This window comes from Pseudomonas shirazensis (assembly GCF_014268785.2).
Taxonomy (GTDB): domain Bacteria; phylum Pseudomonadota; class Gammaproteobacteria; order Pseudomonadales; family Pseudomonadaceae; genus Aquipseudomonas; species Aquipseudomonas shirazensis.
Map to the genome: position 1 here is coordinate 385,001 of NZ_JABWRD020000001.1, position 57,671 is coordinate 442,671.

The window sequence follows — 57,671 nt, forward strand, 5'->3', positions numbered from 1 at the left end:
GAATAGGGGAGGCGTAGCGAAAGCGAGTCTTAATAGGGCGTTTAGTCGCTGGGTATAGACCCGAAACCGGGCGATCTATCCATGGGCAGGTTGAAGGTTGGGTAACACTAACTGGAGGACCGAACCGACTACCGTTGAAAAGTTAGCGGATGACCTGTGGATCGGAGTGAAAGGCTAATCAAGCTCGGAGATAGCTGGTTCTCCTCGAAAGCTATTTAGGTAGCGCCTCATGTATCACTGTAGGGGGTAGAGCACTGTTTCGGCTAGGGGGTCATCCCGACTTACCAAACCGATGCAAACTCCGAATACCTACAAGTGCCGAGCATGGGAGACACACGGCGGGTGCTAACGTCCGTCGTGAAAAGGGAAACAACCCAGACCGTCAGCTAAGGTCCCAAAGTCATGGTTAAGTGGGAAACGATGTGGGAAGGCTTAGACAGCTAGGAGGTTGGCTTAGAAGCAGCCACCCTTTAAAGAAAGCGTAATAGCTCACTAGTCGAGTCGGCCTGCGCGGAAGATGTAACGGGGCTCAAACCATGCACCGAAGCTACGGGTATCACCTTTTGGTGATGCGGTAGAGGAGCGTTCTGTAAGCCTGTGAAGGTGAGTTGAGAAGCTTGCTGGAGGTATCAGAAGTGCGAATGCTGACATGAGTAACGACAATGCGAGTGAAAAACTTGCACGCCGAAAGACCAAGGTTTCCTGCGCAACGTTAATCGACGCAGGGTTAGTCGGTCCCTAAGGCGAGGCTGAAAAGCGTAGTCGATGGAAAACAGGTTAATATTCCTGTACTTCCGATTGTTGCGATGGAGGGACGGAGAAGGCTAGGCCAGCTTGGCGTTGGTAGTCCAAGTTTAAGGTGGTAGGCTGAGATCTTAGGCAAATCCGGGATCTCAAGGCCGAGAGCTGATGACGAGTTGCCTTTAGGCGACGAAGTGGTTGATGCCATGCTTCCAAGAAAAGCTCCTAAGCTTCAGACAATCGGGAACCGTACCCCAAACCGACACAGGTGGTTAGGTAGAGAATACCAAGGCGCTTGAGAGAACTCGGGTGAAGGAACTAGGCAAAATGGCACCGTAACTTCGGGAGAAGGTGCGCCGGCGAAGGTGAAGGGTTTACCCCGTAAGCTTTTGCCGGTCGAAGATACCAGGCCGCTGCGACTGTTTATTAAAAACACAGCACTCTGCAAACACGAAAGTGGACGTATAGGGTGTGACGCCTGCCCGGTGCCGGAAGGTTAATTGATGGGGTTAGCGCAAGCGAAGCTCTTGATCGAAGCCCCGGTAAACGGCGGCCGTAACTATAACGGTCCTAAGGTAGCGAAATTCCTTGTCGGGTAAGTTCCGACCTGCACGAATGGCGTAACGATGGCGGCGCTGTCTCCACCCGAGACTCAGTGAAATTGAAATCGCTGTGAAGATGCAGTGTATCCGCGGCTAGACGGAAAGACCCCGTGAACCTTTACTATAGCTTTGCACTGGACTTTGAATTTGCTTGTGTAGGATAGGTGGGAGGCTTTGAAGTGGGGACGCCAGTTCTCATGGAGCCACTCTTGAAATACCACCCTGGCAACTTTGAGGTTCTAACTCAGGTCCGTTATCCGGATCGAGGACAGTGTATGGTGGGTAGTTTGACTGGGGCGGTCTCCTCCCAAAGAGTAACGGAGGAGTACGAAGGTGCGCTCAGACCGGTCGGAAATCGGTCGTAGAGTATAAAGGCAAAAGCGCGCTTGACTGCGAGACCCACACGTCGAGCAGGTACGAAAGTAGGTCTTAGTGATCCGGTGGTTCTGTATGGAAGGGCCATCGCTCAACGGATAAAAGGTACTCCGGGGATAACAGGCTGATACCGCCCAAGAGTTCATATCGACGGCGGTGTTTGGCACCTCGATGTCGGCTCATCACATCCTGGGGCTGAAGCCGGTCCCAAGGGTATGGCTGTTCGCCATTTAAAGTGGTACGCGAGCTGGGTTTAGAACGTCGTGAGACAGTTCGGTCCCTATCTGCCGTGGACGTTTGAGATTTGAGAGGGGCTGCTCCTAGTACGAGAGGACCGGAGTGGACGAACCTCTGGTGTTCCGGTTGTCACGCCAGTGGCATTGCCGGGTAGCTATGTTCGGAAGAGATAACCGCTGAAAGCATCTAAGCGGGAAACTTGCCTCAAGATGAGATCTCACTGGGATCTAGAATCCCCTGAAGGGCCGTCGAAGACTACGACGTTGATAGGTTGGGTGTGTAAGCGCTGTGAGGCGTTGAGCTAACCAATACTAATTGCCCGTGAGGCTTGACCATATAACACCCAAGCAATTTGCTCATGCAGGTTGCGGTGGTGAAGACGAAACGCCGAAGATTCGTACACAAACATCACATATCCGAATTTGCTGGGCCGTTCATCTGGACGTTCTGGCTACAGAATTTCTTGACGACAATAGAGCATTGGAACCACCTGATCCCATCCCGAACTCAGTAGTGAAACGATGCATCGCCGATGGTAGTGTGGGGTCTCCCCATGTGAGAGTAGGTCATCGTCAAGATTCATTTCGCAAAACCCCTATCTGCGCGAGCAGGTAGGGGTTTTGTCTTTTCCGGGAGCCGGAAATCTGCGGCTACATAGCGGCCCCAATCAAGGCAGCTTCAGTCCCGAGCCAACTCCGCAAGGTGCGCAATCACCTGCTCGGTCTTCAGTACCAATACATCACCTTCAAGCTTATCCAGCACCACTTCAGCAGTGTTGCCAATCAATGCGCCGGAGATACCCGTACGGGCAACGGTGCCGATCACCGTCACCACGGCCTTGTATTTATCCTCGGTGTAAGGAATCAGCACATCTGCCGGCCCTTCAGCAATGTGTAGGCGATCATCAGTGATATCGAACTCAGCTTGAAACGCGCTGCACGCCTCGCGATAGCGTTGTTCGATACTGTCCCGGTTTTGGTACACCGGATCCGCTGCGGAGAGCATGGGGGAGGGGTGGGCACTGATCACGTGCAGTTCGCCTTTGGCCAGGCTGGCGATGCCAAAACCGTGATCGATAATGCTCGCATGCAATAGACGGTGTTCCTCATCATGATTGCCCACGTCGACCGCTGCCAGAATCACCCCACCGGTCCAGGGTTGCTCGCTCTTGACCATCAGTACCGCGCAAGGGCACTGACGCAGTAGCTTCCAGTCGCTAGGGGTGAGTAGTGCTTTCTTCAGGGGGTTATCCGGACGATGCTCCTTGATTACCAAGTCGCAACCCTCGGCCTGCTGGGCCTGGATGACGGCCTCATGTACAACATCGTGCCTGCTTTGCTCAAAGCTAATATTGTCGTAGCCGTCTTCCTGCAGTTGGCCCGCCAACACGCTCAGCAGTGCCTGATGGTCGTGCTTTTTGTCGCACATCAGCAAATGCATACGGGCGCCCGTCACCCCGGCAATCAGCTTGGCCCGGGTCAGCGCCCGGCTGTGGGCATGGTCTGGATCGAGTACAACCAGAATGCTTCTGACCTGTTGCATGAGCATGGACTCCTAGAATGGCTCGCCGATGCCTGACTATAGACGGCGCGCTTACCGTTGCCGTTTGACGTATATCAAGCATAGTCGCTGGCGATCGCCGCTGCCCTCGGTATAATCGCCGACCCTGCCGCTGTTCAGTTGCCGTGAAATTATGTCCCTGATTCCCGAAGTCCAAGCCTTTCTCGGTTGTCGCACCCCTGATGCCTGGATCGAAGCAGCACTGGCCGATCAGGAGACGCTGCTGATCGATCACAAGAATTGTGAATTCAAGGCTGCCAGCACAGCGTTGAGCCTGATTGCCAAGTACAACGCACACCTCGACCTGATCAACATGATGTCGCGCCTTGCACGCGAGGAGCTGGTTCACCACGAGCAGGTACTGCGCCTGATGAAACGTCGTGGCGTGCCGCTGCGGCCGGTCTCGGCAGGGCGCTATGCGTCCAGCTTGCGCAAGCTGGTTCGCTCCCACGAGCCGGTCAAGTTGGTCGATACGCTGGTAGTGGGTGCTTTTATCGAAGCGCGCAGCTGCGAGCGCTTTGCCGCACTTGTACCGCACCTGGATGAAGAGTTGGGGACGTTCTACCACGGCTTGCTGAACAGCGAAGCGCGGCATTTTCTCGGCTATCTGAAGCTCGCCAATCAGTATGGCGATGAGGCCGACATCGCGCGCGTGGTGGAGAAGGTACGCGAGGCTGAAGCAAAGTTGATCTGTTCAACAGATCAGGAATTGCGCTTTCACAGTGGTATACCGCTGGCCCTCGCCGCTTGATCAGCGGCTGAGCCAGCGATCTCGCCAGTATTACGAACGACGGCCCAGCAGCAAGCCGACTACCAGACCGAAGCCTGCAGACACAGCAACGGTCTGCCACGGGTGACCACCGATATAATCTTGAGTGGCTTCGACCACCGGCTGCGCACGGTCGCGTACCGAGGTGGCAGCCTGACGAGCCTGGCTCAGCTTCTGGCTGATCTGGGCGCGCAGGGTATCGGCCTCTTCACCAATCAGCGATGCACTTTGCTCGAGCAGACGCTCGGACTCTTCAATCAACGACTGCAGCTCGCTGAAGACTTGGTCCTTGATCTGATCGGTATCGATTTGGGTGGTTTTCCGGGCCATGAACAGCTCCTCGTTCGGTGATGGTTAGAACAATGGATACCTGCGCGGCGGGAAAGTTGCGCAGACGTTCCGGCCGATTGCCGCATCAGTGTAAGATAGCCGGCAAATTTCATGCAGCAGGGTAGATTTTCATGAGTTTCAATCTGGCCAACAGAAGCTTTGAAGAACGGGCGCAGATCGAAGCGGAGAAAGCGCGACTGTTCGAGTATTGGCAGAGCAACCTTGGCAAGGTCAAGGCTGAAGCCGGTCGCTTGATTTCCGAGAAGTCTCGTCGCAAGGGCAAATGGGCCGAGTGGGTCCGCGCCGAGCTAGATGCGATGACGCCGCAGGATTTTGCGATCATGGTCCGTAGCGAGGTCAATAAAATGATGGCCGCCGCCAACGCCAATCGCTGATCAGGTGCTGCTGTCAGTGGCGGCCCTCAGCCGCTAGACACGTCAGGAAGCATCTGCACACGAATTCGCACTTTTAATACGAACCTGCCACGCCCTAGGCTATCCAACGCCTGAGCGTGGATTTTTCGTTTTTGGAGGTGGCACATGAAATCTGTCTGGCCAGTCCTTGGCCTTGGTTTTTTGCTGGCGTTACCTGGCAGCGTCGCATTCGCTGATACCAGTGTGCTGGCTGCCAACAACAACCCCTACAACAGCCCGATTCAGCGCGCCAACCCCAATAGCCGGCAGGGCAGTGCGCCTGATACCCCACCCGTGCGCGGGCCCTCCACCCAGCCCATGCCACGTCCACCGACGCTGGACCATCGCGGTATCGGCAATGGTGACAATTTGCGCCGCCAACAACAGACCCCACGCCTCGAACCCAGTCGCCCGCCGCGTGACAGCCAACGCGCGCCGTGAGCTTTTCTGCAAGGAACTCCGCATGACTCCACGATACTGGTTGACCAGCTTGACCGTCGCAGCGCTGCTGCCCGTATTTGCCCACGCCGCCTCCGAGCAGCAATTTCCCAGCGAAGAGGGTGAGATCACCGTCAGCACAGTCGCCAATGGCCTGCGTAATCCTTGGGGCCTGGCGTTTCTTCCAGGCGGTAAGGACATGCTGGTCACCGAACGCCCTGGCAACCTGCGTCTGGTGACCGCTGAAGGCAAGGTCGGGCCACCCCTGAGCGGCGTCCCCAAGGTCTGGGCGCAAGGGCAGGGCGGCCTGCTCGATGTAGTGCTGTCGCCAGACTTCGACAAGGACCGCACGGTCTACCTGTCGTTCGCCGAAGAAGGCGACGATGACAAGGCCGGTACTGCGGTTGGCCGCGGCCAGCTCTCGGCCGACCGCGCGCGTCTCAACAATTTCACCGTGATATTCCGCCAGATGCCGAAGCTGTCCGAAGGCAACCATTTCGGCTCGCGGCTGGTATTCGACCGGAACGGCTATTTGTTCATCGCCCTTGGCGAGAACAACCAGCGCGCCACCGCGCAGGACTTGGACAAGCTCCAAGGCAAGGTCGTGCGCATCCTCCCCGATGGTGAGGTACCCAAAGACAATCCCTTCGTTGGCAAGTCAGACGTTCGCCCCGAGATCTGGTCGTTTGGCCATCGCAATCAGCAGGGCGCAGCGCTCAATCCGTGGAGCGGCGAGCTCTGGACCAATGAGCACGGGCCGCGCGGTGGTGACGAGATCAACATTCCCCAGGCTGGCAAGAACTACGGTTGGCCGATTGCTACCCATGGCATCAACTACTCGCTGTTGCCGATTCCAGAGGCCAAGGGCAAGCACGTTGACGGCATGGTCGATCCCCATCATGTGTGGGAGAAATCACCAGGCATCAGCGGCATGGCGTTCTACGACCGTCCTACGTTCAAGGCCTGGGACCACAACCTGTTCATCGGTGCACTGGCCACTCAAGAGCTGATCCGCCTGCAGCTCAAGGGCGATAAGGTGGTGCACGAAGAGCGGCTGCTGGGCGAACTGAAGGCGCGAATTCGTGATGTGCGCGTAGGGCCTGACGGCTACCTGTATGTACTGACCGACGCCAAAGACGGCGCGCTGCTGAAAGTTGGCTTGAGCAACGACCAGTAATCGCGATAACAGGTACCATGGCGTTTTCCCAAGCGCTCACTGGCACATGGCTATCGATCCGCAAACGCTCTATCAGCAGGCTTTGCAGCAGGACGGCTTCGTTGCCGATCCTGCGCAGGCCAATGCCCTAGCCGCCCTTCAGCGGTGCTTCGAATCCTTGCAGACTGACCAGGCCGGCCCGGGCGTCTACCTATGGGGACCGGTCGGTCGCGGCAAGACCTGGCTGATGGACCAGTTTCATCGCTGCCTGCAAATACCCGCAAGGCGTCAGCATTTTCATCACTTCATGGCCTGGGTACATCAGCGGCTTTTCCAGCTCAATGGCACCGCTGACCCGCTGCGAGCATTGGCCAGTGAGCTGGCCGGGCAGATTCGCGTGCTGTGCTTCGATGAGCTGTTCGTCAACGACATCGGCGACGCGATCATCCTTGGCCGATTGTTCAGCGAGCTGTTCGAGCACGGCGTGGTGATCGTCGCCACCTCCAATCAACCACCGACCGAGCTGTACCTGGACGGCTTCAATCGTGACCGCTTCCTGCCCGCCATTGAGGCGATGCAGCGGCATATGCAGATTTTGCCGGTCGCCGGCGGACAGGATCACCGTCTGCACCCAGGCCTCGCGCGTCAGCGTTACTGGTGTATAGCAGACAACGCGACCAGTACCTTCGGCACGCTGTTCGAGCAATTGAGTGCCGGGGACGCTGGGTGTGCCCAGCCGCTGCAATTAGGTTCGCGACAAATCCGCGTGGTGCGCCGCAGTGCCCAGGCCATTTGGTGTCACTTCAGCGATCTGTGCGAGCAACCGTTGTCGGCCATCGAGTTCATGGCCTTGTGTGATCAGTTTTCGGCGATCCTTATCGATGCTATCCCTGCGCTAGGCGGCGAACAGCGCGCCGGGCGCATTGCACGGGGCACCGAAGATGCTGCCGAGCGAGTAGCTGCCGGCGATCGCCAGCTGCCGACGTTGTCAGCCAAAGACGATAGCGTGCGCCGCTTCATCGCTTTGGTCGACGAGTGCTATGACCGCCGCGTTGCCCTCTACCTTGAGGCTCAAGTGCCGTTGGATGCGCTCTATACAAAGGGCTACCTGGCATTCCCGTATCAGCGCACCTTGAGCCGGTTACGGGAAATGCAGTTGCAACGCTTCGGCTAACGGTCCGCTCAGAGCAGGTTCATTTCTGCAGCCAGTCGATCAAGGTCTTGTGGAAGCGCTGCGGTTCTTCGATTTGCGGCGCGTGGCCCATCCCCTCAAAGACGATCATTTCGCCCTGCGGGATCAGCTTGGCCGCCTGCGGTCCCAGCGCCTTGTAGTTGCCCAGCTTCGCCTTGACCTCAGCCGGGGCAATGTCGCTGCCAATCGCGGTAGTGTCCTGATCGCCAATCAGTAGCAAGGTCGGCATCTTCAGGTTCTGGAACTCGTAATAAACCGGCTGGGTAAAGATCATGTCGTAGATCAACGCCGAGTTCCATGCCACGCGCTCATGCCCAGGACCCTGATTCAAGCCAACCAGCATCTGCACCCAGCGCTCGTATTCGGGCTTCCAGCGGCCGGCGTAATAGGTCTTGCGCTCGTAGTTGCGCACGCCCTCGGCGTCCAGCTTGAGCTCACGTTGATACCACTGATCGACCGTTCGGTAAGGTACGCCTAGGGCTTTCCAGTCTTCCAGGCCGATTGGATTGACCATCGCCAGGCGCGCGACCTGCTGCGGATACATCAGCGCATAGCGGGTGGCAAGCATGCCGCCAGTGGAGTGGCCGAGAATGATCGCCTGCTCGACCCCCAACTGCTTGAGCAGGGCGTGAGTGTTGCTCGCCAGCTGCTGGAAGCTGTATTGGTAATAGGCAGGCTTGCTCGACGTGCAGAACCCTATCTGGTCCGGCACGATGACCCGGTAGCCGGCTTTGCTGAGCGCATCGATGCTGCTTTCCCAGGTTGCGCCGCAGAAGTTTTTGCCGTGCATCAGCACCACGCTGTGACCGTTGGCCTTGCCTTCGGCGGGGACGTCCATATAGCCCATCTGCAAGGCCTGGTCTTGCGAGGTGAAGTCGTAATGCTGGAGCGGATAGGGGTAGTCGAAGCCTTCGAGTTGCTGCCCATAGGTGGGCGACTCGGCAGCGAACGCCGTGCTGCCGATTAGGCAGGCGAGGGCCAGGGCGGTTGCGCGCAGCATGGGGGCACTCCGTGTAGGACCATGTAGGAAAAAGCGACTGTAGCAGCCCGACACGCGCAACAAGCGGCAAAGGTGTTACTGGCCGTTAACCCAGCCCAGGGTAACCAGCACTACCACCAGGTAACGCCCACACTTGGCGACTGTCACCAGCAGCAGAAAACGCCAGAATGGCTCGCGCATGATGCCAGCAATCAGCGTCAGAGGATCGCCGATCACCGGCATCCAGCTAAGCAACAGCGACCACTGGCCCCAGCGTTGGTACCGTTGCTGGGCACCCTCCAGTTGGGCACCACTGAACGGGAACCAGCGGTGCCCACGCAGCCGTTCCACCGCCCGGCCGAGCAGCCAGTTGACCACCGAGCCCAGGACATTGCCCAGGGTGGCGACCAGCAGCAAGGTCAACCAGGCCTGCGGCTCGCGCAGCAACAACCCGACCAGCACCGCTTCGGACTGCAACGGCAGCAGAGTAGCGGCGCCGAAGGCGCTGAGGAACAACGCCGCAAGGCTCATCATCGGCCGCGGCTCAGTAGCTGGCCACGACCTCGTCGTTACCCTCATGGGTCACGCCGATCACCTGGTAGGAATCTTTGTGATCGCCCATCTCCATCCCCGGCGAACCCATCGGCATGCCGGGTACTGCCACGCCCTTGAGGTCGTTGCGTTTGGCGAGCAGGCGCACTTGTTCGGCCGGCACATGGCCTTCGACGAACTTGCCATCGATGACACCGGTATGACAGGAGGCCAGCCGCGGCGCCACCCCGAGGCGTTGTTTCACGGCGCTCATGTTCGGCTCGACGTGGTCATTGACGGTAAAACCGTTATCGCGCAGGTGGCTGATCCACTGCTTGCAGCAGCCACAGTTGGGGTCACGGTAAACGTCGATGGTCTCGGCAGCCTGAGCAAGGCCAGTGAAGGCCAGCAGGCCCAGAGCAATCAGGCGAGTACGCAGCATGGTCAAATTCCTCGGCAAGGGGCGGTCGCCTGCAGGCGGCAGGCTCGGCTGCAGCTTAACGCAACCGGCATCTGCCTGCTGCAGGCAGGTCAAAAACGGCCAGCATGGCGCAAGTCACCTGACAGCAAGCTGACGCAGTCATTACAGCGCTGTCAGCCGGCAGGCGCAGCACCGTCCAGATCACGCATCAGCAACGCGTACTCAAGTGGCACCTGCTCAGGGATAGGCAGATACACCACATGGCCGTCGCCAGGCGCTACCTCGATCTCGCGCTGCTGCCGATCGTGCAGGCGGCTCAGTTCGAAATGGTAGTTGCCGCGGGGTGTCATCAGCTCCAGCTGATCGCCAAGGGCAAAACGGTTCTTGACCTTGACCTCGGCCAGGCCCTCGACCCGCACACCGGTCAGCTCACCGACGAACTGCTGTCGCTCGGACATCGAATTGCCGCGCTGGTAGTTCTGGTATTCATCGTGCACATGGCGGCGCAGGAAGCCTTCGGTGTAGCCACGCTGGGCCAGCGATTCAAGGTTGTCCATCAGGCTGCGATCAAACGGCCGCCCCTGCAGGGCATCGTCGATGGCCTGGCGGTAGGACTGCACCGCGCGAGCGCAGTAGAAATGCGATTTGGTCCGGCCTTCGATTTTCAGCGAATGCACACCCATGCGCGTCAGCCGCTCGACGTGTTGTACGGCGCGCAGGTCCTTGGCGTTCATGATGTAGGTGCCGTGTTCGTCCTCGAACGCCGGCAGGGCTTCACCGGGCCGATTGGCCTCTTCAAGCAGGAACACCTGCTCGGTCGGGGCGCCCAGGCCAAGAGTCGGTTGCACTTCATGGACGATGTCGCCGCTGACGTTCTCCACCGCCGCAGTGGCCTGATACTTCCAGCGGCAGGCATTGGTACAACTGCCCTGATTGGCGTCGCGCTTGTTCAGGTAGCCCGACAGCAGGCAGCGCCCTGAGTAGGCCATGCACAGGGCGCCGTGGACGAACACCTCCAGCTGCATATCGGGTACCTGCTGGCGGATCTCCTCGATCTCTTCCAGCGACAGCTCGCGCGAGAGGATGATTCGGCTCAGGCCAAGCTGCTGCCAGAAGCGCACGCTCGCCCAGTTGACCGTGTTGGCCTGCACCGACAGGTGCACCGGCATCTGTGGGAAGTGCTCGCGCACCAGCATGATCAGGCCCGGGTCAGACATGATCAGCGCATCGGGCGCCATCGCGATCACCGGAGCAAGGTCCTTGAGGAAGGTCTTCAGCTTGGCGTTGTGCGGGGCGATGTTGACCACCACGTAGAACTGCTTGCCCAAGGCGTGCGCTTCGTTGATGCCCAAGGCCAGGTTGGCATGGTCGAATTCGTTGTTGCGCACCCGCAGGCTGTAGCGCGGCTGGCCGGCATACACCGCGTCGGCGCCGTAGGCAAAGGCGTAGCGCATGCTTTTCAGCGTGCCGGCAGGGGCGAGCAATTCAGGCTTGGCGAGAGAGGTCATGGGCGCACCGGAGCAAAGGGCGCGGATGGTAGTGGCTGGCCAATTCAAGCGCATTGATCTGGATCAACCCTCGCAGGGCACTTTTTCCGATCTCTGCTGCACTAAAGGTCTGAATCCCCGAGGAATGCTCATGAACCAAACCGCACTACAGAACAGGGCACTGGCCGTGCTGCTGGCCGCCGTCACCATTGCCTTCGTCTGGATCATGCTGCCGTATTACGGCGCGATATTCTGGGCGGTGATTCTGGGCATTCTGTTTGCCCCGTTGCAGCGCAACCTGTTGATCCGTTTCAACCGCCGGCGCAACCTCGCCGCCGGTGTGTCGTTGCTGATCTGTCTGCTGATCGCCATCTTGCCGGTGATCTTCACCAGTGCGCTGTTGGTACAGGAGGGCGCCTCGCTGTATCAACGCATCGAGAGCGGCCAATTGGACATCGCCGGTTACGTTGAGCAAGGCAAGAACATGCTGCCAGCGTTCGCGCAGCACAGCCTTGACCAGATGGGCATGGGTAACCTCGATGGCTTGCGCGACAAGATCAGCAAGTGGGCCGGGCAAGGCAGCCAGATCCTGGCCAGTCAGGCGTTCAGCTTTGGCCAGGGCACGTTCGATTTCCTCGTCAGCTTCGGCATCATGCTCTACATCCTGTTCTTCTTCTTGCGTGAAGGCCCGGAGTTGGCGCGCAAAGTGCGCCTGGCGGTACCGCTGCCCGAGGACCAAAAGCGCCGCCTGCAACTGAAGTTCAACCGCGTGGTGCGCGCCACGGTCAAGGGCAACCTGCTGGTAGCGATTACGCAGGGTGCGCTGGGCGGAGTGATCTTCTGGATTCTGGATATCCCCAGTGCGTTGATCTGGGCAGTGCTGATGGCGTTTCTGTCGTTGCTGCCAGCAGTTGGCGCGGGGATCGTCTGGGCACCGGTTGCGGCCTACTTCATTCTGACCGGGGCAACCTGGCAGGGTGTGGTGCTGACGGCCTTTGGTGTGTTGGTGATCGGTATGGTCGACAACGTGTTGCGGCCGATCCTGGTCGGGCGCGACACGCGCATGCCCGACTACCTGATCCTGGTATCGACCCTGGGCGGCCTGGCGGTATTCGGCCTCAACGGTTTCGTGATCGGGCCGTTGATCGCTGCGTTGTTCATTTCCAGCTGGACCATCTTTACCGAAACCAAGCCGCAAGTGCAGTTGCCCTGAATCTGCCTTACTTCAGGCTATAGGACACACCTGCATACACGCCGAATCCTTCCCCGGGCGTCGCCCGGGGTTGGTCGCTGCCTTGATCGTCATAACCCGGGGTGACGCTGGCGCTGTAGCGCTTGTTGGTCAGGTTGCGCAGGTCGAGCCAGGTTTGCCAGTCTTGTTGCGGTGAATCCCAACCCAGTCGCGCACCGAACTGGGCATAGGCATCGGCGTGGTTGCTGTTGGCATAGTCGACCTGCACCTTGGACGCCATCTGTGTATTGACGCCGACATGGAAGCCGCTCGGCCAGTCATAGCGCAGCTCGGCCTGGTAGTAGTGCACGGGCAGGCCAGGCAGGCGGTTGTCGCCAAAGCGCTGGTCATCGCGGTAGTGGAAATCGCTGAAGGTATAGGCTTGGCGCAGGCTTAGCTTGCCGCTGCCGGATTGTTCCCAGAGGGTGCTGTCCAGGCTGGCCTCGACCCCTTCATGCACCGTTGCGCTGGCATTGAACTCCTTGGCAGGCAAGCCTTGTACGAGTTCAACCGCCAGCAGCTCATGGCGAACCTGAGCGTAATACCAAGCCAGATCCCAGCGGCCGACGGCCGAGTCGCCTCGCGCGCCAAGCTCGAGCGTGGTCGCCGTCTGGTTTTGCATCTTGATTGGCTGGGTCGCAACCGTAGAACTCCAGATCAGCGACCACGGGTGCGGCGGCTCGACCGAACGGCTGAGGTTGCCGTACAGCTGCAAGTTCGGCTGCCAGTCGTAGCGCAGGCCGATCCGCGGGGCGTAGTCCCAATCGTGCTGGCTGACCTTACCGCCACTGGCGGGATAGCTAACGTCGCTCTCACGGCGGGTGTAGATCATGGCCAGGCCGGTGGTCAGCCACAGATCCGGGATCAGCTCCAGATCGTTGCCCATATGCAGCACCGTGTCCGAGCCTTGATAGCTGAAATCGCGGCTACGCGGGCCAATGATGTCGCCATTGCGGGCGAACTGCGAAGCACCGCTGTTGGGCAGGTGTTTGGTGGTCCGCCAGCCAATGGTGGTTTTGCTCTCGCGTCCCCACACGGTGTCACGACGGGTGTAGTTGAGCGTGCCGCTGACATCGCTGTACGCCACCTTCAAACGCATCGGACCTTCGCGCAGGTCCATCGGGAAGTCGTGATAGACCAGTCCGGCTTCCAGACGTGAATCATCGTCGAGGAAGAACGTGGTCTTGTTCGCCACCCAGGTGCTGCCCGGTTGCGGCCGGCTGTCGTCGCGGGCCAGGTAGGCGGGGTTGGCGGCGCGCGGGTTGTGCTTGATCTGTGCCTGGGTCAAACGCCCAGGCAACTCGTTTTCGGTCTCGCGGTAACGCAGGTAGAAGCGCGTTTCCAGATTGGGGTTGAAGCGGTAGCCGACGTTGGCAGCGAAACCCTTGGCGCTGCCGCTGCTGTGCCGCTGGTAGCCATCATATTCAGCGTCGGTCAGGGCTACGTAGTAGTCGAGGTTGCCCAGTACCTGGCCTGAGCTGATGTGCCGACGGGCATAGCCGCGGCTACCGATCTCATAGCGCAACTGCAGGCGGTCGGCATCGTAACCGGTGTGGGTGACATAGTTGACCGCACCGCCCAGGGCCAGCGCGCCTCGATCGAAGCCATTGGCGCCACGCAGGACCTCGGCCCGACTCAGCCATAACGGCTCGAACAACTCGTACGGCGTGCCGCCAGGCCCGGTCAATGGCAGGCCGTCGAACATCGTGTACACGCCCGAACCATGCGCTCCGGGTGCGCGGTTGATGCCCGAGCCGCGGATCGACAGCTTGATGCCGTCGTTGCCGGCCGACTGAGCAAACACACCAGGCTGATAAGCCAGTACGTCCTGGTTGCTGGCAACTCGCCCTTGGCCTACCCGCTGCATGTCGATCAGGTTGCTCGCCCCCGGCGTCTCGCGCAGGCGCTCGGCCGCAGCGTCGAGTTCACTCTGTGGTTGATCGGCGATCAGGAGTGGGTCGAGTTCGATCCGGCCATCGGCCAGAGCAGCGCTGCTGATCAATACAGTCAGCAGGGAAAGGGGCAGGGTAGGGCGCATGGCAAAAACGGCTTCCGGTCGATGAGCGCAGTTCTGACGCTACAACTCTCAAACGAAGCACAGCTTTGTTTATTGACCCCCTGAAATAACAAAACCCCGCCGAAGCGGGGTTTTGTCGATGATCAGCGCAATCAGCCGATCAGGTGCAGACCTGCCTGCTGAACCATCTCCAGCAGCGGTTGCGGGTACACGCCAAGCACGAACGCCAGCAGGGCAATTGCCAGCAGCATCACGCCACCGGTCTGCTGCTCCCACTTCAGCGGCGCGTCGTGGCGACGCAGGTTCGGCTCGACCAGGTACAGGGTGACCATGACGCGCAGGTAGTAGTAGACGCCGATGGCGCTACCAATCACCAGTGCACCGACCAACCACCACAGTTGCGACTCGACGCCAGTGGCGATGATGTAGAACTTGCCGATGAAACCTGCAGTCAGCGGGATCCCCGCCAGCGACAGCATCATCACGGTCATCACCGCAGTCAGGTACGGACGGCGCCAGAACAGGCCGCGGTACTCGTACAGGGCGTCGGCGTCACGGCCGGCGTATGGCGAGGACATCAGGGTGATCACACCAAACGCGCCGAGGCTGGTGATCACGTAGGTGACCAGGTACACGCCCATGGCTTCCATGGCCAGACCCTTGCTGGCGATCAAGGCGATCAGCAGGTAGCCGAAGTGGGCGATGGACGAGTAACCGAGCAGACGCTTTAGGTTGCTCTGGGTCAGCGCCAACAGGTTACCGATCAGGATCGAGGCCACGGCGATTACCGCCAGCACGGTGCTCAGCACACCGCTGCTGGCAGCAGGCGAGATCATGTACAGACGCATCAGCACCGCGAACACGGCAACCTTGCTGGCGGTGGCCAGGAACGCTGCGACAGGCGCCGGGGCGCCTTCGTAGACGTCCGGGGTCCACAGGTGGAACGGTACCAGCGACAGCTTGAAGGCCAGACCGACCAGCATCATGCCCAGGCCCATCTGAGCCAGCAGGCTTGGCATGTTGGTGCTGGCCAGCGCCTTGGCGATACCGTCGAAGCTTAGGGTGCCTGCATCGGCATACAGCAGCGCCATACCGAACAGCAGGAACGCAGAACCTGCAGCCGACAGCACCATGTACTTGATACCGGCTTCCAGCGATCGCTTGTTGAAGAACGCGTACGCCACCAGCCCGTAGACCGGCACCGAGAGCAGCTCCAGACCGATGAACAGGCCCGCCAGGTGGTTGGCGCTTACCAGCACCAGGCCGCCCAGTGCCGACATGAGCAGCAGCAGATAGAGCTCTTCGCGGTTACCCGGGTAGCCTTTGGAGCCTTCGCCCAGATAAGCATGGGCCAGGGTTACGCAGGCCAGGGTAGCGACCAGCATGATCGCCATGTACAGGCAGGCGAACTTATCGATGGTGATCAACGGGGTGATCGCCAACGGTGCGACTTTCAGTGCTGGCAGGATCGACAGCAGTGCAGCGTTGAGACCGATGGTCGACAGCAGGAAGGTCTGCGAGTGGTTGCGCTTCCAGGCGATCGCCAGCATCACCACAACCGTGGTGAGGGTGGTGATCAGCATCGGCGCCAATGCAATGAAGTGTTGAGTGGTGAATTCCATAGCGCTCTTACCGTGCCGAAGCGAGTTGAGTGAATGCGGAACCGAGCCACTGCTGCACGCCACTCATGGTGGCGGCAGAGGTGTCGAGGAACGGCTGCGGGTAGACGCCGAGCACGATCAGCAATACGGCCAGGCCCAGCACCATGATCAGCTCGCGGCCGTCCATGCCAGCAAGCACAGTCTCGGACTTGCTTGGGCCGAAGTAGGCGCGGTGGATCATGATCAGCGAGTAGACCGAACCGAACACCAGGCCAGTGGTGGCAATCACGGTGAACCACGGCACGTGGGCGAAGCTGCCGATCAGGATCAGGAACTCGCCGACGAAGTTGCCGGTGCCCGGCAAGCCCAGCGAAGCAGCTGCAAAGAACAGGCTGATGGCTGGCAAGTAGGCAATACGGTGCCACAGACCGCCCATTTCACGCATGTCACGGGTATGCAGGCGCTCGTACAGCTGGCCGCTGAGGATGAACAGCGCGGCAGCCGAAACGCCGTGGGCCAGCATCTGGATCACCGCGCCTTGCAGGGCTTGCTGGCTGCCGGAGTAGATACCGATCAGCACGAAGCCCATGTGCGAGACGCTGGAGAAGGCGATCAAGCGCTTGATGTCGGTCTGCGCGAAGGCCAGGAAGGCCCCGTAGAAGATACCGATCAAGCCCAGGGTCATGGCGATCGGGGCAAACTCGGCCGACGCGTTCGGGAACAGCGGCAGGGCAAAGCGCAGCAGGCCATAGGCAGCGGTTTTCAGCAGGATACCGGCGAGGTCGACGGAACCGGCAGTCGGCGCCTGGGCGTGAGCATCAGGCAACCACGAGTGGAACGGCACTACCGGCAGCTTCACCGCGAAGGCAATGAAGAAGCCCAGCATCAGCAGGTACTCGGTACCGGCCGGCAGGTCGGCCTTGAGCAGGTCGCTGTAGTTGAAGGTGATGACGCCAGTGTTGCCGTAGTTGACCAGTACCAGGGCGAGAATCGCCACCAGCATGATCAGACCGCTGGCCTGGGTGAAGATGAAGAACTTGGTCGCCGCGTAGATCCGGGTCTTCTTGCCATCCGCCGAGCTGTGACCCCAGAGCGCGATGAGGAAGTACATCGGCACCAGCATCATTTCCCAGAAGAAGAAGAACAGGAACAGGTCCAGTGCCAGGAACACACCGACCACGCCACCCAGAATCCACATCAGGTTGAGGTGGAAGAAGCCGACGTGGCGCTGGATTTCTTTCCACGAGCACAGCACCGAAAGCACACCGAGCAGGCCGGTGAGCAGGATCATCAGCAGCGACAGACCATCCAGCGCCAGGTGGATGCTGATGCCGAAGCGCTTGATCCATTCGACTTTGTATTCGAAGGCCCAGGCAGGTTCGGCGCCCGGAGCAGGGGCGAGGGTGTAGTCACCGTTGGCCCACAGCCAGAGGCCGATACCGAGCAACAGGGACATGGTCAGCAGTGCAATCCAGCGCGGCAGGGTAGAGCCGAAGCGCTCACCCAGCCAGCACAGGAAGCCGCCGATGAAGGGAATCAGGATCAGCCAAGGCAAAATCATGACGGGTTCGTTTCCTTTGGCAAAGTCGCAAGGTTCGCAAGTGTGAAAGTCATACCGCAGCCACCAGCACGGCGCCGAGTACGAGTACTGCACCTACGGCGATCGAAGCGGTGTACCAGCGCAGCTGGCCGGTCTCGGTCTTGCTCATGGCGACATGACCGCCACGTGCCAGCCGAGGAATCAGGCCGATGCCGCGATCTACCGGGTCCTTGCGCAGCAAGTGGCAGATCAGCAGGTAAGGTTTGACGAACAGCTTGTCGTAGATCCAGTCAAAGCCCCAGGCGGCGAACCACCAGGCCGTGAGCAGGCGACCGATGCCGCTGTTGGCGATGGCCGTGACCAGGCGACGCTTGCCTAGGAACAGCATGGCCGCCAGCAGGATACCGGCGATGGCGATGGCGCCCGAGGCGATTTCCAGGCTGTGCTTGGCTTCGCCACCGGCATGGCCGACGCTCTGCGGCAGCACACCCGCCAGTGGTGGATGGATCCAGGCACCGACAAAGGTCGACAGCACGATCAGCGTGCCCAGTGGCAGCCAGTGGGAAATCCCGTGGCCAGCATGGGCTTCGGTCTTGGCTTCGCCATGGAAGGCAATGAAGATCAGGCGGAAGGTGTACAGCGAGGTCATGAACGCGCCGAGCAGGCCAGCGTAGAGCAGGCCGCTGTTGCCGCTGGCGAACGCTTCCCAGAGGATCTCGTCCTTGGAGTAGAAGCCTGCGGTCAGGATCGGCAGGGCAGCCAGCGCCGCACCACCGACCACGAAGCTGGCGTAGGCCAGTGGCAGTTTCTTCCACAGACCGCCCATCTTGAAGATGTTCTGCTCGTGGTGGCAGGCAACGATCACCGCACCGGAGGCAAGGAACAGCAGCGCCTTGAAGAAGGCGTGGGTCATCAGGTGGAAGATCGCGCCTTCCCAGGCACCAACGCCCAGGGCCAGGAACATGTAGCCGATCTGGCTCATGGTCGAGTAGGCGAGGATGCGCTTGATGTCGGTCTGCACCAGCGCGGCAAAGCCGGCCAGTACCAGGGTCACACCGCCAACGATACCGACCAGGTGGAGGATATCCGGCGCCAGGGCGAACAAGCCGTGGGTACGCGCGATCAGGTAGACGCCAGCCGTGACCATGGTCGCGGCGTGGATCAGTGCCGAAACTGGCGTCGGGCCAGCCATGGCGTCAGCCAACCAGGTCTGCAACGGCAGCTGCGCCGATTTACCGACCGCACCGCCGAGCAACATCAGCGTTGCCAGTACCATCCAGGTATCACCAGCCTGGAACTTCTGCGGTGCCAGCACCAGCAGTTCCTGCACATTCAAGGTACCCAGCTGGGCGAACAGAATGAACATGCCGATGGCCATGAACACGTCGCCGATACGGGTCACGACAAAGGCCTTGAGTGCGGCGTTACCGTTGTTGCGGTTGCTGTAATAGAAACCGATCAACAGGTACGAGCACAGGCCCACGCCTTCCCAGCCGAAGTAGATGAACAGCAGGTTATCGCCCAGGATCAGGAACAGCATGCTGGCGATGAACAGGTTGGTGTACGAGAAGAAGCGCGAGTAGCCGGCTTCGCCACGCATGTACCAGGAGGCGAACAGGTGGATCAGGAAGCCGACACCGGTGACCACGCCAAGCATGGTCACCGACAGGCCGTCCAGGTAGAGGGTGAAGCTCGGCGCAAAGCCATCCACCGACATCCAATGCCAGAGCAGTTGGCTGTAGGCGCCGCCCTCAGGCGGGGCAACGTTGAATTGCCAGATGACATAGGCCGAGACAGCAGCCGAAAGGCCGATCGAGCCAACGCCGATCAGCGCCGAGAGGTTCTCCGAAAACCGCCCGCGCGAGAACGACAGCAGCAGGAAGCCCAACAACGGGAAGACGAAAGTCAGGAAGAGAAGGTTCATCCGCGCATCTCACTGGCAGCATCGATGTCGAGAGTGTGGAAGCGGCGATACAGCTGCAGCAGGATCGCCAGGCCAATGCTGGCCTCGGCGGCTGCCAGGCTGATCACCAGAATGAACATGACCTGGCCGTCGGGCTGTACCCAACGCGCGCCGGCGACGATAAACGCCAGCGCACAAGCGTTCATCATGACTTCCAGGCTCATGAGCACGAAGAGAATGTTGCGGCGGACCATCAGGCCAACCAGACCAAGGCAGAACAGAATGCCGGCGACTGCCAGGCCGTGTTCCATCGGGATAGCACCCATGATTTACTCCTTCGCCTCGTTGCGGCCCAAATGGAAGGCGGTGACGGCCGCCGCAAGCAGCAGCATCGAAGCCAGTTCGACCACCAGCAGATACGGACCGAACAGGCTGATGCCGACGGTCTTGGCCTCCACGGTGGTGCCGCTGATGCCCGCGCCGCTTGGCGCAACGAACAGCACATAGAGCAATTCAGCCAGCAGCAAGGCGCCCAGCAGCACAGGCCCGGCCCAGATCCCTGGGGTCAGCCAGCCGCGTTCCTGGGCGACCGAAGCCGGCCCCAGATTGAGCATCATCACCACGAACACGAACAGCACCATGATGGCGCCGGCGTACGCGATCACTTCCAGGGCACCGGCAAACGGTGCACCCAGCGAGAAGAAGATCATCGCCACGGAAATCAGCGAAATGATCAGGTAGAGCAGGGCGTGTACGGGGTTGGTGCCGGTAACCACCCGCAGGGTGGAAACCACGGCAATCCCGGATGCAAAGTAGAAAGCGAATTCCATCTTTCTGTCCTTATGGGAGCAAGCTCTTCACGTTGATCGGCTCGGCTTCGTTCTGTGCAGCGCCTTTCGGCTTGCCAGCGATTGCCATGCCCGCAACACGGTAGAAGTTGTAGTCAGGGTATTTGCCGGGGCCGGAGATCAGCAGATCTTCTTTCTCGTACACCAGGTCCTGACGCTTGAACTCGGCCATTTCGAAATCCGGAGTCAGCTGGATTGCGGTGGTCGGGCAGGCTTCTTCGCACAGGCCGCAGAAGATGCAGCGCGAGAAGTTGATGCGGAAGAACTCCGGGTACCAGCGACCGTCCTCGGTCTCGGCCTTCTGCAACGAAATGCAGCCGACCGGGCAGGCCACCGCGCAGAGGTTGCAGGCTACGCAACGCTCCTCACCATCGGGGTCGCGGGTGAGGACGATGCGGCCGCGGTAGCGCGGCGGCAGGTACACAGCTTCTTCTGGGTATTGCAGGGTGTCGCGCTTGCGGAACCCGTGGGAGAACACCATGGCCAGGCTGCGCAGCTGCGTGCCGGTGCCCTTAACGATGTCGCCGATATACTTGAACATGGGTCAAATCCTCACTGGGCCGCGACGGCTGGCGTGTTGTAAAGCACGATCGCAGCGGTCACCAGCAAATTGATCAGGGTCAGCGGCAGGCAGAACTTCCAGCTGAAATCCATCACCTGGTCGTAGCGCGGACGCGGGATCGACGCACGGAGCAGGATGAACAGCATGATGAAGAACGCGGTCTTCAGGGCGAACCAGAGGAACGGCACCTGCGGCAGGATGCCGAACGGGCCATGCCAGCCACCGAAGAACAGCGTTACCAGCAGCGCCGAGATGAGGATGATGCCGATGTACTCACCGACGAAGAACATGCCCCACTTCATGCCGGCATATTCAATGTGGTAACCGTCGGCCAGTTCCTGCTCGGCCTCTGGCTGGTCGAAGGGGTGACGGTGAGTCACGGCCACGCCAGCGATGAAGAAGGTGCAGAAGCCAAAGAACTGCGGAATGATGAACCACAGGTTCTGCGCTTGGTACTCGACGATGTCGCGCATGTTGAACGAGCCGACCTGCACCACCACGCCCATCAGCGCCAGGCCCAGGAACACTTCGTACGACACGGTCTGCGCCGAGGCCCGCAGGGCACCGAGCAGGGCGTACTTGTTGTTCGACGACCAGCCTGCGAACAACACCGCATAGACCGACAAGCCGGCCATGGCGAAGAAGAACAGCAGGCCGATGTTCAGGTCGGCAACACCCCAGCTTGGGGTGATCGGGATGATCGAGAAGGCAATCAGCAGTGCGCTCATGGCCACTACGGGTGCCAGGGTGAAGATCACCCGATCAACGAACGGCGGGTTCCAGTCTTCCTTGAAGAACATCTTCAGCATGTCGGCTGCGATCTGGAACATGCCGAACGGGCCAACCCGGTTCGGACCGTAACGGTCCTGCCACCAGCCCAGCAGGCGCCGCTCGACAAAGCTGAGCAGCGCGCCGCAGACCACTACCGCGAGCAAGACCACAACGGCCTTGACCACGGCGATGATCGCGTCGATCACTTCGGGGGTGAACCAGGTCATTGTGCTGCCTCCTGCAGGCCTTCGACGGATGCACCGAAGATGGCCGGTGGAATCCCGGCCAGGCCTTTCGGCAACGCGACCAGGCCTGCGCCCAGCTGTTCATTGATACGCAGCGGCAGGCGCAGCGAGACGCCAGCGACGGTCAGGCTGAGCAGCGTGCCTTCGTTGACGCCGAGGCGGTCTGCTTCGGACTTGGCCAGGGCCACATAGGCCGGCTGGATGCGCTCTTGCACCGGTGCAGCGCGCGAGGAGGTTTCTTCGCTGCCGAACAGGTGGAACAACGGCACCGCCGTCCAGGTACCGCGGGCCGGGCTGAACGCTGCCGGGATCGCGCTGAACCAGTTCAGACGGTCACCCTGCGACTCGATCAGACGCACGCCTGGGTCACCTGCACGCAGATGGCCACCGACCTCATCCTGAAACTTGTTCCAGGCTTGCGGCGAGTTCCAGCCCGGCGACCAGGCGAACGGCACTTGTTGGCGCGGTTCGACCGAACCCGAGTAGCCTTCCATGGAGAAGGCGAACGCGGTGTCCTTGTCTTGCGGAGTACGCGGCTCGTGCACGCTGATGTTGGCGCGCATGGCCGTACGGCCGGAGTAGCGCAGCGGCTCACGGGCAAGCTTCAGGCCCTTGATGCGGAACGCAGCGCTAGGCGCGGCGTTGACGATCGCGGCCAGTTGCGGCGTGGCGCTAGCGCAGGCGCTGGTGACGTGGTCCAGCTGAGTCCAGTCGACCGGCTTGTTGAGCAGGGTTGCGCGCAGGGCGTGCATCCAGCGCCAGCCTTCGTGGATCTGGATGCTGCTGTCCATGTAGGTTGGGTCGAACACCTGGAAGAAGCGCTGGGCGCGGCCTTCCTGGCTGACCAGGGTACCGTCGCCTTCGGCAAACGATGCCGCCGGCAGGACCAGGTGAGCGCGCTCGCTGGTGGCGGTCTTGGAGTGGTCGGCAACGATGACCGCCTTGGCCGCAGCCAGAGCAGCGTCGACCTTGGCCGCCGGAACACGGGCGTACAGGTCGTTTTCGACAACGACAATAGCGTCAGCTTTGCCGCTGATGACCGCATCCAGCGCAGCGTCCACCGAATCGCCACCGAGCATGGCCAGGCCGAGGCTGTTGGCCTCAGGCACCACCAGGCTCAGCGAACCATTCTTCTCGCGCAGCTTGAGGGCTTTGGCGATGTTGGCGGCGGCTTCGATCAATGCAGGTTCGGCCAGGGAAACGCCCGACACCACCAGCGGACGCTGGGCAGCGACCAATGCATCGGCGATACGCTGGGCCAGGGCTTTGGCGTCGTCGTCCAGACCGATTACCGCTGGAGCACTTGGATCGATTGCGTGGGCAACGGCGAAGCCCAGGCGCGCCAGGTCGGCGGGGGCGGCGTGCACGCACTCTTCAGCGACGTCGTCGAGCTTGGTTTCAGTCAGGCTGGCGATAAACAGCGGGTACAGCGCATGCTGACCGATGTTTTTCACTGCGGCGTCGAGCCACGGCTGCACGCGCATCGCGTCGGCCATGGCCTCGGCCTTGCCTTTGGTGGCCTGGCGAACCGACAGGGCGACGCGCGCTGCGGTTTGGGTCAGGTCTTCACCGAGTACGAACACCGCATCGTGGTCTTCGATGTCGCGCAGGGTCGGCACCGGCAGCGGGCTGTTGTTGAGCACGTCCAGCACCAGGCGCACGCGCTTGAGCTCGGCAGCTTCCATACCGGAGTAGAAGTACTCGGCACCGACCAGCTCGCGCAGGCCGTAGTTGCTTTCAAGGCTGGCTCGTGGCGAACCGATACCAACGATGGTGCGGCCGCGCAGCAGGTCGGCAGCCTTGTCCAGCGCAGCATCGACGCTCAGCTTGTTGCCATCGGCCAGCAGCGGCTGGCGCGGACGGTCCTTGCGGTTGACGTAGCCATAACCGAAGCGGCCACGGTCGCACAGGAAGTACTGGTTGACCGAACCGTTGAAGCGGTTTTCGATACGACGCAGTTCGCCGTAGCGCTCACCCGGGCTGATGTTGCAACCGCTCGAGCAGCCATGGCAGATGCTTGGGGCAAACTGCATGTCCCACTTACGGTTGTAACGCTCGGAGTGGGTCTTGTCGGTGAACACACCGGTGGGGCAGACCTCGGTGAGGTTGCCGGAGAACTCGCTCTCGAGCACGCCATCTTCAACGCGACCGAAGTAGACGTTGTCATGGGCGCCGTAAACACCCAGGTCGGTGCCGCCGGCGTAGTCCTTGTAGAAGCGCACGCAGCGGTAGCAGGCGATGCAGCGGTTCATCTCGTGTGCAACGAACGGGCCGAGGTCCTGGTTCTGGTGGGTACGCTTGGTGAAACGGTAACGGCGCTCGTTGTGGCCGGTCATTACCGTCATGTCTTGCAGGTGGCAGTGACCGCCTTCTTCGCAGACCGGGCAGTCGTGCGGGTGGTTGGTCATCAGCCATTCGACGACGCTGGCGCGAAACGCCTTCGACTCGTCGTCTTCGATGGAAATCCAGGTGCCATCGCTGGCAGGGGTCATGCAGGACATGACGATACGACCACGGGCGTCGTTTTCGTCGGTGTACTGCTTGACCGCACACTGGCGGCAGGCACCGACGCTACCAAGCGCCGGGTGCCAGCAGAAATAAGGGATGTCGAGGCCGAGCGACAGACAGGCCTGTAAGAGGTTGTCTGCACCGTTGACTTCGAGCGCTTTGCCGTCTACGTGGATAGTGGCCATGGTTCAAAGTTCTTCGTTGGCCCGCGTGAGCGGGCGTGGCTAATGGAAATCTGTGTGCCTGCGGCTCGCATCGATCAATACCGTGCGCGCCTGCGAGGCTGGCGGGTGGCACGGACCACCCGCATGCAAATGTGTTACGCGCCGGCCACAGTCGGTTCGACCTGAATCGGCTTGGCCAAATCCGGGCGCAGGGTATGCTCGCTGGTAGCAGCGACACCGGCCTCGAACTCGGAGCGGAAGTATTTGATGGCACTGCCCAGCGGCTCGACGGCACCCGGTGCGTGGGCACAGAAGGTACGACCAGGGCCGAGGAAGTTGACCAGGCCCAGCAGCGTCTCAATGTCCTCTGCCTTGCCCTGGCCGTTCTCCAGCGCACGCAGCATCTTCACGCTCCACGGCAAGCCATCACGGCACGGTGTGCACCAGCCGCACGACTCACGGGCAAAGAACTCTTCCATGTTGCGCAGCAGCGACACCATGCTGACGCTGTCGTCGACTGCCATGGCCAGGCCGGTACCCATCCGGGTGCCAACCTTGGCGATGCCGCCGGCGTACATCTGCGCGTCAAGGTGCTCAGGCAACAGGAAGCCGGTACCGGCGCCGCCTGGCTGCCAGCACTTGAGCTTGAAGCCATCGCGCATGCCGCCGGCGTAGTCTTCGAACAGCTCACGGGCGGTCACGCCGAAGGGCAGTTCCCAGAGGCCTGGGTTTTTCACCTTGCCGGAGAAGCCCATCAGCTTGGTGCCGTGGTCTTCGCTGCCTTCGCGGGCCAGCGACTTGTACCAGTCAACGCCATTGCCAACGATGGCCGGCACGTTGCACAGGGTCTCGACGTTGTTCACGCAGGTCGGCTTGCCCCATACGCCAACGGCGGCAGGGAAGGGCGGCTTGGAGCGCGGGTTGGCGCGGCGGCCTTCGAGCGAGTTGATCAGCGCGGTTTCTTCACCGCAGATGTAACGCCCGGCACCGGTGTGAACGAACAGCTCGAAGTCAAAACCGCTGCCGAGAATGTTCTTGCCCAGCAGGCCAGCGGCCTTGGCTTCGTCGATCGCACGGTTGAGGTTTTTCGCGGCGGTGGTGTATTCGCCACGCAGGAAGATGTAACCGCGGTAGGCCTTGAGGGCGCGGGCGCTGATCAGCATGCCCTCCACCAGCAGATGGGGTTGTTGCTCCATCAGCATGCGGTCTTTCCAGGTGTTGGGCTCCATTTCATCCGCGTTGCACAGCAGGTAGCGGATGTTCATGGATTCGTCTTTGGGCATAAGGCCCCACTTCACCCCAGTGGGGAAGCCGGCGCCACCACGACCCTTGAGGCCGGCGTCCTTGACGGTCTGAACGATGTCGTCCTGGGACATCTGCGCCAGTGCCTTGCGGGCAGCGGCGTAGCCGTCCTTGGCCTGGTACTCGTCGAGCCAGATCGGCTCGCCGTCGTCACGCAGGCGCCAGGTCAGCGGGTGAGTCTCGGCGGCGCGCGCAATGCGGTTGGCCGGGCCGAAGGAAGTGATGGTCATACGTAACCCTCCAGCAGTTTGGTCACGCCAGCAGGCTGCACGTCGCCAAAGGTGTCATCGTCGATCATCAGTGCCGGGGCCTTGTCGCAGTTGCCCAGGCAGCACACCGGCAGCAGGGTGAAACGCCCGTCTGCAGTGGTCTGGCCGAGGCCGATGCCCAGGTCGCTCTGGATCTGGCTGACCACCGACTCGTGGCCGCCGATGTAGCAGACCATGCTGTCGCAGACACGGATGATGTGCCGGCCGACCGGCTGACGGAAGATCTGGCTGTAGAAGGTGGCCACACCCTCGACGTCGCTGGCAGGGATCCCGAGCAGCTCGCCAATCGCATAGATGGCGCCGTCCGGGACCCAGCCGCGCTGCTTCTGGACAATCTTCAGGGCTTCGATGGACGCCGCACGCGGGTCCTCGTAGTGGTGCTTTTCGTGCTCGATGGCCGAGCGCTCGGTTTCGCTCAGGGCGAAACGGTCGGTTTGGATAAGCGTGTTATTCATGCTTAGCGGTCCACGTCAGCCATAACGAAGTCGATACTGCCCAGGTACGCGATCATGTCCGCGACCATGCTGCCTTTGATCACCGAAGGGATCTGCTGCAGGTGCGGGTAGCTCGGCGTACGAATCCGGGTGCGATAGCTCATGGTGCCGCCGTCGCTCGTCAGGTAGTAACTGTTGATGCCCTTGGTCGCTTCGATCATCTGGAACGACTCGTTGGCCGGCATGACCGGGCCCCACGAGACTTGCAGGAAGTGCGTGATCAAGGTCTCGATGTGCTGCAGGGTGCGCTCTTTCGGCGGCGGCGTGGTCAGCGGGTGATCCGCCTTGTACGGGCCTTCCGGCATGTTGCGCATGCACTGGTCGATGATGCGAATACTCTGGCGCATCTCTTCGACGCGGACCATGCAGCGGTCGTAGGCATCGCCGTTGTTGGCCAGCGGCACTTCGAACTCAAAGTTCTCGTAGCCGGAGTATGGCCGCGCTTTACGCAGGTCGAAGTCCAGGCCAGTGGAACGCAGGCCGGCACCGGTGACGCCCCATTCGAGGGCCTCTTTGGTGTTGTAGGCGGCAACGCCGATGGTCCGGCCCTTGAGGATGCTGTTCTGCAGGGCAGCCTTGTTGTACTCGTCGAGGCGCTTGGGCAGCCAGTCGACGAAGTCCTTGACCAGTTTCTCCCAGCCGCGTGGCAGGTCGTGGGCGACGCCGCCGATGCGGTACCAGGCCGGGTGCAGGCGGAAACCGGTAATCGCTTCGATCACGGTGTAGGCGCGCTGGCGATCGGTAAAGGTGAAGAACACCGGCGTCATGGCGCCGACGTCCTGGATGTAGGTGCCCAGGAACAGCAGGTGGCTGGTGATGCGGAAGAACTCGGCGAGCATGATGCGGATCACGTCGACCTTCTGCGGCACCTGGATCCCCGCCAGCTTCTCGACCGCGAGCACGTACGGCAGGTTGTTCATCACCCCACCGAGGTAGTCGATACGGTCGGTGTACGGGATGAAGCTGTGCCAGGACTGACGCTCGGCCATCTTCTCGGCGCCACGATGGTGGTAACCGATGTCCGGCACGCAGTCGACGATCTCTTCACCGTCCAGCTGCATGACGATACGGAAGGCACCGTGCGCAGACGGGTGGTTGGGGCCCAGGTTGAGGAACATGTAGTCCTCGTTGGCGCCCTGACGCTTCATGCCCCAGGCTTCCGGGTTGAAACGCGCCGACTCTTCTTCAAGCTGCTGCTTGGCCAGGGTCAGGCTGAACGGATCGAATTCGGTGGCGCGCGCCGGGAAGTCCTTGCGCAGTGGGTGACCTTCCCAGGTCGGCGGCATCAGGATACGGGTCAGGTGCGGGTGGCCGGCAAAGTCGATGCCGAACATGTCCCAGACTTCACGCTCGTACCAGTTGGCATTTGGCCAGATACCGGTCACCGAAGGCAGGTTGAGGTCGCCTTCGCTGAGTGAGACCTTGATCATCACGTCGCTGTTACGTTCTACCGAAAGCAGGTGGTAGAACACGCTGAAGTCAGCCGCCGGCAGGCCGCGGCGATGAGTGCGCAGACGCTCGTCGACACCGTGCAGGTCGAACAGCATGCTGTACGGCTTGGCCACGTTACGCAGAAACGCCAACACTTCCTTGAGTTGGGCGCGCTTGACCCACAGCACCGGCATGCCGGTACGGGTCTCTTGGGCGACGAAGGCGTCGGCGCCGAAGCGGTTGTTCAGTTCGACGACCACATCTTGGTCGTCAGCCTTGTAAGGCGGAATATAAATAGCGGTGTCCGCTGTCATGGTCTCGGTCGCTTTCGGTCAACGTAGAGAATGAAGCCAGGCCGCCGGCTCCAGAGGGAGCGGGCGGCAGGTCGCTGGATCAGACTTCGTCGGGGCTGCGCAGGTTGGTGACCTGAATACGCTGTTCACGACGCAGGTCTTTCTGGGCAGGCATCTCGGCACGGTAAATGCCTTGATCGCCTACTACCCAGGAGAGCGGACGTCGTTCTTGCCCGATCGATTCCTGCAGCAGCATCAAGCCTTGCAGGAACGCCTCGGGGCGTGGCGGGCAGCCGGGTACGTAGACATCCACGGGGAGGAACTTGTCGACCCCCTGAACGACCGAGTAGATGTCGTACATGCCACCGGAGTTGGCGCACGAACCCATGGAAATGACCCATTTTGGTTCGAGCATCTGCTCGTACAGGCGCTGAATGATCGGCGCCATCTTGATGAAGCAGGTACCGGCGATGACCATGAAGTCGGCCTGACGCGGCGAGGCCCGGATGACTTCGGCGCCGAAGCGGGCGATGTCGTGGGGTGCCGTGAACGCCGTGGTCATTTCCACGTAGCAGCAGGACAGGCCGAAGTTATACGGCCACAGGGAGTTCTTGCGCCCCCAGTTGACCGCACCACGCAGCACATCTTCGAGTTTCCCCATGTAGATGTTCTTGTGGACCTGGTCTTCGAGCAGTTGGTCGGTAACGGTTTCCCGCTCACCGACCGGATATTGCTCGTTGGGTGCATCCGGATCGATTCTGGTGAGATTGTATTGCATGCCAAAGCCTCATTGTTTCAGCTTCGCTTGCCGCTTGCGACGACCTTCGGGAGCCCAATCGAGGGCCCCGACGCGCCATAGGTAGACAAGACCTGCCAACAGAATTGCTATGAAAACGAGTGCTTCGACGAATCCGGTCCAGCCGCTTTCGCGGACGGACACAGACCATGCAAAGAGAAAGAGGGCTTCGATATCGAAGATCACGAATAGCATCGCGACCAGATAGAATTTTGCCGACAGGCGCATGCGTGCGCCGCCGGTTGGCAGCATGCCGGATTCAAAGGGTTCGTTCTTGGCGCGGCCCCAGGCTTTGCTACCGAGCAGGGCGGACAGGCCGAGCATGAAGGCGCACAGGCCGACGACACCCAGAAGGAAGATGGCAAAGCCCCAGTTGTGGGCGATGAGTCCTGCTGAATCCGACATGCTAGAAATCCTTATACAGAGACCCAGCTCTGCAGTCTGAAATAAGTAACGCGGCGACGCGGTGTCGCGGGTGCAGTGACCAAATGTCGCAGCTGAATCAATCGCGCTGATTTTATGGGTAAACCAAGAGCAAGTAAAATTTCTATGGCAAATTAATTCTTCGGTTTAACAACAAAAACCGATTGTAACTGGCTGAAAGCCTTGATTTTCGGGCATTGCGGCTGGTTTTGTTAATTATGTTTCCTGCATCGTGTAACGGAATGCAAGTTGCGTAATGATAATTAATATCGTTTGGAGTGGTGCGGTTCATTTTACTTGGTCTGATGCTTGCAAAGTTGCTAGCGGTGCTTTTTGATTGCAAATGCGAAGGGCTCTCGTTCTAGCAGCTTTTTAAACGGTCTGCCCCGCTCTGGATCAATGGGTTGGTTGATCTCAACGCGCAGACAGTTTGCTTGAGGAGCATAGCCCCTGATTCGGGGCTTTGCTTTTTACGTGGTTTTGGGACGCTTGCGGTGCGTGATGGCCGCCATGAGCAGGGGTGTGCAGTTCTCTGCGGTTCACTGCGGGGGAACCGGTTAGCGCCGTGACCGACAAGACGTCATCGATGCGGCAGGCATCAAGCGTATAAGCGCACCAGGAAAAGCCCCTGGCGTCCGTTGGCGGGCGACTCCAAGCTGGCGGTGCACAGCGGCTGGCCATTACGCTGGCAGGCAACTGAGCTTGCCATGCCCGGGCCTGACAGCGCTGACCAGCCGTCCGTACCATACAAAGGGTCGAATTTGCCAGAGCCATCCAGGCGTGCAGTCATGAACGGTGAAGCACTTTCGAGGCCATTCACGCAGAGGTAGATTTTTTCATCTGCCGATGGCTGATGACTGAATGCGATATCCAGTGGGGTGACCGATTCGTCCGGGCGCTCGACCCTGAGCGGTTGTCCTTTGTTGAAGGTGTTGTCCAAACGGCCGTCCGGTGTAAATCGCACGAGTGCTGTGCTCTCGCTTAGGGTATTGATTTGGGTGACACACGCGAGGACGAAGCGGTCATTGTACGCATCGTGCTTAAGCACCTTTGGCAGCATTGGCAAATCAGGAATGGTGATGAACAATTCTCCCCGCTCACCGAAATCCCGATCCACCTCGCCGCTTGCGGTGAGGTGGTAGATCACTACGAAGTCAGCAAAGTCTGTCGTAGGTGTCGGACTCACGGATACGATCAAACTGTCAGCGTTGACCGCGATTCCCCCCAGTATTGCCGCCGCGTTTTTATAGGTGGCTACCCAGTAGCCGGTTCCATTGAACGCTGGCTGAAGCTCGCCCGCCAGGTTGACGGCTACTACTCTTCCTCTGGATGCGAAATAGAGAACGTCACCTATGATGCCGCTGCCCACGCTGGAGTAGGGACGGATATCTGGCTGTGCTTCTGGAACGTCGTACGTCCGATAGGGCACCTCGCCACCGAAGTCCAGATCCGGCTGGCCATCAGGGAGCAGTCGGAAAACGATAGGCTGGTATTGGTCGGGCGCAAGGTTAAGGTCGCCGATAATGAAAATGCGTCCCTCACGGTCGGTGACGATTGCGGTCAGGAATATTCTCGGTGCGGTGGGGTACAGGATGCTTGTTACACCCTGCGTGCCGAAACTGGTGTCAAGTGCGCCGCTGCTGTCGACTCGCAGGATGTTGATGCCTTTGTCAGTCCGGTGGGCACTTGTGAGGATCATTTTCTGGCTCTGCTCAAGAAAATACGCAGGGCCAAGGTGATTGAACTTCAGGTCTGAAAAATACCCGTTCTTTGCGTATGCGGGATCGATCTGTCCAGCTTGAGATTGTTCCATCACGTAGCTCCCGGCTTCCAGGTTAAGAGAGGCGTCATGGTCGCTCAGCTGTGAATATTGGGGTACTGGCAGAACTGACAGGTGCCACGAGGTCGCAGCTTGCATAAAAAAAAGCCCGGCGCTGTAGCCAGCGCCGGGCTTGTTACTGCGTGAAATGTCAGTGGAACTGCTCTTCCTCGGTCGAGCCGGTCAGCGCTGTCACCGAAGAAGCGCCACCCTGGATCACGGTGGTCATGTCGTCAAAGTAGCCAGTGCCGACTTCCTGCTGGTGCGCAACAAAGGTGTAGCCCTTGCTGGCATCGGCGAATTCCTGCTCTTGCAGCTTAACGTAGGCGGTCATGTCATTGCGCGCATAGTCGTGCGCCAGGTTGAACATGCCGTGCCACATGTTGTGGATGCCGGCCAGGGTGATGAACTGGTGCTTGTAACCCATCGCCGACAGCTCGCGCTGGAATTTGGCGATGGTTGCGTCGTCGAGGTTCTTCTTCCAGTTGAACGACGGCGAGCAGTTGTACGACAGCAGCTGGTCCGGGTATTCCTTCTTGATCGCTTCGGCAAAGCGGCGGGCTTCGTCCAGGTCTGGCTTGGCGGTTTCGCACCAGATCAGGTCGGCATACGGCGCGTAGGCCAGGCCACGCGAAATTGCCTGATCGAGGCCAGCGCGTACTTTATAGAAACCTTCACGGGTGCGCTCGCCGAGCACGAACGGCTGGTCGTACGGGTCGCAATCGCTGGTCAGCAGGTCGGCGGCGTTGGCGTCTGTACGGGCCAGGATAATGGTCGGTACGCCCGCAACGTCAGCAGCCAGGCGCGCAGCCACCAGCTTCTGTACAGCTTCCTGGGTCGGTACCAGTACCTTGCCGCCCATGTGGCCGCATTTTTTCACCGAGGCCAGCTGGTCTTCGAAGTGCACGCCTGCGGCGCCCGCTTCGATCATGTTCTTCATCAGCTCGTAGGCGTTGAGCACGCCGCCGAAACCGGCTTCGGCGTCAGCCACGATCGGCGCGAAGTAGTCGACATAGCCTTCGTCGCCCGGGTTCTTGCCCGCTTTCCACTGGATCTGGTCGGCACGGCGGAACGAGTTGTTGATGCGCTTGACCACGGTCGGCACCGAGTCAACCGGGTACAGCGACTGATCGGGGTACATCGACTCTGCCGAGTTGTTGTCGGCGGCAACCTGCCAGCCGGAGAGGTAAATAGCCTGGATGCCGGCTTTGACCTGTTGCACTGCCTGGCCGCCGGTGAGCGCACCCATGCAGTTGACGAAGTCCTTGTCCGGACGGAAGGACGGGTGGGCACCTTGGGTGACCAGCTTCCAGAGTTTCTCGGCGCCAACCTGGGCGAGGGTGTGCTCCGGTTGCAGCGAGCCACGCAGACGAACGACATCGGCGGCGGAGTAGGTACGGGTCACGCCTTTCCAGCGCGGGTTCTCGGCCCAGTCTTTCTCGAGGGCTGCAATTTGCTGTTCGCGTGTCAGTGCCATGTGATTAAAACCTCGTCGCATCATTCTTGGGGTAGTTGTGGTGCTGATGCTCAAAAGTCGCGGATCAGAGCGCCTGACGGCTGTCCTGTTCGAAGGTGGTACGACGGCGAACGCCAAGGCTCGAAGGGGAAGGAGGGCGCAGCTCGAGCAAGGTGCGGCGACAGGTCGGCTCGTGGATGCCTTGCTGTGGCGCGACAGGATTGCCTGGTGACTGCGGTGATGCGCTTCCGTCCCTCGGGACAACTTCTCGTTGCAGTCGCAATCCGGTCGAACCGCCTTGTGGGCCGTATAGACACGAGACGCCTCCAGGGGTAGCCGGAGCGCGCCTCGAAGACCCTTGCCAGGGCCTCTGATTAGCGGGAGCGAGGCCATCATGCCCTTGTCAAAAAGTGCCTGTCAAATGTTTTGTAGTGCTTTTCTGGGTATACTACATCTTTGGTCTAATACGACTCCACAGTCAGTTTCAAGGCCTTTGGTCGAAGCCTCGAATTGCCTGGGTTCAGTCGAGAAGGTCGACTCTGACACGTAAAGTCATGTTTTCTCCGCGTTGCGTGCTGTAACTGTGGCTTGACGCACTCCGTTCAGCCTGGCTCTGCTGGTTGTATCCGGCCAAAGTGATCCACTCGCCAAGCCTGCCTGTTACGGTTGTGTCGGTACTCTGCACTTTCACTACATCGGGACGTTCGCCGCTCATTCGATCATTATTGCTGCTGATTGCCAGCCGCACCGTGTCGCCGCTGACGCTTGGTGTGACATAGAAACCCTGAGTCACATTGCGATATTCAGTGTTGCTCTGCACGCGGCCGTAGCCGTCGGTGCTGCTGCTGGTGATCGGCACGCTCTGGCCAACCTGGATCAGCGCCGGCTGGCCGTCACTGGCCTGGATCTGCTGCAGGCCGCCCTCCCGGTTGCTGGTGCCGTAGCGAATCACCCGCGCATTGCCACGGTTGTCCTGAAAGCTGCTGTCATTGTTGTCGACGCTGATCAGCAAGCGCTTGGCTTTGCTGTCGAGTTGCTGCAACAGCGCGCGCAAGTCGCCAATACGCTCAGGGCTGGCATTGACGATCAGCTTGTTCTCGAAGGCGCTGACGCTGCCTTCCTTGCCAATAAAGGCCTGCGCGGTGGGCAGCAGCTCGGCACTGCTGCGGTGCTGCAAGGGCAGCACTTCGGTGGCGGCCTGGGCGCCAAGGCCGGTAGCCAGCAGCAGTGAAGCGAGCAGGGGGCGTAGCAGCATGTTGGAGTTCTCCGCAGGTTGAACAGACATGATGGCAAATTTGTCACGGTTATGCCGGATGAGGATCACAACCTGAGTCAAATGCGCTCAGTTGCCACGCACAGGTGGTTGCCCCCGGACAAACTCCGTAACATCGCGCCCCCGCTCGCTGCACGTTCAGATGCCAGCGCTTGCACAGATTGACTGATCTCAGGAAGCCCATGAAACCCGCCCGACTACGCGCCGATGTCCTCGCCGGCCTTACTACTTCCTTCGCCCTGGTACCCGAGTGCATCGCCTTTGCTCTGGTCGCCCATCTCAACCCGCTGATGGGGTTGTACGGTGCATTCATCATCTGCACGCTGACAGCCTTGTTCGGCGGCCGACCGGGGATGATCTCCGGCGCGGCCGGCTCAATGGCGGTGGTGATCGTCGCGCTGGTGGTACAGCACGGCGCGCAGTACCTGCTGGCAACGGTGCTGCTGGGCGGGTTACTGATGATCCTGTTTGGCGTGCTGCGCTTGGGCAAGCTCGTAAGGCTGGTGCCGTACCCGGTAATGCTTGGCTTCGTCAATGGCCTGGCCATCGTCATCGCCATGGCCCAGCTCGAGCATTTCAAAAGTGGCGAGCAGTGGCTCAGTGGCACCCCGCTGTACCTGATGATTGGCCTGGTAGCGTTGACCATGCTGGTGGTCTATGTGTTGCCGCGCCTGACCCGCAGCGTGCCGCCGGCGCTGGTGGCCATTGTTGGCGTCGGCCTGCTGGTGTACCTGCTTGATCTGCCGACAAGGACCTTGGGTGATATGGCGCATATCGCCGGCGGTCTGCCGCAGTTGGCTTGGCCGCAGGTGCCATGGACCCTGGATACGCTGAAAATCATTGCCCCCTATGCGCTGCTGATGGCCATGGTCGGCCTGCTGGAAACCCTGCTGACCCTTAACCTCACCGATGAAATAACCGAGAGCCGTGGCTTTCCAGATCGTGAATGTGTGGCCCTGGGCGCGGCCAACATGGTCTCGGGCATGTGCGGTGGCATGGGTGGCTGCGCAATGATCGGGCAGACCATGATCAACCTCAGCTCCAATGGCCGTGGGCGGCTGTCGGGGGTAGTGGCTGGCGGCATGATCCTGCTGTTCGTGTTGTTCCTGTCACCACTGATCGAGCGGATACCGCTGGCGGCACTGGTCGGGGTGATGTTCGTGGTGGCCCAGCAGACCTTCGCCTGGGCGTCACTGCGGGTGTTGCACAAGGTACCCGTCAGTGATGTGCTGGCGATCATTGCCGTGACCGTGGTCACGGTATTCACCGACCTGGCCATGGCGGTGCTGTTCGGGATCATCCTCGCAGCGATCAACTTCGCCTGGCAGCATGCCCGCGAGCTGTACGCCGACAGCCATGTCGATAGCGATGGCAACAAGCACTATCAGGTACACGGCACGCTGTTTTTTGCTTCCACGGCGGCGTTCCTCAACCAGTTCGAGCCCGCGCAGGACCCTGATGGGGTGACGCTGGATTGCAAGCACCTGAGCTTTGTCGACTACTCGGCGGTGGCGGCGTTGCAAACCTTGCGCGAGCGTTACAGCAAGGCCGGCAAGCATCTGCGTGTTGTGCACCTGTCCGAGCGCTGCAAGAAGCTGCTCAAGCGGGCAGGGGCCCAGCACTGATCAATCATGCCTGGGCCGGCGTGGATGCGCGGCACAGGCATAACAACCCGCTGGCCTAGTTGCCGGTATTCTTCTTGATGATCGCTTCGGCGATATTGGCCGGCGCCTCACCGTACTTGGTGAACTCCATGGTGTAGCTGGCCCGGCCCTGAGTCATCGAGCGCATCTGCGTCGAGTAGCCAAACATCTCACCCAATGGCACCTCGGCGCGGATCACCTTGCCGGCCGGCGTCTCTTCCCCTTCCTGGATCATGCCGCGGCGCCTGCTCAGGTCGCCGATGATGTCGCCCTGATATTCATCGGGGGTGACCACTTCAACCTTCATCACCGGCTCCAGCAATACCGCGCCGCCTTTCTGCGATAGTTGCTTGGTGGCCATCGACGCCGCGATCTTGAAGGCCATCTCGTTGGAGTCGACATCATGGTAGGAGCCGTCGAATACTGCCGCCTTGAGGCCGATCAGCGGATAGCCGGCCAACACACCATTGTGCATCTGCTCTTCGATGCCTTTCTGGATGGCCGGGATGTACTCGCGCGGTATGACCCCGCCGACCACCTCGTTGATGAACTCCAGGCCCTCTTTACCTTCCTCGCCTGGCGCAAAGCGGATCCAGCAGTGGCCGTATTGGCCGCGGCCACCGGATTGACGGACGAACTTGCCTTCGATTTCGCAGGTGTTGCGGATCTTCTCGCGGTAGGCGACCTGCGGTTTGCCGATGTTGGCCTCGACGCCGAACTCGCGACGCATGCGGTCGACAATTATGTCCAGGTGCAACTCGCCCATGCCGGAAATGATCGTCTGTGCGGTCTCTTCGTCGGTCTTGACCCGAAACGACGGGTCTTCCTGGGCCAGCTTGCTCAAGGCAATGCCCATTTTCTCCTGATCGGCCTTGGTTTTCGGCTCGACCGCCACCGAAATCACTGGGTCGGGGAAGTCCATGCGCTCAAGGATGATCGGCTTGTTCAGGTCGCACAAGGTATCGCCGGTGGTGACGTCCTTCATGCCGATCAGCGCGGCGATGTCGCCGGCGCAGACGTTCTTGATCTCGGCCCGCTGGTTGGCGTGCATCTGCACCATACGGCCGACCCGTTCCTTTTTGCCTTTGACCGAGTTGAGCACGGCATCGCCCGAACTGAGGATGCCGGAGTAGACCCGCGCGAAGGTCAGCGTGCCGACGAACGGATCTGTGGCGATCTTGAACGCCAGCGCCGAAAACGGCTCATTATCATCGGCGTGGCGCTCCAGCGGCCGGTCGTCGTGGTCCGGGTCGGTGCCTTTGATGGCCGGTATTTCGCTGGGGGCGGGCAGGTAGTCGATGACCGCGTCGAGCATCAACGGCACGCCCTTGTTCTTGAATGACGAGCCGAGTACGGTCGGCACGATTTCATTGGCGATGGTGCGCTGACGCAGGCCGGCCTTGATCTGCTCGTTGCTCAGCTCCTGGCCGTCCAGATACAGCTCCATGAACTGGTCGTTGGCCTCGGCGGCCGCTTCGACCAAGTGCGCACGCCACTCGTCGGCCAGTGCCTGCAACTCGGCGGGGATGTCCTCTTCGCGGTAGCTGGCGCCATTGTCGGCGTCATTCCAGTAGATGGCTTTCATCTTCAGCAGATCGATCTGGCCGATGAAGTTTTCTTCGCTGCCGATCGCCAGCTGAATCGGCACGGGGTGGTGGCCCAGGCGTTTGTCGATCTGCTTGACCACGCGCAAGAAGTCCGCACCCTGGCGGTCCATCTTGTTGATGTAGGCCAGGCGCGGCACATGGTACTTGTTGGCCTGGCGCCAGACCGTCTCGGACTGTGGCTCGACCCCGTCGGCCGCACTGAACACCACGACCGCACCATCGAGCACACGCAACGAGCGCTCGACTTCGATGGTGAAGTCAACGTGGCCGGGGGTGTCGATGATGTTGAAACGAAACTTGTCGGCGAACTGCTTGGTCGAGCCCTGCCAGAAGGCCGTCGTCGCCGCTGAAGTGATGGTGATGCCACGCTCTTGTTCCTGCGCCATCCAGTCCATGGTCGCTGCGCCGTCATGCACTTCGCCCATCTTGTGGTTGACGCCGGTGTAGAACAGGATGCGTTCGGTAGTGGTGGTCTTGCCGGCGTCGACATGGGCGACAATGCCGATGTTGCGGTACAGCTCGATGGGGGTCGTGCGGGCCATGGTCAGTCACCTGAGGTGAATGCGCGGGAGGGGTATTCCCACGGTAGCAGACGGCACGCCGCCTGCTAGCCCAATGGCCGGCTATGCGAGGAACGGTGTCAGTCGGCCTGAGCCTGCAACTGCCACTTGCCGTCGACTTCACGCGCCAGGCCGCTGGCCGGCAGCAGTGCCAGCAGGCGTAGATGCAAGGCCGGGTCGGTGAAACCTTTGACGGTGTCCAGGTCGAGCTCGCCGAGCAATTGCATGTCGGTCTTGGTGTACGACAGCCAGGCCTTCTTCAGGTACTGCAGCACATCACTGCCCGCCGTATTGGCGAAGCGCCGGTTGAGCGTGCGGCCTTCCAGCTCGAAGGTGTGGCGGTGGCTGTAGTTGCTCTCGTCGCCTGCGCCTTCGACGCAGCGGTAGCAGCTGCAGGCGCCGTCGCCGAAGGCGTTGCGCAGGTAGCTGTTGAAGTCCACGACGGGCTTAAGGGAAAGGCGTTTGTCGACCTCGAACAGGTCGGCGGTCATCGGTTGTTCAGCGCTCACGCGGTGTCCTCGTGTGGTGTGGCGTGCATCGGCGGGCACCCTAACAGATCGGCGCTTTTTCGGCCATGCGCGCTGGCGCCGCGCCGGTGTTGCACGGCGCCAGCGCGCATCCGGTCTTCTGCCACTCGCGCGGCGCCGCGTGCTGCCGTAACCTATGCGCCCCCGGTGCCCGCGCGCCGATCCCAACCCATGAGGCAAGTCGCTTGAACAAGTTCCCGTACATCGCCACCATCACCGTCAGCAGCGAAGACCGCGGGGGCGACACTGAAGCATCGGAGAACGTCAACATGCGGGTTGGCATCGAGGCTGTGACCGAGACCTTGAAGAAGGTGCATTTCGTCGCTGCACTGGCAGCCCCGGAAAAACCTGCCACGCACATTTGCGTGACGCTGGAGAACGGCCTGGTTTATTACGGCCCGATCGTCAATGGTCACGCCGAACTCGAAGGCGGCTGGATCGCCTTCGAGTCCGACATGCTCACCCCGCAAGAGCTCGGCCTGTAAGCCTCAGCCCAGCTCGGCCAGGCACTGCTCGAAGATATCCAGGCCTGCTTCGAGCACCTCTGCCTCGATGGTCAGTGGTGCCAGCAGGCGAATGATATGGCGCGCCTTGCCGCTGGGCATCAGCAGCAAACCCTTGCTGCGCGCCGCTTGCAGCAGTTTGGCCAGCTGCGCCGGGGCTGGCGTGCCGTCGGCATTGACCAGTTCTATGCCACGCATGGCGCCGACCCCGGTCAAACGACCCAGTGACGGGTACAGCCCTGATGCCTTCCAGCGTTGATAGCGGCCGACGATAGCTTGCTCATGGCGTTCGCCCCAGGTCGCCAGATTGGCATCGGTCATCTGTGCCAAGCTGGCCAAGGCCGCTGCGCAGGCAATCGGGTTGCCTGAATAGGTGCCACCCAGGCCACCCTTGGGCAACGCTGCGAGCAACTCCCGGCGGCCCACTACTGCGCCCAGCGGCATACCGCCGGCCATACTTTTTGCCAGCAGCAGCAGGTCGGGTTCGATCCCCAGTCGCGGGAAGGCAAAACGCTGCCCGGTACGGCCGAAGCCGGATTGAATCTCGTCGATAATCAACACAATCCCGTGCTCATCGCAGAAGCGCCGCAGGGCTTGGGCGAACGTCGGATCGAGCGCGAGGAAGCCGCCTTCGCCCTGTACCGGTTCGAGAATGAACGCGGCCACATCCTCCACCGCCAACTCGACGCTGAACAGCCGGTCCAGAGCCTTGAGCGCCTGTTCGCAAGTGACATCGGTGTCATTGCTGGGGTAGGGCAGGTGATAGACCGGGCCAGGCAAATCGCCGACCCGCTGCTTGTACGGTGCGACCTTGCCATTGAGGTTGAGTGTGGCCAGCGTGCGGCCGTGGAAGGCGCCGTCGAAGGCAATGATTGCGCGCTTGCCGGTGGCGCCGCGGGCGACTTTCAGGGCGTTCTCGGCAGCTTCCGCGCCGCTGTTGGTAAGCATTCCGGCCATGGGGTAGCTGAGCGGCACAAAGCTGCTCAGTTGCTCCATCAGTTGCAGGTACGGGCCGTGGGCGGCAGCGTTGAACGCATAGTGGGTCAAGCGACCGGCCTGCTGTTGAATCGCTGCAACTACCGCCGGGTTGCAGTGGCCCAGGTTGAGCACGCCGATGCCGCCGACGAAGTCGATATAGCCGTTACCGTCGGTATCCCAGACATGCGCATTGAGGCCATGGGAAAGTGTGATGGGGTGAACGATGGAAATGGACTGGCTGATACTTTCCTGATTCATGGGGGCACGCGTACCTTGTTCGATTTTGCTGACTATCCAAGCGCTTTGATCGCCCACGCACAAACGAATAATTCGATTGCGGTCATTCCCCTGATTCCTGAATTTTCAGCGGTGGTTTGCACCGTGGCGTAAACCGCTGGCTCAAGGTGGTTGATGGTTTTTATTTTTTGGCCGATCAGTCAGGTCATCTCGGCATGAGTTCATTCCCTTGCGGAATCATGTGCTGCAAAAAGGTCGTTTGTTGGGGCTCCGCCAAAGATCAATACTGACGTGGATCAATGATCGCGGCCGGGTAGGCCTGGATAACGAAAAGGCCTGCCCCGGTACGTACAGAACAACTACTAGATGCACGTTTGCATTGTACGAATTCTGCTCCAAGTTCAGCCGCCCGAGCGGCGGCCGACCCACTCGAGGGTTTTCCATGGCTTCGCTAAAAAACAAGAAACAGCGGTCCTTGCAACATGGTCTGACCTCGCGTCAGGTGTCGATGATTTCGATCGCCGGGATCATCGGCGCGGGGTTGTTCATCGGCTCATCCAACGCAATCGCCACGGCCGGGCCGGCGATTCTGATCTCCTATGCCATGACCGGCTTGCTGGTGCTGCTGGTGATGCGCATGCTCGGTGAGATGGCCATCGCCAACCCCAACAGCGGCTCGTTCTCGACCTATGCCAGTGAGGCGATCGGGCCTTGGGCTGGCTTTACCATCGGCTGGCTGTACTGGTGGTTCTGGGTGCTGATCATTCCGGTCGAGGCAATTGCCGGGGCAGACATCCTGCATGCGTATTTCCCTGACGTGCCGTCATGGTTGTTCGCATTTCTGATCATGTTGGTGTTGTCGTGCACCAACCTGATCAGCGTGAAGAACTTTGGTGAGTTCGAGTATTGGTTCGCCTTGATCAAGGTGATCGCCATTGTGGCATTCATTGTTGTTTGCACGATGGCGGTGCTGGGTTTCTGGCCATTGGCCGAGACACGCGGTGTGAGCCAGCTGTGGGCGAACGGCGGGTTTATGCCGAACGGCTTCGGCACGGTGCTGGGTGGGGTGCTGATCACCATCTTCTCGTTCTTTGGCGCCGAGATCGTGACCATTGCTGCGGATGAGACGGCCAATCCGAAAGACAAGATTCGCCGGGCGACCAACCTAGTGGTGTACCGCATCGGCATCTTCTATCTCGCTTCGATCTTCCTGGTGGTGTCGCTGGTGGCGTGGAACGATCCTGCGCTGAAGGCGGTGGGGTCGTTCCAGCGGGCGCTCGAGGTGCTGAATGTGCCGGGGGCGAAACTGGTGGTCGACCTGGTGGTGCTGGTGGCGGTTACCAGTTGCATGAACTCCGGGTTGTATACGGCTTCACGGATGCTCTACTCGCTGGCTTCGCGGGGGGAGGCGCCTGCTATGGTGCGGCGTGTGTCGGGTAATGGAGTGCCGACGGTAGCGGTGCTGTTGTCGACCTTGGCGGGTTTTGTCGGGTGTCTGGTCAACTACGTGTTCCCAGGGAAGGTGTTTGGCTTCCTGCTGTCCACTACCGGGGCGATTGCTTTGCTCGTGTATCTGGTGATTGCGATTTCACAATTGCGCATGCGTGGGCGGGCGGATCGGCTGGGGACTGTGCTGGAACTGAAAATGTGGCTGTTCCCGTGGCTGACGTGGTTGGTGATCGGGACGATTGTGATGGTGCTGGGATATATGCTGCTCAGTGATGCTTATCGGTATGAGACGTTGATGACTGCTGGGGTTACGGCGTTTATCTTGCTGGTTGCGGTTACGCGGCGTCGAGGTGGGCAGGGGCGTTCCTCGATTCTGGTTTCGGGTGATTGAGCGTTTTGGAATAGCCCCTCGCTCGCCGACCAACGCGGCCCCTGTAGGAGGGGCCTTGTGTCGCGAAAGGGTCGCGCAGCGGCCCCTCGATTCGTGCAGCGTTGCGAGAATGTCGGGCCAGCTGCGCTGGCCTTTCGCGACACAAGGCCGCTCCTTGTATCTACAGAGGGCAATGCGCCCGCAGCATGATCTGACTGCAAGGCGATGAATTTCCTACGAGTTTAATCAGATTAGTCTGATGGGGCGCACGTGCTTATCGGAATAGGCTGGCCGCGTTTTCCCCACAGGCTTTCCGCGATGTTCATATTAACCCCCCTCTACGCGCACCACCGCGGCGCTAGCGCCGTTTGGTTGGCTGTCGCCTGAACATCCCGGTTGGTTATCCCTGATGCAAACGACCCCAGCCAGTGGCATACGCCACCGACTCTGGCTGTTTGTGAACGCGTTAAAGGAGATGTTCCATGCGTGTCAGATTCAACCCCAAAACCCTGTCTGTCGCCGCAGTGCTGCTGGCCCTCGGCGGTTGCGCCAGTGCGGTAGCGCCCAATGAGCAGATCGAGCTGACTCGCAGCGCCGTCAATCGTGCGGTGTCCGCCGACGCCACCCAATACGCGCCGGTCGAAATGCGCGCCGCCCAGGACAAGCTCAGTGCCATGGACCGGGCCTTGGGTGAGAAAGACCTCAAAACAGTACGCAGCCTGGCCGAGCAGGCCGAGGCCGATGCTCGCCTGGCCGAGCGCAAGGCCCAGGCGCGCAAAACCAGCGAGCAGTTGCTCGATGCCCGTAAAGGTATCGAAGTGCTCAAGCAGGAAATGCTCGAAGCGCCGGACACAACCTCTGCCACCTCCACACGCTAAGGAGCCGAACATGCCCAAAATGCACATTCTGCCAACCGTCTCAATCCTGAGCCTGCTGCTGGTTGGCTGCAGCACCACACCTGAAAACAGCCAGTTGCTGGAAGCCCGCGACGCTTATTCGGTGCTGCAAAGCAAGCCCGAATCGAGCCGGATTGCTGCATTGGAAACCCAGGAAGCCTATCTGGCTCTGGGCAAGGCCGAGCAGGCCTCTTTGAAGGACCGTAAAGGCGGCGACGTCGAGCAGCTGGCCTACCTGGCCAACCGCAAGATCGCGACTGCCGAACAGACCATCCTGCTGCGTCAGGCGCAGGTCGGCCTGCAAGGCATCGAAGCGCAGCGCACCCAGGCGCGTCTGGATGTGCGTACCGCTCAGCTCAAGGCACTTCATAACCTTAAAGCCAAGCAGACCGAGCGAGGCACTGTAGTCACCTTTGGCGACGTGTTGTTCGACACCGGTCGGGCTGAATTGCGCAGTGGCAGCCAGCGCAATATCCGGCAATTGGCGCAGTACCTGCAAGACAACCCGCAGCGCAAGGTGCTGGTTGAAGGCTTTACCGACTCCACCGGCAGCGACGCGCTCAACCAGCAATTGTCCGAACGACGTGCCGCAGCCGTAGGCAATGCCTTGCGTCGCCAGGGCGTCAGCGCCGATCGGATCGTCACTGCCGGTTATGGCAAGGAGTATCCTGTCGCTACCAATGCCGATGCGCAGTCGCGTCAGCTCAATCGCCGTGTCGAAGTGATCATCTCGCGCGATGCGCAGGCGGTTGCACCGCGTTACTGATGCCAGCAACAGGCGCGGTTGCCGGCCGCGTCCTGATGCAGCCGATCTCCTGCAACGGGAGATAGTCAGTGCTGGCCTTTGTGCCCTACAGTGTCATTCCTCCGCACAAAGGCTAGCGACCGTGACCGATCTGAGCGCATTCCCTATCACCCGCAAATGGCCAGCCGCGCATCCCGAGCGCCTGCAGCTGTACTCGCTGCCAACGCCAAATGGGGTCAAGGTGTCGATCATGCTCGAAGAGATCGGTCTGGCCTATGAGGCGCACAAGGTCAGCTTCGAACATGAAGAGCAGCTGAGCCCCGAATTCATCTCGCTCAGTGCCAACAACAAGATCCCGGCCATCCTCGACCCCAAGGGGCCGGACGGCCAGCCGCTGGCACTGTTCGAGTCAGGCGCGATTCTGCAGTACCTGGCCGAGAAAAGCGGGCAATTGCTCAGTGTCAACCCAGCCCAGCGCTACCAGACCCTGCAGTGGCTGATGTTCCAGATGGGCGGCATCGGGCCGATGTTCGGCCAGGTAGGCTTTTTCCATTTTTTCGCCGGCAAGGACTTCGAAGACAAGCGCCCACGTGATCGCTACGTCAATGAATCGCGGCGGCTGCTCGGGGTGCTTGATCGGCATCTGCACGGCCGAGACTGGATGGTCGACGACTACAGTATCGCCGACATTGCCATCTTTCCCTGGGTGCGCAACCTGGTCGACCGCTATAACGCACGCGAACTGGTGCAGTTCGAGCAGTTCAAGGACGTGCAGCGGGTGCTGGACAACTTCCTCGCTCGGCCAGCGGTACAGCGCGGTTTGACGATTCCGAGCTGAGCGGCACTGAGTGCTACAGGAGCGAGCGATGATGGCCGGCAAATGGATCCTTGAACAGCTTGCAGGCGATGGACAGGCCGGTGCCGCGGCGGTGTTCAATGGCGTTTGAATTGATCCGCGCCAGCGACAGCTACCGCAGCTTTGCGCGGGATCTGACCCGCCAGGCCATGCTGCCGTACTATCAGGCATTCGGCCTGCGCTGGATCGAAGAAGCCTTCGACCAGGCCTGGGGCTGGCGCGAACAGTGGCTTGTCATGGAAGGCGAGACTGTGCTGGGCTTTTGCAGCTTGAGTCAGGATCGCCAGGCGCTGTTCATTCGCGAACTGCACCTGGTGCCCGAGCAGCGCAACCGCGGCGTTGGCACCTGGGCCTTGCAAGCGCTGGCTGCGATGGCCGCGCAGCGCAAGCTGGGCTTGCTGCGGCTGATGGTGTTCAAGATCAATCCGGCACGGCAGTTGTACCTGCGCCAGGGTTTCCTCGAGATGGGCGAAGACGACTGCTTCGTGCGCATGCAGCGCGCAATCGCCTGATCCTCAACGCTGGCTGACGCGCACGGTATTGCCCTGGCGCACGGTCGACTCGAGCAGGGTGCCCTGCAGCGGCAACAGGTCGCCGATCAACAGGTTCTGCAGCAGTGGCTTACCGTCGAAGCTGTTACCACCCAACTCGACCTGGCGCATGCCTTCTACCCGCAGGATGGCCTTGCCGACCTGGCCCAGACGGTTGCCGCTGAGCAGCAGCGGGCCGGCCATGGGCGTGGCGTTGCGCAGGCTCACCGCGTACTCGGGGGTATTGGTGATGTGGTTGCCAAGCAGCGCCAGTGCGCCGACTTCGCTGGCGTCGATGGCGCTGCCGACACTGCTGCCGAGCAAGTTGTTGTCGATCACCAGTGGCGCTGCCGGGGTTGGCGCCAGGCTGCGCAGCTGGATGCCATTGCCACGGCTGTCGCCGATGCGGTTGCCGGCCAGCAACACCGCGCCTTGTTGCTCGCTGACTTCGATGGCAGCCTTGCCCGCGCCGAGGATCAGGTTGTTTTCCACCAGCGCCCGGGTTTGCCCACGCAGACGTACGCCGCTGTTGTTGTCGATGCCGCGCAGCTGGTTGTCACGCACGCTGACCTGGCTGTCACGGACATCGATTGCATATTGCTGGGACTGCTCGAAGCGGCTGCCCTCGATGGTTGCCTGGCTGCGCTGCAGCTCGACCGCACTGGACATCTCACTGAACTGGCTTTCGCGGATCACCACCGTGGCCGGGCGGCTGCTGGCCGGCTGCTGGGTGCTGATCGCCGTGGTCAGGCCACGCGACAGGTTGGCGTTGTAGCCCAGACGCTTCAAGGTCGAGCCAACCACCTGGGTGTGGCTGCCGGCCCAGGCGATCACGAACGGACGCCAGGCGCGGTCGGTATTGCCCGCCTTGTCACCGGCCATGCTCTCCAGGTTGGACTTGTTCAGCCCCAGCCAGCCCTGATTGATCAGCGCGGTACCGGAGTAGCTCGACAGATACAGGCTGGTGCCTTCTAGGACCAGACCGGCATCGGCACCGATCATCAGCGGATAGCTGAGCAGATAACCGTCCTTGTAGCGCTTGAGAATGCGTGAGTCGTTCAAGGCATCGTGCAACTGAGCAAGGGTGATGCTGCCACCGCGCAGGGTCACCACTTGCGGGTGATGCGCCTGATAGCCAGCAATGGCACGGAACAGCCCATTATTGACGAACGGCTCGAACGGCCAGCTGCCGGCCTGGGCCGAGAACATCGGTTGCAGGCTGACACTGGCGCGGCCCGCCGGGCGTGCGCGTTCGGCCTGGGCAAAGGTTACCGCCAGGCGGACCTGCTGTCGCAGCTGCTGCAAGTGTTGCTGATATTGCTCGGCTGGCAGCACGTCGACCGTCTGCTTGACGGGCAAGGTCTGCGTGCCAGCCTGGGCAGTACCGGCCAGCAGCAGGGCGGCGAGACAGGTCAGGGAAAAACGGGCGAAGGGGGCCATGGGCACGTCCTTGTTCAACGCAAATGGGAATAAGCAGGCTGGATCGGGCCGCCGAGCTGACTGTAGTTGTCGACCTCACCGTCTTCGCTGTCGTACAGCTTGCGCGCCAGGCTATTGTCCGGGTTGCGTTGCAGGTACGGGATCAGCCAGGCCAGCTTGTACGGCGCTACGTCCGCCTGCGACTTGCCCTTGAGTTCTGGCAGGTCGTCCGGGTCGAGCACGCTGCGGGCAGCGAAGTTGGCCAGCAGATCAAGCGTATGCTGGTCTTCGGCCGTCCACGGCAGGCCGTTGGCGCGGGCCGATTCGGCCAGCAGCACCAGCGGCACCAGCGCGTACTGGCTGTAGCTGGCCGCCAATTTGGCCCGTGCGACTTCCAGCGGCAGATAGGCGTAGCTACCGTCGCTGTTGCGTACCGCCTGGGCCAGTCCGCGGCGCAGGTTGCCGTCGGCCCACTGGATGAAATCGTCACGACCGACCAGCATGCCGGTGGACGCGACTGCCCAGGCTGCCCAGTAGTCGTGGTTGTTGAAGTACACCCCGCGGGCGCTGCGGCGTGGGTCGTACTCAGCGATGACGCGCTCGCCCAGGCGAGTGAACCAGTCTTTCTGCACCGGCGTCAGCTGCAACTTGCCATCGCTGGCCGACTGGGTCAGCAATACCGCGCCGGCCATCGATGCCAGCGCCCATTTGCGTGCCGCCATGCCGGTGCTGCTGGCGTCCTCGGTGAGCAGCGCGCCGGCGCTGGCCCACTGTTCCAGCCACTGGTCCTGGCAGGCCAGGGCCATGTTGGCCTCCTGCGGTTTTTTCGCCCGCTGGAAGCGCTTGCTGGCATAGATCAGCCCGCCAATGAACTCCTTGACCTGCTTGCCGATCCGTTCGCTGTCGGCATCCGGGCTGCTGCGCAAGGTCGACTTGCTCGCGTCGCTCTGGTCGTATTTGCTTTGCAGGCGCAGGCTGCCGGTGTAGGGCGGTGGCGGCGCCTTGCTGCACTCAAGGGTACGATAGTCGGCGATCATCGCTGCCTGCGGAGTATTGCGCGCAGGCCAGATCGACTGGGCCGCCTGCACCTGAGGCGCGAGCAGGGCCAGGGCCAGAGCCAGCGGGCTCAGTTGACGCGCGTGCGCGCGGCCAGTGCTGGCCGTCGCGCGTTGCAGGTTTACAGGCATAGACGGGTTTCCACATCGGTAGGCGCAGCGCTGGCCTTGGTCGGCTCAAGGAACACCGACAGCAGGTTGGCGCCGGCGTAGGCCGGATCTTTGCTCAGCTCAAGGTAGTACTGGCCGCCGGTGACTGCAGCTTCACGGCGGAACCAGACCTTGTCGCGAGCACCGTTGTCGTAATAGACGATGACGTAGAAGTCCTTGATGTTCTTGTCGCTCAGGCGGATATCCAGAAAGCCGTTCGACCCGCTCAGCGCCTGGCGGTCACTGCCAGCGTTGGACAACAGCTCGATTCGTTCGCCGACCTTCAGCGGCGAGCGCTGCAGCTTGTTGCCAAGCACTTCGCGGGACGCTTCGCAGCCGCCTTTGACCGCCGGGATCAGCTGGCGATACATCAACGGCGAGTCAAGCCGGTAGTTGGCCGGCAGTTCCCAGACGATCAGCTTCGGCGGCGCGTCGGCCTTGTAGTCATCGGAGAGCAGGTATTCCAGCAGCGAGCCGTCCTCGCCAACGCCGGGCAGGGCGTAGTTGAGCACGTCGACGCTGAGGTACTGCTTGAGGTAGCCGTCGAAGTTGAACTGCTTGCTCTCGTCTTCCCGCGCTGCCGCGTTACTGTCACCGACCAGAATCACTTCCGGGTCCGGCGCCTCGTCGAACAGGGCTTCGGCGCTGGCCTCGACCGGGATGGTCTGGTAGCCGCGTACATACTGGAAACCGTAGTTGTTGCCGCAGATCGCACTCATGGCCAGATTGAGGGTGCCGTCTTTGGGCACCATCACGCCAGGCTCGGTGCGGTACTGCTTCTTGGTCAGGCCGGCGTAGAACGGCTGACGGCGGATTTCGTCTGCCATCAAGCGCGCGGTCGCCTCGGCGCCGACCGGTGTCCAGTGGTGGTCGCGGCGGAAGAAGTACTCGCCCTTGGGCGGCTGCTGGACCAGTTGCATCATCGGCGCGACCACCGCGCCACCTTGCTTGAGCTGGCCAAGGTAAGCCGCCAGGTTGGCGCTGGCGCGGGCGTAGTCAAAGCCGTAAGGATGCTCGCCAATCAACCGGTCGCGGTGCATCAGGCCACGGGTCGGCTGGATCGCCATGGCGACCTGAATGCCCTGCTGATTGAAGGTTTTCATCAGGCGGGCAAACTCCGGGCGCATCGGCGCCGGGATGCCGAACTCGTTGGTCAGATCGACCGCCGAGCGGAACAGCCAGCGCTCCTGACCAGGGACGATCTCGCGCATCAGCTTCATGCGCCCCTCGGCATACTGCTGAGGATCGCTCAAGGCCGGGCAGACCATGCACTGCAGGTTTTCGCAGCCGGGCTTGGCGCCTTGCGCAGGCGTGGCGGCGTGGCCGGTCTGGCTGAGCAGGGCGAGGGCGGCGCCGAGGCCCAGGGGTTTGAGGATCTTCATTGCCATTTCATCCTTGCAGCGAAATTACTCGGTCGGGTCGATGCTGTTGGCCATGCTCATGCTGCGATTGTCGGGCAGCAGCACGTAGCTGTACGAGCGGCCCTTTTTCAGGAACAGCTCATCGAAGCTGGCGACCTTCTGCTCGGCCTCGTAGGCGGCGAAACCAATCTTGATTTCGTTGACCATGCGGCTGCCGGTCTGGCCGTTGCTCAGCGGGTCGACGATCACGTGCTTGCCGTCGACGGTCTTCAGCGCAGCTTGCTTGTCGCTGAGGTTGTAGAAGGCGATCTGGGCTTTTTTCGGCTCGTTGACGTATTTGTCAGCGATCAACTTGAGCTGTTTGCCGTCGTAGACCACGGTGCTGGCGGCATTGGCCTTGAGCTGGGGTTCGATGGCCTTGCCGCCGACGGCGATCTTGTGCGTGCCGGCGGGGATGAAGCGGTAACCGCTGAGCTGGCCGGCGGCGACTTTCTGCGGATTGACCTTGCCGCTGAGGCTGACGTCGATGTTGCTCTGCGACAGGTTGAGTACGCGGACAAACGCCGAATCGGCCGGGGCGACGGCATCGTACAGGTCGGCGTTGCCTTCGGCGGCGACCGCCAGGTGGCTGCCGAAGACGAGGGCGATTGCGGTAAACAGGTGGGTGAGTTTCATCAGTTACTCCTTTGATTCTTTAAAAATGCTGCGGCTGGGCGCTACGGCTGAGCGAGCCCGGGCGATGGGCCAGCAAAGTGCGCAGGGGGAATTCCCAGACCACGGTGTCGATCTGTGGGTTGCTCAACTGATCGCTGGCGAGAAACTGGCTCATCGACTCGAACGGACCACGGGCCTCGACGGCAATCGAGATCAGGTCACGGTTGAGTGCTTCCTTGAGGAAGCCGACAAAGTTCCAGTCATCGATCTTGCTGTAGCTGGTACCAACCAGCAGCAGGCTCTGCTCCTGCTCGGCAAACAAATCGTCGCTGCTCTGCTCGGCCTTGAGCGTCTCGTACAGGTCGATCTGGTTCGGGCCGAACTGCGGCGCGAGGCGGTTGTGGTCGAACTGGATGTAGTTCATCAGGTCGCCCTTGACGCTTTTCTCGCCGGCCTTGTGCGACACGTAAGCCTGATCGCCGACCAGTTGCGGGCGTTGCCGGGCCAGCTCGAAGGCGGCCAGGCGGGCACCGTCCGGGCTCCAGTGGGTATCGGACTTGAGGAACAACTCCGGGCCGTTCAGTTTGCTGAGGAACGCCCCGCGCAGCGGCACGACGTCGAGCTGACGCGCTTGCAGTTCGCCGACAAAATCGTCGTACAGGCTGACCACGCGTGGATCGAAGCGGTGCTGTGCATGCTCGGCATACACATCCAGCTTCATCGGCAGCGGCAGAATCACCAGCTGCTTGCCGTGCTCGGCCAGCTGCGTCTTGATCTTGGCGATCTGCTCCAGCTGGGTGTTGAGGTTGGCCTGCAGGTCGTTCGGGACGCGGTATTCCTGGTTGGTGTAGAGCCAGCCCTGCTTGCCCAGGACCACGCCTTTGGTGCCTTCACCAAACAGCTTGAACTGGGCATCGGCCCACAGCTCCACCGAAGGCTCACGCAGGAAGAAGCGCTTGTCGTAGACCTGCTCGAACTTGCGCAGCAGCTTGCCATCGACAAACAGGTTCCAGGTGTCGGTCTGGGTGCGGGCAAAGCTGAACACCGGCGGCAGCGAATAGACGAACATCACCGCCAGCACCAGCACGAAGAGAATGCCATTGGCCTTGCTGGCCGAATTCATCACGGGGTACATGGCAGTCTCCTAGAACTGGAAATACAGGAAGGGCGAGAACGAATTCGCCGCCAGGCTGCTCAGTGCCAGCACGAAGCCGCCCCACAGCAGCACGCTGTGCAGCGCGCCTACATGGCGCATGAAGTAGCCGTCCTTGTTGCCGGCGTAGAAACGCACGTTGTTGATCCCGGCCAGCAGCAGCCACACCACCGCCACCAAGACAAACGCCATGGCCATCTTCGAGGCACCCAGCACGTACAGCTCCAGCGAGCCGAAGCCGTTGAAACCAAACAGCGCCTGGTAGATGTCCAGGCTGTGGCGCAGGTCCATGGTGAAGAACAGCGGCATGCTCAGCACGATCAGCAGCGCGGTGCGCAGGTTGCGGCCGAGCTTGTACGGCGTGTTGATCTTGGTCGCCAGGTGGAACTTGCGCTCGATGACCATGGCGAAGCCGAAGAACAGCCCCCAGAAGATGAAGGCGAAACTCGCGCCGTGCCACAGGCCCGACAGCAGCATGGTCCAGACCAACGCGGGCAGGGCGCCGGTGACGCGTTTGCGCACCAAAGGCATATACACGTAGTCGCGCAAAAAATGCGCCAGGGTCATGTGCCAGCGCGCCCAGAACTCGGTCACGCTCTGCGCTACGTACGGCTGGTTGAAGTTCTCCGGGAAGCGGAAGCCCATCATCAACGCCAGGCCCAGCGCCATGTGGCTGTAACCGGCGAAGTCGAAGTACAGCTGCAGGGTCGACACCACCAAGCCAAACCAGGCATCGCTGAACTGCAGCGTGCCTTCACCGACGAAGAGCATATTGATCGGCGCAAGGCGGTCGGCAATCAACACTTTCATGATGAAGCCGAGCATGAACCGACATACACCGAGCGAGAACAGTTCCCAAGAGTGGGTACGCTCGCGCAACTGCGGCGCCAGTTGGCTGTAACGCAGGATCGGCCCGGCCACCAGGTGCGGGAACAGCGCCACAAAGGCAGCGAAGTCGATGAAGCGGTTGGTTGGCGTGGCGTCCTTGCGGTAGATGTCGACGATGTAGCTCAGTGCGTGGAACACATAGAACGAGATGCCCAGCGGCAGGAAAATGTTCTCCAGCGTCCAGGTGTTGATCCCCAGTGGCGCCAGCAGCACCGCGAGCACTTCAGCGCCGAAGTTGGCGTACTTGAAGTAACCCAGGGTCGACAGGTTGCCGATCACGCCGATCCACAGCAGACGCAGCGCCCAGCGTTTGTCGCCGGCATCCAGACGATCCTTGATGCGCAGGCCGAACCAGTAGTTCCAGTAGGTGATCGCGACGAACAGCAGCAGGAAGTCCGGCCGCCACCAGGCATAGAAGATGTAGCTGGCGGCAACGATCACGGTCGAGCGCCACTGCGGCCTGGCCAGGAAGTACACGGCCAGGAACAGCGGCAGATACAGGAACAGGAACACATTGGAGGCGAAGATCATGGCAAGGTCCGTCCTTAGTAGCTGACAACTACGCCGAGGCTCAGCTGATAGTCATCGCCGGTTTCCAGCGCACTACCGGCATTGAGGTAGCTGGCGCTGACCAGGGCGTTGATATCGAGGTGCTTGCCATCGAGGGCGACCGGGAACATCTTCCAGTAGTAGTTGACGTCAAGCATCTGGCCGACGTTACGGCCACTGCCCTGCGTGCCCTGAGTGATCTCGCGGTTACGTTGGGAGCGCTGGTCACCGTTCATGCGGATCGGCAAGGTACCATCGGCATCACGCAGGTTCAGCTGAGTGACCCGCATATCGAGCGCGGTGCGCGGCGTCGGCCGGGTTTCCAGGGCGATGCCGTAGTAGCTCAGGTTGCGCAGGTCGAGGGCGACGAACGAGCTGGTCAGGCGCGTGCTGTAGGATCCTGTGCGGGTGATCCGGTCCGACTGAATCGAGTTCAAGCGGAAGCCGTCGTTTTCATCGCTCGGCTTGTCGGTCAGGCCGCCGCGCAGTGCCACCCGTGGCGTCCACGGCAAGTCGTCGAAGCGCTTGCCCACTTCACCCAGCGCGGCCCAGCCTTTGCTGGTGTTGCCGGTGCTGGTGACGCCGTTGCCGTCGGTGTTGTCCATCTTGCCGTTGAGCGCGGCGAGTTCCAGATGGTAGTCGCTGACCAGCGGCGAGGGCAGGTTGTCGCCATTGAAGAACAGGCCGTAGCGCACGCCAGTGAAGTCGTAGCGATCGTCTGCGTCATGTCCGCTGTGGTCGTTTTCGTACATCAGGCGCACGCCGGCGCGGTTGTTCTGAGTCCAGCGGTAGGCGTACTCGCTCATCACATAGGTGGTGCGCGATTCGCTGTCCGGCAGCGAGTTGACGTCGGTGTTGTAGTTGTGGAACTTCTGCCCGACCGCGACGAAGGCGTCGGAGAAGGTGTCTTTGTAGTTGAAGCGCAGCGACTCGAGGCTGTCGTCCCACCAGATGCCGTAGGTGTCAAAGAACCGCTGGCGACCGAACGATGCCGAAAAACGTGGATCATCACCGATCAAGTTACGTTTGACGTACAACTCGCGCATCTCGGCGTACCAGCCTTCAGGCTGTTCGCGGGCGTTGGTGGTAGTGCCTTCGTTGGTAAGGTTGCTCGACTGGCTGGAGTCATAGTTCAACCATAGGCGGCCATAGACCATCCATTTGGCCCAGCGCTTTTCCGGCGAGTACCAGGCGAACGACGGCTCATAGCGCAGGCTGTAGAACATCTCGCGGTCGCTGCCGACCTGGGAGTCTTCCGGGCCGTAGCCGGTTTGCACGGTGAGCTTGTTGAAGAACTCGGAGGTGATCACCGGCTCGCTGCCATCCGCAGCGGCAACCCGCACGGGTTCGTTGCTGTCAGCCTCGGGGCCGGTGACTTCTTCAGCAGCGAACGCTGCCGACATTGGGGCCAGGGCAAGCAGGGCGCCGAACAGGGGGGAATGCGCTTTCACAGGGTGGCCTCCTTCAACAGGTCGTTGCGTGCGGCCAGGGCACGCTCGATATCATCCTTGGGCAAGGTTCTTTCCAGACGTCGGACCAGGCTGCGCGCGCTGCGCTCACCCATGTCCAGGGCAATCCGGGCGTAGGTGTAGGCCTTGACCCGGTCATGGCACAGGGCACGTCCAAAGGTGTGCAGGCTGGCCATGCGGTACCAGGCAGCCGAGGAACCCTTGTTGGCCTCGGCCTGGAACAACGCCATGGCCTTTTCCTGATCGGGCTGATCAGCCACGCCCTTGCTGTAGTACTCGGCCAGCAACAGGCCGGCGCTTGGGTAACCGCTGGCGCGTAGCTCTTCGATCAGGGCCAGGGCCTTGTCCGGGTCCAGCGTCAGCCAGTTGTTGACCATGTAGAACGACGCCTGCAGGGCTTTGCCGCGGGTCGGGTCGCGCTTTTGCACCAGATCGATCATCGCCTGGGTTTCATCGGCGTTGTGCTCGGTCGGGTTGGAGATCATGTAGTTGGCCTTGGACACCATCGCCGGCACAAAACCGCGCTCGACGGCGTCGTCGCGCCAGCGCTGAACCTGCGCAATCGACGCTGCCAGCGCCTCGGCCTGAGCCTTGTCGCGGGCCAGTTGCTCAGGCGTTGGCGGTAGCTTGGCAGCGGCAGGGTTGGCCTCTTCGCGCTCGTAGCGGTCGGCGTCCTGTTCGGCACGTTGCACGCTGGTGATGTTGTCCAGCAACGAGGCGATCGCGTGCACGACTTCTACCGGCAGCTGGCTGCGCTGCGGCTCGAGCTCTGTGGCGAAGGCGCGGAAGGCCGGGTCTTGCTGCTCACCGAGAAACGCGTAGTACCGGTTGACCGCACGCACATCGAAACGCGCAGCCTCGCGGTACCAGCGCTCGGCCCCGGCGCGATCGCCCTTGCGTTCAGCCAGCACCGCCTTGTACAGCTGCGGCCGGCAGTTGAGCAGGCACGACTGTTCGTACAGGCCGAGCAGCTCGGTGGCCTGCGGCACGTCGACCAGCTCCGGGTAGACCAGAAACACCTCAAGCGTAGTGCTGGCGTTGCGCGGGTCGAGCCGGCTCGGGTAGCGCTCCAGTGCCTGTTTCATCCACGGCTGTTGGGGCTGGCGCAGGCTTGGCTGGCGCTCGATCAAGCGTGCCAGCGAAGCCAGCGCCGGGATCACCCCGCGGCCATCGGCAAAGGCCTGGTGATACAGCGCCACCGATTCTTGCGGTTTGCCATCCGGCCGCCCGGCCAGCACGTCGCCCAGCAGCAGGGCGCTGGCCAGGTCACCGCGGCCGGCCAGCTCGCGTAGGTCGGCAGTGACGTCGGCGCTCGGGTCCTTGTACAAGGCGTAGCGGATCTGCTCCAGGCTCTGTCCAGCGCTGGCGGCGCTGGCACAGGCGAGGGCGATGCTGGCCAGCAGCAGGCGCGAAGGCGTCTTCAGGGTCATGACGTCAGCTCTCTCGATGAACTCAGTTCTGGCCGGTAAACGGCAGGCCCAGGAACAGGTCTACCGACACTGCTTTCTGGTAGGCCGTGGCCGGCAACGGGCTGTCTGGGGCAATGGTCAGGGACAGGTTGCGGTTAAGCTCGTCAACCCGTGCATCGACCACCTTGCCGCTGAAGTGTTCATCCAGGCCAAACACCTGCATGTCCACCGAGCGAATGCGGCTGACGTCGGCCAGCTTGTCGAACGGCACGTTGGCGCGTACGAACAGGCCTTGGTCTTTCGGCAGCAGGTGCAGCAGCGGTGCTTCTTTATAGCCATAGCCATCCAGTGGCTGGCTTGGGAAGTACACCTGGCAGTCGCATGGGCTGTTGATCACGGTCTCGATGGTGGCGCGACCGAGCAGGGTTTGCAGGTCGCCTGGCGAGAGGTCGGCAACCGCCTTCATGTCAGCCGGACTGGTGAAGCTGGTGGCCAACTGAGTCGAGATGCTGGCCAGTGGCTGACCGGCTTTGACTTCGGTGGTGCCGGCCGGCAGCAGGAACTTTACATAGCCGTTGTCGGGCATGCTGATGATCTGCGCGTTGGTCGCAACCTGGGCCTGCAGGGCCGGGATGCGGAAGAACAGCATGTAGCCCTTGTAGCCAACGAATGCCAGGGCAGCGAGGCCAGCAGCGCTGTACAGCAAGGTGCCGGTCATGGCCTTGAGGCGAGCACTGGCAGAGCGCGGCGAAGCGTACTTGTGTTTGCGTTCCTTGATGTAGTTTTCCCGCTGCATCACGTTGAATAGGCCATTGATGTCGGCGATCTCGCCGGACATGTAGGCGGTGATGATGTAGCGCAGGATGTCGCGCTTCTGCGCGTCGAGGTCGACGAACTGCGCGCCGACTTCGTTGCCACGCTGGGAGACGATCTTGACCTTGCCATCGATCGACAGGTCGACCTGGTTCAGGCGCAGCTGGATCGATGCGTCATACAGCGCGCCGATGGTCAGCGGGCCTTCATGCAGCAGGCCGATACCGCCCAGCGAGATGTCTTGCAGGGTGGTTTCGATGACGGTCTGACCACCGCTGGCAAGGCGCACGCGGGCATTGATGCGGGTGCGTACGTACTGGCGCTCGTCAACCGCTTCATGAACGATGTTGGCCGATGTCTTGCCCGGGGCCGCGGGACTGTTGGTCATGCTCATGTGCAGGCGCCTTTCCTTTAACGTTGCGTGAGTTCAAGAAGTACGGTGATGACCCCGAAGAAAATGGCGATGGAGGAGAACAACATCGCCTTCGAGGACCAGCGGTTTAGCGAGGTGTCGAAATCGACACTGCCGGTAGCCAGGGTGGTTTTCTGCCGGGTCCAGCTTTGCTGGTCCATATGGAACATCGCGTAGACCTTCATTACCGAGCCAACGATCTGGTTGTAATAAAGGACAAACGGATACATCGGGCTGACCGGGTGCTTGGCGAACACGAACAGCACGGTCACCAGAGTGCGCGAGATCAATACCCAGAACAGGTACACCAGCAGGTACTGGATGCCGAACACCAGGCCAGCCACCACCGAGGCGGTCAGGCCCATCAGGCAGGTCCACATCGACACCCGTTGGTCCCACAGCACGTACAGGGTGAACAACCCCAGACGCGCGCGGCCGAGCAGGGCGGTGGCGCGGAAGTTCTGCCGCAGCGAGTTGCCGTACCAGCGGAACATCAATTGCCGGGTGGCGATCCAGAAGCTGTCGCTGGGCGGGTGCTCGACGGTCAGGGTGTGGCTGTCGGGTACATAGAAGGTGTCCCAGCCGGCGCGCATCAGGCTCAGCCAGCTGGACTTGTCGTCTCCGGTCAGGAACTGGAAACGGCCCAGGCGCCAATGCTGAAGAAAGTCTGCTTCGACGTCGCGAATGAACTCCGGGTCGATCATCACGCTGGCGCGGAAGAACGACAGCCGCCCGGTCAGGGTCAGTACCCGGTGCGACAGGGCCATCGAGCACATGTTGATGTGCCGCTGGACAAAGCGCATCGAGTGCCACTGGCGCATCAGGCGGCTACCCTCGACTTCGCAGAACTCGTTGGTAGTCAGGCCGCCGACGTTGGGCAGCACGGCAAACATCTTCACTGCGCGCTCGACACAGCCGGGCAGCATCATGGTGTCGCCATCGACCACGCCGACCACCGCATCTTCCATCGGCATCTGCCGCGACAGTGCGCGAAAGGCGTGGGCCAGGCCATCACGTTTACCGGTGCCGCGGGCGCGGACGATCACCAGCTTGATGTCGTCGCGGTCGCGCACTTCATTGCGCATGATGTCCTTGATGAAATTCTCGTCGCCCTTTTCCACGATCGAAGCAATCACGGTGCACGGCACATTCAGCCGCTGCACTTCCTGAAACACCGACTGGTAGACCTTGAAGGTGGTCGAGGTCGGGATACGGAAGCTGGTAACCACCATGAACATGTGCGAAGGCAGTGCCGCATCAC

49 protein-coding genes and 2 rRNA genes (2 of these 51 running past the window's edge) are annotated in these 57,671 nt (G+C 61.1%); 15 read left to right on the forward strand and 36 right to left on the reverse strand.

All coding sequences use genetic code 11. The features are described 5' to 3' along the window. Together HU736_RS01700 and rrf are read left to right on the forward strand one after the other, a co-directional pair. Window positions 1–2,291: ribosomal RNA gene (locus HU736_RS01700) — 23S ribosomal RNA — on the forward strand (it extends 601 nt beyond the left edge of the window). Window positions 2,292–2,417: 126 nt separating this feature from the next. Next, window positions 2,418–2,533, forward strand: a 5S ribosomal RNA gene (gene rrf, locus HU736_RS01705). A gap of 100 nt (window positions 2,534–2,633) precedes the next feature. On the opposite strand, the gene HU736_RS01710 is transcribed toward rrf, so the two are convergent. Then, window positions 2,634–3,497: a universal stress protein gene (locus HU736_RS01710; RefSeq protein ID WP_103436813.1), complete on the reverse strand. Its 864-nt coding sequence runs from the start codon at window positions 3,495–3,497 to the stop codon at window positions 2,634–2,636. A 151-nt stretch (window positions 3,498–3,648) separates the two neighbouring features. Between HU736_RS01710 and HU736_RS01715 the strand changes: the two genes are divergently transcribed. Further along, window positions 3,649–4,266, forward strand: coding sequence for a MiaE family protein (locus tag HU736_RS01715; protein WP_186701564.1), 618 nt, complete (start codon window positions 3,649–3,651; stop codon window positions 4,264–4,266). A gap of 30 nt (window positions 4,267–4,296) precedes the next feature. On the opposite strand, the gene HU736_RS01720 is transcribed toward HU736_RS01715, so the two are convergent. Further along, on the reverse strand, window positions 4,297–4,614 hold the full coding sequence (locus HU736_RS01720; protein WP_101318340.1) for an ElaB/YgaM/YqjD family protein: 318 nt from the start codon (window positions 4,612–4,614) through the stop codon (window positions 4,297–4,299). Between the two features lie 131 nt (window positions 4,615–4,745). On the opposite strand from HU736_RS01720, the gene HU736_RS01725 reads away from it, so the two are divergent. The 4 genes from HU736_RS01725 to zapE all read left to right on the forward strand — a co-directional run bounded on the left by HU736_RS01725 (window position 4,746) and on the right by zapE (window position 7,795). Then, on the forward strand, window positions 4,746–5,009 hold the full coding sequence (locus tag HU736_RS01725) for a hypothetical protein (protein WP_101318342.1): 264 nt from the start codon (window positions 4,746–4,748) through the stop codon (window positions 5,007–5,009). 144 nt (window positions 5,010–5,153) lie between these two features. Then, window positions 5,154–5,468 (forward strand): hypothetical protein, encoded by a 315-nt coding sequence (locus tag HU736_RS01730; protein WP_225912957.1) that lies wholly within the window; start codon window positions 5,154–5,156, stop codon window positions 5,466–5,468. Window positions 5,469–5,490: 22 nt separating this feature from the next. Continuing rightward, window positions 5,491–6,642, forward strand: a complete 1,152-nt coding sequence (locus HU736_RS01735; protein WP_186701565.1) for a PQQ-dependent sugar dehydrogenase — start codon at window positions 5,491–5,493, stop codon at window positions 6,640–6,642. 46 nt (window positions 6,643–6,688) lie between these two features. Further along, the gene (gene zapE / locus HU736_RS01740; protein WP_186701566.1) at window positions 6,689–7,795 is read left to right on the forward strand and encodes a cell division protein ZapE; all 1,107 of its coding nucleotides are present in this window, start codon (window positions 6,689–6,691) and stop codon (window positions 7,793–7,795) included. Window positions 7,796–7,814: 19 nt separating this feature from the next. Here the strand turns inward: zapE and HU736_RS01745 are convergent, their stop codons facing one another. The 4 genes from HU736_RS01745 to trhP all read right to left on the reverse strand — a co-directional run bounded on the left by HU736_RS01745 (window position 7,815) and on the right by trhP (window position 11,252). Beyond that, on the reverse strand, window positions 7,815–8,813 hold the full coding sequence (locus HU736_RS01745; RefSeq protein ID WP_186701567.1) for an alpha/beta fold hydrolase: 999 nt from the start codon (window positions 8,811–8,813) through the stop codon (window positions 7,815–7,817). 75 nt (window positions 8,814–8,888) lie between these two features. Beyond that, window positions 8,889–9,326 carry a YqaA family protein gene (locus HU736_RS01750; RefSeq protein WP_186701568.1) on the reverse strand — a complete coding sequence of 146 codons (438 nt, stop codon included), beginning with the start codon at window positions 9,324–9,326 and terminating at the stop codon, window positions 8,889–8,891. A gap of 10 nt (window positions 9,327–9,336) precedes the next feature. After that, on the reverse strand, window positions 9,337–9,765 hold the full coding sequence (locus HU736_RS01755) for a DUF411 domain-containing protein (protein ID WP_181109003.1): 429 nt from the start codon (window positions 9,763–9,765) through the stop codon (window positions 9,337–9,339). A 152-nt stretch (window positions 9,766–9,917) separates the two neighbouring features. Beyond that, window positions 9,918–11,252: a prephenate-dependent tRNA uridine(34) hydroxylase TrhP gene (gene trhP, locus HU736_RS01760; protein WP_186701569.1), complete on the reverse strand. Its 1,335-nt coding sequence runs from the start codon at window positions 11,250–11,252 to the stop codon at window positions 9,918–9,920. A 130-nt stretch (window positions 11,253–11,382) separates the two neighbouring features. Here trhP and HU736_RS01765 point away from each other — a divergent pair, with 130 nt between their 5' ends. Continuing rightward, on the forward strand, window positions 11,383–12,444 hold the full coding sequence (locus HU736_RS01765; RefSeq protein ID WP_186701570.1) for an AI-2E family transporter: 1,062 nt from the start codon (window positions 11,383–11,385) through the stop codon (window positions 12,442–12,444). A 7-nt stretch (window positions 12,445–12,451) separates the two neighbouring features. Here HU736_RS01765 and HU736_RS01770 read toward each other — a convergent pair whose 3' ends face one another. The 17 genes from HU736_RS01770 to HU736_RS01850 form a co-directional block, all read right to left on the reverse strand. Further along, window positions 12,452–14,500, reverse strand: coding sequence for a TonB-dependent receptor family protein (locus HU736_RS01770; protein WP_186701571.1), 2,049 nt, complete (start codon window positions 14,498–14,500; stop codon window positions 12,452–12,454). 131 nt (window positions 14,501–14,631) lie between these two features. Beyond that, window positions 14,632–16,101 (reverse strand): NADH-quinone oxidoreductase subunit NuoN, encoded by a 1,470-nt coding sequence (gene nuoN, locus HU736_RS01775; protein WP_186701572.1) that lies wholly within the window; start codon window positions 16,099–16,101, stop codon window positions 14,632–14,634. Between the two features lie 7 nt (window positions 16,102–16,108). Next, entirely contained in the window at window positions 16,109–17,641 is a 1,533-nt protein-coding gene (gene nuoM, locus HU736_RS01780; RefSeq protein WP_101318371.1) for an NADH-quinone oxidoreductase subunit M, read from the reverse strand. Between the two features lie 49 nt (window positions 17,642–17,690). After that, complete coding sequence (gene nuoL, locus HU736_RS01785; RefSeq protein WP_186701573.1) at window positions 17,691–19,544, reverse strand: NADH-quinone oxidoreductase subunit L; 1,854 nt, start codon at window positions 19,542–19,544, stop codon at window positions 17,691–17,693. Next, window positions 19,541–19,849 (reverse strand): NADH-quinone oxidoreductase subunit NuoK, encoded by a 309-nt coding sequence (gene nuoK, locus HU736_RS01790; protein WP_103436825.1) that lies wholly within the window; start codon window positions 19,847–19,849, stop codon window positions 19,541–19,543. The genes nuoL and nuoK overlap by 4 nt, the downstream gene beginning before the upstream one ends. A 3-nt stretch (window positions 19,850–19,852) precedes the next feature. Then, entirely contained in the window at window positions 19,853–20,353 is a 501-nt protein-coding gene (gene nuoJ / locus HU736_RS01795; protein ID WP_103436826.1) for an NADH-quinone oxidoreductase subunit J, read from the reverse strand. A gap of 10 nt (window positions 20,354–20,363) precedes the next feature. Continuing rightward, window positions 20,364–20,912, reverse strand: coding sequence for an NADH-quinone oxidoreductase subunit NuoI (gene nuoI, locus HU736_RS01800; RefSeq protein WP_101318379.1), 549 nt, complete (start codon window positions 20,910–20,912; stop codon window positions 20,364–20,366). 11 nt (window positions 20,913–20,923) lie between these two features. Next, window positions 20,924–21,931, reverse strand: a complete 1,008-nt coding sequence (nuoH, locus tag HU736_RS01805; protein ID WP_101318381.1) for an NADH-quinone oxidoreductase subunit NuoH — start codon at window positions 21,929–21,931, stop codon at window positions 20,924–20,926. Next, window positions 21,928–24,642: an NADH-quinone oxidoreductase subunit NuoG gene (gene nuoG, locus HU736_RS01810; RefSeq protein WP_186701574.1), complete on the reverse strand. Its 2,715-nt coding sequence runs from the start codon at window positions 24,640–24,642 to the stop codon at window positions 21,928–21,930. The genes nuoH and nuoG overlap by 4 nt, the downstream gene beginning before the upstream one ends. A gap of 134 nt (window positions 24,643–24,776) precedes the next feature. After that, complete coding sequence (gene nuoF / locus HU736_RS01815) at window positions 24,777–26,153, reverse strand: NADH-quinone oxidoreductase subunit NuoF (protein WP_101318384.1); 1,377 nt, start codon at window positions 26,151–26,153, stop codon at window positions 24,777–24,779. Continuing rightward, window positions 26,150–26,647 carry an NADH-quinone oxidoreductase subunit NuoE gene (gene nuoE, locus HU736_RS01820; RefSeq protein ID WP_186701575.1) on the reverse strand — a complete coding sequence of 166 codons (498 nt, stop codon included), beginning with the start codon at window positions 26,645–26,647 and terminating at the stop codon, window positions 26,150–26,152. The genes nuoF and nuoE overlap by 4 nt, the downstream gene beginning before the upstream one ends. A 2-nt stretch (window positions 26,648–26,649) precedes the next feature. After that, window positions 26,650–28,431 carry an NADH-quinone oxidoreductase subunit C/D gene (gene nuoC / locus HU736_RS01825; protein ID WP_101318388.1) on the reverse strand — a complete coding sequence of 594 codons (1,782 nt, stop codon included), beginning with the start codon at window positions 28,429–28,431 and terminating at the stop codon, window positions 26,650–26,652. 79 nt (window positions 28,432–28,510) lie between these two features. After that, window positions 28,511–29,188, reverse strand: a complete 678-nt coding sequence (locus HU736_RS01830; protein ID WP_101318390.1) for an NADH-quinone oxidoreductase subunit B — start codon at window positions 29,186–29,188, stop codon at window positions 28,511–28,513. Window positions 29,189–29,197: 9 nt separating this feature from the next. Next, on the reverse strand, window positions 29,198–29,611 hold the full coding sequence (locus HU736_RS01835; protein ID WP_101318392.1) for an NADH-quinone oxidoreductase subunit A: 414 nt from the start codon (window positions 29,609–29,611) through the stop codon (window positions 29,198–29,200). A gap of 616 nt (window positions 29,612–30,227) precedes the next feature. After that, window positions 30,228–31,442, reverse strand: a complete 1,215-nt coding sequence (locus tag HU736_RS01840; protein WP_186701576.1) for a hypothetical protein — start codon at window positions 31,440–31,442, stop codon at window positions 30,228–30,230. Window positions 31,443–31,599: 157 nt separating this feature from the next. Continuing rightward, window positions 31,600–32,925, reverse strand: a complete 1,326-nt coding sequence (aceA, locus tag HU736_RS01845; protein ID WP_101318394.1) for an isocitrate lyase — start codon at window positions 32,923–32,925, stop codon at window positions 31,600–31,602. A gap of 499 nt (window positions 32,926–33,424) precedes the next feature. Then, on the reverse strand, window positions 33,425–34,159 hold the full coding sequence (locus tag HU736_RS01850) for a secretin GspD/PilQ domain-containing protein (RefSeq protein ID WP_186701577.1): 735 nt from the start codon (window positions 34,157–34,159) through the stop codon (window positions 33,425–33,427). A 200-nt stretch (window positions 34,160–34,359) separates the two neighbouring features. Between HU736_RS01850 and HU736_RS01855 the strand changes: the two genes are divergently transcribed. Beyond that, window positions 34,360–35,802 carry a SulP family inorganic anion transporter gene (locus HU736_RS01855; protein ID WP_103436830.1) on the forward strand — a complete coding sequence of 481 codons (1,443 nt, stop codon included), beginning with the start codon at window positions 34,360–34,362 and terminating at the stop codon, window positions 35,800–35,802. A 55-nt stretch (window positions 35,803–35,857) separates the two neighbouring features. Here the strand turns inward: HU736_RS01855 and fusA are convergent, their stop codons facing one another. Then, window positions 35,858–37,969, reverse strand: coding sequence for an elongation factor G (gene fusA, locus HU736_RS01860; RefSeq protein WP_186701578.1), 2,112 nt, complete (start codon window positions 37,967–37,969; stop codon window positions 35,858–35,860). 98 nt (window positions 37,970–38,067) lie between these two features. Next, window positions 38,068–38,496: a hypothetical protein gene (locus HU736_RS01865; protein ID WP_103436832.1), complete on the reverse strand. Its 429-nt coding sequence runs from the start codon at window positions 38,494–38,496 to the stop codon at window positions 38,068–38,070. 203 nt (window positions 38,497–38,699) lie between these two features. On the opposite strand from HU736_RS01865, the gene HU736_RS01870 reads away from it, so the two are divergent. Then, complete coding sequence (locus tag HU736_RS01870) at window positions 38,700–38,999, forward strand: hypothetical protein (protein ID WP_101318402.1); 300 nt, start codon at window positions 38,700–38,702, stop codon at window positions 38,997–38,999. A gap of 3 nt (window positions 39,000–39,002) precedes the next feature. Here the strand turns inward: HU736_RS01870 and HU736_RS01875 are convergent, their stop codons facing one another. Next, a complete protein-coding gene (locus HU736_RS01875) occupies window positions 39,003–40,253 on the reverse strand; it encodes a 2-aminoadipate transaminase (protein WP_186701579.1) in 1,251 nt (416 codons plus the stop codon). Window positions 40,254–40,674: 421 nt separating this feature from the next. On the opposite strand from HU736_RS01875, the gene HU736_RS01880 reads away from it, so the two are divergent. The 5 genes from HU736_RS01880 (at window position 40,675) to HU736_RS01900 (ending at window position 45,060) form a co-directional block, all read left to right on the forward strand. Then, on the forward strand, window positions 40,675–42,072 hold the full coding sequence (locus HU736_RS01880) for an amino acid permease (protein WP_186701580.1): 1,398 nt from the start codon (window positions 40,675–40,677) through the stop codon (window positions 42,070–42,072). 461 nt (window positions 42,073–42,533) lie between these two features. Beyond that, entirely contained in the window at window positions 42,534–42,929 is a 396-nt protein-coding gene (locus tag HU736_RS01885; RefSeq protein WP_103436835.1) for a DUF4398 domain-containing protein, read from the forward strand. A gap of 10 nt (window positions 42,930–42,939) precedes the next feature. Next, window positions 42,940–43,713, forward strand: coding sequence for an OmpA family protein (locus HU736_RS01890; RefSeq protein ID WP_186701581.1), 774 nt, complete (start codon window positions 42,940–42,942; stop codon window positions 43,711–43,713). Window positions 43,714–43,834: 121 nt separating this feature from the next. Beyond that, on the forward strand, window positions 43,835–44,530 hold the full coding sequence (locus HU736_RS01895) for a glutathione S-transferase N-terminal domain-containing protein (protein WP_186701582.1): 696 nt from the start codon (window positions 43,835–43,837) through the stop codon (window positions 44,528–44,530). Between the two features lie 98 nt (window positions 44,531–44,628). Further along, window positions 44,629–45,060, forward strand: coding sequence for a GNAT family N-acetyltransferase (locus tag HU736_RS01900; protein WP_103436838.1), 432 nt, complete (start codon window positions 44,629–44,631; stop codon window positions 45,058–45,060). Between the two features lie 3 nt (window positions 45,061–45,063). Here the strand turns inward: HU736_RS01900 and HU736_RS01905 are convergent, their stop codons facing one another. The 10 genes in view from HU736_RS01905 to HU736_RS01950 are tightly spaced (at most 24 nt apart) and all read right to left on the reverse strand, a layout consistent with a single transcriptional unit that may run on beyond the window. Continuing rightward, a complete protein-coding gene (locus tag HU736_RS01905; protein ID WP_186701583.1) occupies window positions 45,064–46,518 on the reverse strand; it encodes a right-handed parallel beta-helix repeat-containing protein in 1,455 nt (484 codons plus the stop codon). Between the two features lie 14 nt (window positions 46,519–46,532). After that, window positions 46,533–47,684 (reverse strand): polysaccharide lyase, encoded by a 1,152-nt coding sequence (locus HU736_RS01910; RefSeq protein ID WP_186701584.1) that lies wholly within the window; start codon window positions 47,682–47,684, stop codon window positions 46,533–46,535. Beyond that, window positions 47,675–49,084, reverse strand: a complete 1,410-nt coding sequence (locus tag HU736_RS01915) for an alginate O-acetyltransferase AlgX-related protein (RefSeq protein WP_186701585.1) — start codon at window positions 49,082–49,084, stop codon at window positions 47,675–47,677. Before HU736_RS01915 ends, HU736_RS01910 begins: the two co-directional genes overlap by 10 nt. A gap of 24 nt (window positions 49,085–49,108) precedes the next feature. Next, complete coding sequence (locus tag HU736_RS01920; protein ID WP_186701586.1) at window positions 49,109–49,738, reverse strand: alginate O-acetyltransferase AlgF; 630 nt, start codon at window positions 49,736–49,738, stop codon at window positions 49,109–49,111. Window positions 49,739–49,757: 19 nt separating this feature from the next. After that, a complete protein-coding gene (locus HU736_RS01925; protein WP_186701587.1) occupies window positions 49,758–50,852 on the reverse strand; it encodes an alginate O-acetyltransferase in 1,095 nt (364 codons plus the stop codon). 9 nt (window positions 50,853–50,861) lie between these two features. After that, window positions 50,862–52,289, reverse strand: a complete 1,428-nt coding sequence (locus HU736_RS01930; protein WP_101318422.1) for an MBOAT family O-acyltransferase — start codon at window positions 52,287–52,289, stop codon at window positions 50,862–50,864. A 14-nt stretch (window positions 52,290–52,303) separates the two neighbouring features. After that, window positions 52,304–53,758, reverse strand: a complete 1,455-nt coding sequence (locus tag HU736_RS01935; protein ID WP_150571295.1) for an alginate export family protein — start codon at window positions 53,756–53,758, stop codon at window positions 52,304–52,306. After that, window positions 53,755–55,206, reverse strand: coding sequence for an SEL1-like repeat protein (locus tag HU736_RS01940; RefSeq protein ID WP_103436844.1), 1,452 nt, complete (start codon window positions 55,204–55,206; stop codon window positions 53,755–53,757). The genes HU736_RS01935 and HU736_RS01940 overlap by 4 nt, the downstream gene beginning before the upstream one ends. Before the next feature lie 22 nt (window positions 55,207–55,228). Next, window positions 55,229–56,392: a PilZ domain-containing protein gene (locus tag HU736_RS01945; protein ID WP_186701588.1), complete on the reverse strand. Its 1,164-nt coding sequence runs from the start codon at window positions 56,390–56,392 to the stop codon at window positions 55,229–55,231. A 17-nt stretch (window positions 56,393–56,409) separates the two neighbouring features. Continuing rightward, window positions 56,410–57,671, reverse strand: partial view of a glycosyltransferase gene (locus tag HU736_RS01950; protein ID WP_186701589.1) — the 3' portion only. The gene runs 271 nt beyond the window's last position; 1,262 of the gene's 1,533 nt are visible here — the last part of the coding sequence; its start codon lies off the right edge, out of view; it ends in the stop codon at window positions 56,410–56,412.

Coding starts and splice junctions, on each gene's coding strand:
- HU736_RS01710 (WP_103436813.1), bottom strand. CDS start 3,497: ATGCAACAGGTCAGAAGCATTCTGGTTGTACTCGATCCAGACCATGCC.
- HU736_RS01715 (WP_186701564.1), top strand. CDS start 3,649: ATGTCCCTGATTCCCGAAGTCCAAGCCTTTCTCGGTTGTCGCACCCCT.
- HU736_RS01720 (WP_101318340.1), bottom strand. CDS start 4,614: ATGGCCCGGAAAACCACCCAAATCGATACCGATCAGATCAAGGACCAA.
- HU736_RS01725 (WP_101318342.1), top strand. CDS start 4,746: ATGAGTTTCAATCTGGCCAACAGAAGCTTTGAAGAACGGGCGCAGATC.
- HU736_RS01730 (WP_225912957.1), top strand. CDS start 5,154: ATGAAATCTGTCTGGCCAGTCCTTGGCCTTGGTTTTTTGCTGGCGTTA.
- HU736_RS01735 (WP_186701565.1), top strand. CDS start 5,491: ATGACTCCACGATACTGGTTGACCAGCTTGACCGTCGCAGCGCTGCTG.
- zapE (WP_186701566.1), top strand. CDS start 6,689: ATGGCTATCGATCCGCAAACGCTCTATCAGCAGGCTTTGCAGCAGGAC.
- HU736_RS01745 (WP_186701567.1), bottom strand. CDS start 8,813: ATGCTGCGCGCAACCGCCCTGGCCCTCGCCTGCCTAATCGGCAGCACG.
- HU736_RS01750 (WP_186701568.1), bottom strand. CDS start 9,326: ATGATGAGCCTTGCGGCGTTGTTCCTCAGCGCCTTCGGCGCCGCTACT.
- HU736_RS01755 (WP_181109003.1), bottom strand. CDS start 9,765: ATGCTGCGTACTCGCCTGATTGCTCTGGGCCTGCTGGCCTTCACTGGC.
- trhP (WP_186701569.1), bottom strand. CDS start 11,252: ATGACCTCTCTCGCCAAGCCTGAATTGCTCGCCCCTGCCGGCACGCTG.
- HU736_RS01765 (WP_186701570.1), top strand. CDS start 11,383: ATGAACCAAACCGCACTACAGAACAGGGCACTGGCCGTGCTGCTGGCC.
- HU736_RS01770 (WP_186701571.1), bottom strand. CDS start 14,500: ATGCGCCCTACCCTGCCCCTTTCCCTGCTGACTGTATTGATCAGCAGC.
- nuoN (WP_186701572.1), bottom strand. CDS start 16,101: ATGGAATTCACCACTCAACACTTCATTGCATTGGCGCCGATGCTGATC.
- nuoM (WP_101318371.1), bottom strand. CDS start 17,641: ATGATTTTGCCTTGGCTGATCCTGATTCCCTTCATCGGCGGCTTCCTG.
- nuoL (WP_186701573.1), bottom strand. CDS start 19,544: ATGAACCTTCTCTTCCTGACTTTCGTCTTCCCGTTGTTGGGCTTCCTG.
- nuoK (WP_103436825.1), bottom strand. CDS start 19,849: ATGGGTGCTATCCCGATGGAACACGGCCTGGCAGTCGCCGGCATTCTG.
- nuoJ (WP_103436826.1), bottom strand. CDS start 20,353: ATGGAATTCGCTTTCTACTTTGCATCCGGGATTGCCGTGGTTTCCACC.
- nuoI (WP_101318379.1), bottom strand. CDS start 20,912: ATGTTCAAGTATATCGGCGACATCGTTAAGGGCACCGGCACGCAGCTG.
- nuoH (WP_101318381.1), bottom strand. CDS start 21,931: ATGACCTGGTTCACCCCCGAAGTGATCGACGCGATCATCGCCGTGGTC.
- nuoG (WP_186701574.1), bottom strand. CDS start 24,642: ATGGCCACTATCCACGTAGACGGCAAAGCGCTCGAAGTCAACGGTGCA.
- nuoF (WP_101318384.1), bottom strand. CDS start 26,153: ATGACCATCACTTCCTTCGGCCCGGCCAACCGCATTGCGCGCGCCGCC.
- nuoE (WP_186701575.1), bottom strand. CDS start 26,647: ATGAATAACACGCTTATCCAAACCGACCGTTTCGCCCTGAGCGAAACC.
- nuoC (WP_101318388.1), bottom strand. CDS start 28,431: ATGACAGCGGACACCGCTATTTATATTCCGCCTTACAAGGCTGACGAC.
- HU736_RS01830 (WP_101318390.1), bottom strand. CDS start 29,188: ATGCAATACAATCTCACCAGAATCGATCCGGATGCACCCAACGAGCAA.
- HU736_RS01835 (WP_101318392.1), bottom strand. CDS start 29,611: ATGTCGGATTCAGCAGGACTCATCGCCCACAACTGGGGCTTTGCCATC.
- HU736_RS01840 (WP_186701576.1), bottom strand. CDS start 31,442: ATGGAACAATCTCAAGCTGGACAGATCGATCCCGCATACGCAAAGAAC.
- aceA (WP_101318394.1), bottom strand. CDS start 32,925: ATGGCACTGACACGCGAACAGCAAATTGCAGCCCTCGAGAAAGACTGG.
- HU736_RS01850 (WP_186701577.1), bottom strand. CDS start 34,159: ATGCTGCTACGCCCCCTGCTCGCTTCACTGCTGCTGGCTACCGGCCTT.
- HU736_RS01855 (WP_103436830.1), top strand. CDS start 34,360: ATGAAACCCGCCCGACTACGCGCCGATGTCCTCGCCGGCCTTACTACT.
- fusA (WP_186701578.1), bottom strand. CDS start 37,969: ATGGCCCGCACGACCCCCATCGAGCTGTACCGCAACATCGGCATTGTC.
- HU736_RS01875 (WP_186701579.1), bottom strand. CDS start 40,253: ATGAATCAGGAAAGTATCAGCCAGTCCATTTCCATCGTTCACCCCATC.
- HU736_RS01880 (WP_186701580.1), top strand. CDS start 40,675: ATGGCTTCGCTAAAAAACAAGAAACAGCGGTCCTTGCAACATGGTCTG.
- HU736_RS01885 (WP_103436835.1), top strand. CDS start 42,534: ATGCGTGTCAGATTCAACCCCAAAACCCTGTCTGTCGCCGCAGTGCTG.
- HU736_RS01890 (WP_186701581.1), top strand. CDS start 42,940: ATGCCCAAAATGCACATTCTGCCAACCGTCTCAATCCTGAGCCTGCTG.
- HU736_RS01900 (WP_103436838.1), top strand. CDS start 44,629: ATGGCGTTTGAATTGATCCGCGCCAGCGACAGCTACCGCAGCTTTGCG.
- HU736_RS01905 (WP_186701583.1), bottom strand. CDS start 46,518: ATGGCCCCCTTCGCCCGTTTTTCCCTGACCTGTCTCGCCGCCCTGCTG.
- HU736_RS01910 (WP_186701584.1), bottom strand. CDS start 47,684: ATGCCTGTAAACCTGCAACGCGCGACGGCCAGCACTGGCCGCGCGCAC.
- HU736_RS01915 (WP_186701585.1), bottom strand. CDS start 49,084: ATGAAGATCCTCAAACCCCTGGGCCTCGGCGCCGCCCTCGCCCTGCTC.
- HU736_RS01920 (WP_186701586.1), bottom strand. CDS start 49,738: ATGAAACTCACCCACCTGTTTACCGCAATCGCCCTCGTCTTCGGCAGC.
- HU736_RS01925 (WP_186701587.1), bottom strand. CDS start 50,852: ATGTACCCCGTGATGAATTCGGCCAGCAAGGCCAATGGCATTCTCTTC.
- HU736_RS01930 (WP_101318422.1), bottom strand. CDS start 52,289: ATGATCTTCGCCTCCAATGTGTTCCTGTTCCTGTATCTGCCGCTGTTC.
- HU736_RS01940 (WP_103436844.1), bottom strand. CDS start 55,206: ATGACCCTGAAGACGCCTTCGCGCCTGCTGCTGGCCAGCATCGCCCTC.
- HU736_RS01945 (WP_186701588.1), bottom strand. CDS start 56,392: ATGAGCATGACCAACAGTCCCGCGGCCCCGGGCAAGACATCGGCCAAC.